The sequence below is a fragment of the Roseateles toxinivorans genome, from assembly GCF_004362525.1.
GTDB classification, from domain to species: Bacteria; Pseudomonadota; Gammaproteobacteria; order Burkholderiales; family Burkholderiaceae_C; genus Paucibacter; species Paucibacter toxinivorans.
Genome location: NZ_SNXS01000003.1, coordinates 794,528 through 842,007, shown reverse-complemented (window position 1 = coordinate 842,007; position 47,480 = coordinate 794,528). Strand labels below are relative to the sequence as shown.

General features: G+C 67.2%; 30 protein-coding genes, 1 tRNA gene and 1 pseudogene. 11 read left to right on the top strand and 21 right to left on the bottom strand.

Translation table 11 applies throughout. From position 1 onward, the window contains the following. Positions 1–61 precede the first annotated feature (61 nt). The 9 genes from DES47_RS15110 (at position 62) to DES47_RS15070 (ending at position 26,141) form a co-directional block, all read left to right on the top strand. On the top strand, positions 62–17,329 hold the full coding sequence (locus tag DES47_RS15110; RefSeq protein WP_208115007.1) for a PKD domain-containing protein: 17,268 nt from the start codon (positions 62–64) through the stop codon (positions 17,327–17,329). 91 nt (positions 17,330–17,420) lie between these two features. Next, a complete protein-coding gene (locus DES47_RS15105) occupies positions 17,421–17,981 on the top strand; it encodes a PEP-CTERM sorting domain-containing protein (RefSeq protein ID WP_133701519.1) in 561 nt (186 codons plus the stop codon). Between the two features lie 90 nt (positions 17,982–18,071). After that, positions 18,072–19,799 (top strand): type I secretion system permease/ATPase, encoded by a 1,728-nt coding sequence (locus tag DES47_RS15100; protein ID WP_133701518.1) that lies wholly within the window; start codon positions 18,072–18,074, stop codon positions 19,797–19,799. Next, entirely contained in the window at positions 19,792–21,138 is a 1,347-nt protein-coding gene (locus DES47_RS15095) for an HlyD family type I secretion periplasmic adaptor subunit (RefSeq protein ID WP_133701517.1), read from the top strand. The genes DES47_RS15100 and DES47_RS15095 overlap by 8 nt, the downstream gene beginning before the upstream one ends. Positions 21,139–21,144: 6 nt before the next feature. Next, complete coding sequence (locus DES47_RS15090) at positions 21,145–22,272, top strand: CaiB/BaiF CoA transferase family protein (protein ID WP_279537336.1); 1,128 nt, start codon at positions 21,145–21,147, stop codon at positions 22,270–22,272. A gap of 1,119 nt (positions 22,273–23,391) precedes the next feature. Then, complete coding sequence (locus tag DES47_RS15085; RefSeq protein WP_133701590.1) at positions 23,392–24,666, top strand: PQQ-dependent sugar dehydrogenase; 1,275 nt, start codon at positions 23,392–23,394, stop codon at positions 24,664–24,666. 133 nt (positions 24,667–24,799) lie between these two features. Then, positions 24,800–25,117, top strand: a complete 318-nt coding sequence (locus DES47_RS15080; protein ID WP_133701516.1) for a hypothetical protein — start codon at positions 24,800–24,802, stop codon at positions 25,115–25,117. Positions 25,118–25,151: 34 nt separating this feature from the next. After that, the gene (locus tag DES47_RS15075; protein WP_133701515.1) at positions 25,152–25,682 is read left to right on the top strand and encodes a hypothetical protein; all 531 of its coding nucleotides are present in this window, start codon (positions 25,152–25,154) and stop codon (positions 25,680–25,682) included. A 228-nt stretch (positions 25,683–25,910) separates the two neighbouring features. Beyond that, positions 25,911–26,141, top strand: coding sequence for a DUF2789 domain-containing protein (locus DES47_RS15070; RefSeq protein WP_133701589.1), 231 nt, complete (start codon positions 25,911–25,913; stop codon positions 26,139–26,141). Here the strand turns inward: DES47_RS15070 and DES47_RS28745 are convergent, their stop codons facing one another. The 6 genes from DES47_RS28745 to DES47_RS15045 all read right to left on the bottom strand — a co-directional run bounded on the left by DES47_RS28745 (position 26,142) and on the right by DES47_RS15045 (position 30,899). Further along, positions 26,142–26,315 (bottom strand): hypothetical protein, encoded by a 174-nt coding sequence (locus tag DES47_RS28745; protein ID WP_166652009.1) that lies wholly within the window; start codon positions 26,313–26,315, stop codon positions 26,142–26,144. Positions 26,316–26,446: 131 nt separating this feature from the next. Beyond that, positions 26,447–27,730, bottom strand: a complete 1,284-nt coding sequence (locus DES47_RS15065; RefSeq protein ID WP_133701588.1) for a phospholipase D-like domain-containing protein — start codon at positions 27,728–27,730, stop codon at positions 26,447–26,449. Positions 27,731–28,036: 306 nt separating this feature from the next. Then, positions 28,037–28,113: transfer RNA gene (locus tag DES47_RS15060), tRNA-Arg, on the bottom strand. 58 nt (positions 28,114–28,171) lie between these two features. Next, positions 28,172–29,149: a Bug family tripartite tricarboxylate transporter substrate binding protein gene (locus tag DES47_RS15055; RefSeq protein ID WP_133701514.1), complete on the bottom strand. Its 978-nt coding sequence runs from the start codon at positions 29,147–29,149 to the stop codon at positions 28,172–28,174. Beyond that, positions 29,146–29,541, bottom strand: coding sequence for an AtuA-related protein (locus tag DES47_RS15050; protein ID WP_243748313.1), 396 nt, complete (start codon positions 29,539–29,541; stop codon positions 29,146–29,148). Before DES47_RS15050 ends, DES47_RS15055 begins: the two co-directional genes overlap by 4 nt. Before the next feature lie 8 nt (positions 29,542–29,549). Then, the gene (locus DES47_RS15045; RefSeq protein WP_133701512.1) at positions 29,550–30,899 is read right to left on the bottom strand and encodes an acyclic terpene utilization AtuA family protein; all 1,350 of its coding nucleotides are present in this window, start codon (positions 30,897–30,899) and stop codon (positions 29,550–29,552) included. A 107-nt stretch (positions 30,900–31,006) separates the two neighbouring features. On the opposite strand from DES47_RS15045, the pseudogene DES47_RS29355 reads away from it, so the two are divergent. Both DES47_RS29355 and DES47_RS29350 read left to right on the top strand, forming a co-directional pair. After that, a pseudogene (locus DES47_RS29355) lies at positions 31,007–31,885 on the top strand (LysR substrate-binding domain-containing protein); the annotation flags it as partial. Then, positions 31,871–32,551: a biliverdin-producing heme oxygenase gene (locus tag DES47_RS29350; protein WP_341800613.1), complete on the top strand. Its 681-nt coding sequence runs from the start codon at positions 31,871–31,873 to the stop codon at positions 32,549–32,551. The pseudogene DES47_RS29355 and the gene DES47_RS29350, both read left to right, overlap by 15 nt. On the opposite strand, the gene DES47_RS15035 is transcribed toward DES47_RS29350, so the two are convergent. The 15 genes from DES47_RS15035 to DES47_RS14965 all read right to left on the bottom strand — a co-directional run bounded on the left by DES47_RS15035 (position 32,548) and on the right by DES47_RS14965 (position 47,456). Then, complete coding sequence (locus DES47_RS15035) at positions 32,548–34,698, bottom strand: GAF domain-containing protein (RefSeq protein ID WP_133701510.1); 2,151 nt, start codon at positions 34,696–34,698, stop codon at positions 32,548–32,550. The genes DES47_RS29350 and DES47_RS15035 overlap by 4 nt on opposite strands. A gap of 11 nt (positions 34,699–34,709) precedes the next feature. After that, positions 34,710–36,128 (bottom strand): transcriptional regulator PpsR, encoded by a 1,419-nt coding sequence (gene ppsR, locus DES47_RS15030; protein ID WP_166652008.1) that lies wholly within the window; start codon positions 36,126–36,128, stop codon positions 34,710–34,712. A 189-nt stretch (positions 36,129–36,317) separates the two neighbouring features. Further along, positions 36,318–37,451: a photosynthetic reaction center cytochrome PufC gene (pufC, locus tag DES47_RS15025; protein WP_133701508.1), complete on the bottom strand. Its 1,134-nt coding sequence runs from the start codon at positions 37,449–37,451 to the stop codon at positions 36,318–36,320. Continuing rightward, positions 37,448–37,633: a hypothetical protein gene (locus DES47_RS15020; RefSeq protein WP_133701507.1), complete on the bottom strand. Its 186-nt coding sequence runs from the start codon at positions 37,631–37,633 to the stop codon at positions 37,448–37,450. Before DES47_RS15020 ends, pufC begins: the two co-directional genes overlap by 4 nt. Further along, on the bottom strand, positions 37,630–38,613 hold the full coding sequence (gene pufM / locus DES47_RS15015) for a photosynthetic reaction center subunit M (protein WP_133701506.1): 984 nt from the start codon (positions 38,611–38,613) through the stop codon (positions 37,630–37,632). Before pufM ends, DES47_RS15020 begins: the two co-directional genes overlap by 4 nt. Positions 38,614–38,646: 33 nt before the next feature. Next, positions 38,647–39,471 carry a photosynthetic reaction center subunit L gene (gene pufL, locus DES47_RS15010; protein WP_133701505.1) on the bottom strand — a complete coding sequence of 275 codons (825 nt, stop codon included), beginning with the start codon at positions 39,469–39,471 and terminating at the stop codon, positions 38,647–38,649. 102 nt (positions 39,472–39,573) lie between these two features. Then, the gene (pufA, locus tag DES47_RS15005; RefSeq protein WP_133701504.1) at positions 39,574–39,759 is read right to left on the bottom strand and encodes a light-harvesting antenna LH1, alpha subunit; all 186 of its coding nucleotides are present in this window, start codon (positions 39,757–39,759) and stop codon (positions 39,574–39,576) included. Positions 39,760–39,770: 11 nt separating this feature from the next. Next, positions 39,771–39,995, bottom strand: coding sequence for a hypothetical protein (locus tag DES47_RS15000; RefSeq protein ID WP_133701503.1), 225 nt, complete (start codon positions 39,993–39,995; stop codon positions 39,771–39,773). Between the two features lie 23 nt (positions 39,996–40,018). Beyond that, positions 40,019–40,168, bottom strand: a complete 150-nt coding sequence (pufB, locus tag DES47_RS14995; RefSeq protein WP_133701502.1) for a light-harvesting antenna LH1, beta subunit — start codon at positions 40,166–40,168, stop codon at positions 40,019–40,021. Between the two features lie 102 nt (positions 40,169–40,270). Further along, positions 40,271–41,752, bottom strand: coding sequence for a chlorophyllide a reductase subunit Z (bchZ, locus tag DES47_RS14990; protein ID WP_133701501.1), 1,482 nt, complete (start codon positions 41,750–41,752; stop codon positions 40,271–40,273). Between the two features lie 10 nt (positions 41,753–41,762). Then, positions 41,763–43,241 carry a chlorophyllide a reductase subunit Y gene (gene bchY / locus DES47_RS14985; RefSeq protein WP_243748312.1) on the bottom strand — a complete coding sequence of 493 codons (1,479 nt, stop codon included), beginning with the start codon at positions 43,239–43,241 and terminating at the stop codon, positions 41,763–41,765. Between the two features lie 4 nt (positions 43,242–43,245). Further along, positions 43,246–44,274, bottom strand: a complete 1,029-nt coding sequence (locus tag DES47_RS14980; RefSeq protein WP_133701499.1) for a chlorophyllide a reductase iron protein subunit X — start codon at positions 44,272–44,274, stop codon at positions 43,246–43,248. Beyond that, positions 44,271–45,224, bottom strand: a complete 954-nt coding sequence (bchC, locus tag DES47_RS14975; protein WP_133701498.1) for a chlorophyll synthesis pathway protein BchC — start codon at positions 45,222–45,224, stop codon at positions 44,271–44,273. Before bchC ends, DES47_RS14980 begins: the two co-directional genes overlap by 4 nt. Positions 45,225–45,373: 149 nt before the next feature. Next, complete coding sequence (locus tag DES47_RS14970) at positions 45,374–46,528, bottom strand: methyltransferase (RefSeq protein ID WP_133701497.1); 1,155 nt, start codon at positions 46,526–46,528, stop codon at positions 45,374–45,376. A gap of 34 nt (positions 46,529–46,562) precedes the next feature. After that, positions 46,563–47,456 (bottom strand): polyprenyl synthetase family protein, encoded by an 894-nt coding sequence (locus DES47_RS14965; protein ID WP_133701496.1) that lies wholly within the window; start codon positions 47,454–47,456, stop codon positions 46,563–46,565. Between the last annotated feature and the right edge of the window lie 24 nt (positions 47,457–47,480).

Genomic DNA, 47,480 nt, shown 5'->3' with positions numbered 1-47,480 from the left:
CAACGGAAATCTGGTCATCGTCTGGCAGGACGAGGCCAGTGCCGACGGCAATGGCTACGGCGTGTTCGGCCGCCGCTATGACGCGGCCAGCGCCACCTTCGGCGCCGTCTTCCAGGTCAACACCCTCACCAGCGGCAACCAGTACGAGGCCCGGGTGGCGATGCTGTCCAACGGGGGCTTTGTCGCTGTCTGGGGCGATTCCAGCGGCCCCGATGGCTCGGGCTGGGCCACCTATGCCCGCGTCTATGACGCCGCCGGCGCGGCCCTGGGTGACGCCTTCCGCGTCAACGAGTACACCAACGGCAGCCAGTACCAGCCGGTTGTCACCGGCCTGAGCACGGGCGGCTTCATCGTCGCCTTCCACAACGACTCGGCCGGTCCTGAAGGCACCTCCGGCGATGTGAGCCTGCGCGAATATGACAATCTCGGCAATGCCATCGATGGTGATCGCCGCGTCAACAGCTACACCAGCAGCACGCAATCCGAGCCGGCCATCGAAGACCTGGGCAACGGCAACTTCGTCGTGGCCTGGCGCTCCGAGGGGCAGGACGGCAGCAGCGGTGGCATCTACCAGCAGGTGTTCGGCGATGGCGCCGAGCTGGCGCGCCAGGCCAACCCGGATCTGGGCGACCTGGCCGGCACGCTGACCTTTGCCGAGAATCTGGTCAATGCAGCCCCCCAGCTGCTGGACGCCGCCGTCAGCCTGACCGACGCCGACTCGGCCAACTTCAATGGCGGCCGGCTGGACCTGTTCTACACCACCGGCCAGAGCAGCCAGGACCAGCTGAGCGTACTCAGCCAGGGCAACGGCGCCGGCCAGATTGGCGTGGCTGGAAACGTCGTCAGCTATGGCGGCGTGGCCATCGGCCTGCTCAGCGGTGGCAGCAATGGCACGAATCTGCGCATTGACTTCAACAGCGATGCCGCGACGGTCGATGCCGTCGAGTCGCTGATTCAGCGCATTGCCTATGCCAACACCAGCAGCAGCCCGGATGCCTCACGCACGCTGGGTTTGCGCGTCAGCGATGGCGATGGTGGCGCCAGCCTGGCGAGCAGCCTGACCATCAACGTCACGCGCGAGATTGACGGCACCCCGACCGCCTATGGCGAGGATCGCGTCAACAGCTACAGCCCGGGCGTCCAGAACGACCCGGAGATAGGCCGCCTCAGCGATGGTGGCTATGTCACCGTGTGGACCTCGGTGGGCCAGGATGGCAGCGCCGATGGCATCTATGCCCAGCGCTACAGCGCCAGCGGCGTGGCCGTCGGGCCCGAGTGGCGTGTCAACCTCCTGTCCGGCAATGACCAGAACTACCCCCATGTGGCCGGCCTGTCCGATGGCGGCTTCGTCATCAGCTGGGAAGACAATGGCAACGACGGCTCCGGCTGGGGCAGCTATGCCCAGCGCTATGACGCCAACGGCGTGGCCGCCGGCAGCCAGCTGCTGCTCAATACCACCACCTCCAGCAACCAGTACCACACCGTGGTCAGTGCCTACACCGGCGGCTTTGCCGCGGTCTGGGCCTCCAACACCCAGGCCGGCGGCAGCGGCTACGACATCGTGCTGCAGCGCTTCGACAATGCCGGGGCCAAGCTCGGCGGCGAGGTGCTGGTCAACACCCCGGTGGGCAACAACCAGCAGCTGCCCGATGTGGCGGCAAGTGCCAACGGCAATCTGGTCATCGTCTGGCAGGACGAGGCCAGTGCCGACGGCAATGGCTACGGCGTGTTCGGCCGCCGCTATGACGCGGCCAGCGCCACCTTCGGCGCCGTCTTCCAGGTCAACACCATCACCACCGGCAACCAGTACGAGGCCCGGGTGGCGATGCTGTCCAATGGCGGCTTTGTCGTCGTCTACGGCGACTCCGGTGGTCAGGACGGCTCGGGCTGGGCCACCTATGCGCGCGTCTATGACGCTGACGGCACCGCCCTGGGCGATGCCATCCGCGTCAACGAATCCACCAGTGGCAGCCAGTACCAGCCGGTCGTCACCGGCCTGAGCAGCGGCGGCTTCGTCGTCAGTTTCTACAACGACTCGACCGGTCCCGAGGGCACCTACGGCGACGTCTACATCCGCGAATACGACAACCTCGGCAACGTCATCGATGGCGACCGCCGTGTCAACAGCTACACCGCCGGCAGCTACCAGTACGAACCGGCGATCGAGGACCTGGGCAATGGCAACTTCGTCGTCGCCTGGCGTTCGGACACCCAGGACAACGGCACCGCAGGCATCTACCAGCAGCTGTTCGGCGATGTGGCCGAGCTGCCCCGCCAGCTCAACCCTGACCTGGGCAACTTCACCGGCACAGTGACTTTCGCTGAGAACCTGGTGAATGCCGGGCCACAGGTCATAGACGCGGCGGTCAGCCTGACCGACATCGACTCGGCCAATTTCAATGGTGGCCGGCTGGACCTGTTCTACACCCTGGGCCAGAGCAGCCAGGACCAGCTGAGCGTGCTCAGCCAGGGCAATGGCGCAGGACAGATCGGCGTGGCCGGCAATGTGGTCAGCTTTGGCGGGCTTGCCATCGGCCTGATCAGCGGCGGCAGCAATGGCACGAATCTGCGCATCGACTTCAACAGTGATGCCGCCACGGCCGACGCCGTGGAAGCGCTGGTACAGCGCCTGGCCTATGCCAACACCAGCCAGAGCCCGAACCTCAGCCGCGGCCTGGGCCTGCGTGTCAGCGATGGCGATGGTGGCTCCAGCGCCTCGAACCTGCTGACCATCAACATCACCCCCGACGCCGACGGCATCGCCCAAGCCTATGGCGAGGAGCACCTCAACAGCTATCGCACAGCCCATCAGCAGCAGTCCGAAGTTGCCTTGCTGAGCGACGGTGGCTATGTCGTGACCTGGCAGTCCACCTCGCAGGACGGCAGCAGCGAAGGCATCTATGCCCAACGCTTCAGCGCCCAGGGCGTGGCCATCGGTGCGGAGTTCCGCGTCAACGCCACCACCACCGGCGAGCAGAGCTATGCCCATGTGGCAGCGCTGTCGGATGGCGGCTTCGCCATCACATGGCAGGACAACAACGCCAGCGACGGCAACGGCTGGGGCGTGTTCGGCCAGCGCTATGACGCCGCCGGCACGGCCCAGGGCGGCAATTTCGTCGTCAACACCCATACCAACAACATCCAGTTCCACAATGCCATGGCCGGCTACAACGGCGGCTTCGCCGTGGTCTGGTCCTCGACCGGAAATGCCGGCGGCAGCGGCTACGACATCTACCTGAAGCGCTATGACAACACCGGCGCCGTCGTCACCGCCGAGACCCGGGTCAGCACCACCCCGGGCGCACCGGCCAATCCGCAGCTGAACACACAGCAACTGCCCCATGTGGCGGCCTATGCGAACGGCAATCTGGTAATCGTCTGGCAGGACGAGAGCAGCAACGACGGCAGCAGCAACGGCGTCTATGGCCGGCGCTATGACGCCGCCAGCGCTACTTTCTCGGACACCTTCCTGATCAACACCAACACCGCAGGCGCGCAGTACGAGCCGCAGGTGGCGACCCTGGCCGACGGCGGCTTCATCGTCGTCTGGCGCTCGGACAGCCAGGACGGATCGGGTGCCGGCGTCTATGGCCAGCGCTACGACGCGGCCGGCGTGAAGGCCGGCGGCGAATTCCTGATCAACGAGACCACCACCGGCGGGCAGTACCAGCCGGCGGTGACCGGACTGTCCACCGGCGGCTTCGTCGTCAGCTGGTACAACGACAACTACGACCTCAGCGGCAGCGGCACGACCAGCGACGTCTATATCCGCCAGTACGACGCGGCCGGCGTGGCGCTCGACGGTCAACGCAAGCTGGTCTCCAACTCCAGCGGCGAAGAGTCGTCGCCGACCATCACCGACCTCGGCAACGGCAACTTCGTCGTCACCTACACCGACTACAACACCTCCGCCAACGGTGGCAACAACACCTATGACATCGCCCAGCAGATCTTCGGCGATGCCGGCGAGCTGGCACGGCCCAGCGCGAACCCGCTGCTGGATGACCTGCGCACCACGCGCGTCCTGAGCCAGGCCCAGGCCATCACGCCGCAGCTGATAGACAGCGACTTCAACATCACAGACAGCGACTCGGCCAATCTGGACGTGGGCCGCCTGCTGGTCTTCTTCACCTCGGGTGCCACCGCCAACGACACCCTGTCGGTGCAGTCCTTCGTCGCCCCGCTGGCCGGCCAGTTCAATCTGAACGGCAGCAATCTGTACTACGGTGGCACGGCGCCGGGCAACCTGATCGGCACCGTCAGCGGTGGTGTCGGCGACACACCGCTGGCCATCGTCTTCAACGCCAGCGTGACGGCGGAGCTGGCCCGTGCCGTGGCCGAGAACATCACCTATCAGTACAACGCCGCAGCGGCGCCTATCGGTAGCCGCACGATCGCCTTCCGCCTGTTCGACGGCGATGGCGGCGCCTCGCAGGCGCAAAGCGTGACCTTGAGCATCGCCGCGTCCGCACCCGCCGCAGTGCTGGCGTTGAGCGATCTTGAAGCCTCGCTGACCTTGACCGAGGCGTCGGCACAGGCCGGTGTGCTGATCGACAGCGCCGTGCAGCTTGACGCCGGTGTGGCCGGCTTCAATGCCGGCACCCTGACCGTCAGCTACACAGCCAATGCCCGCGCCGACGACCAGCTGACGATACGCAACCAGGGCAATGGCAGCGGCGAGGTCGCTTTCGCCGCGGGCAACGTCAGCTATGAAGGCGTGCTCATCGGCACCAGCGCCGGTGGCGGCAATGGCAGCAGCCTGGTCGTCACCTTCAATGCATCGGCCACGGCCGACGCCATCGAGCGCGTGATCGAGAACCTCCGCTACCAGACCACCAGCGATGGTGCCCTGGCCAGCCGCACGGTGCAGATCCAGGTCCGGGATGCCGCCGCAGTCACCACGGCGCAATCCATCGTCATCAACATCACCCCCGAGGTGGATGGGGCCGGCCCGCTGTTCGGCGACCAGCAGGTCAACACCTATGTGGCCGCCGACCAGGAGGTGCCACGCGTGGCCACCCTGGAAGGCGCCAACGCCGGCGCCTATGTGGTGGTATGGCGTTCGAATGGCGAGGACGGCAGTGGCTGGGGCGTGTTCGGCCAGCGCTACACCGCCGCCGGCGTGCCCGACGGTACCGAGTTCCAGATCAACTCGCTGAGTGCCGGCGCGCAGCAGGATCCGCAGGTCGCCGCGCTGTCCGGTGGCGGCTTTGTGGTCACCTGGTACAGCGAAGGACAGGACGGCTCGTCCGGCGGCGTCTATGCGCAGCGCTATGGCGTTGACGGCAACCCCGCGGGCACCGAGTTCCGCGCCAACACGACCACCAGCAGTACCCAGACCCACGGCGCCGTGCTCGGTCTGGCCGGCGGTGGCTTCATCATCACCTGGGCCAGCCAAAGCCAGGACACCAGCGGCTACGGCGTGTTCGGCCAACGCTACGACGCGGCCGGAGCCGCTGTGGGCGTCGAGTTCCAGCTCAACACCTATCTGCCCAACGACCAGTACACCCCGGCGATGGCCGCCCTGCGCGACGACCCGTCAACCGCCGGCACCGATGAAACAGGCTTTGTCGCCGTGTGGATATCGAACGGCCAGGACGGCAGCGGCTGGGGTGTCTATGGGCAGCGTTTCGACGCGGCAGGCGCCAAGGTGGGCACCGAGTTCAAGGTCAATACCACCACCACCGGCAGCCAGTACTACACCGATGTGGCCACCCTGGCGAATGGCGACTTCGTCGTGGTCTGGGATGACGATGGCACGAACACCGTGCGTGGCCAGCGTTTCACCGCCGGCGGCGCCACCGTTGGCGGGGAGTTCGCCGTCAACAACACCGACTTCCCGTCCAACTACGGCCGCTCGCCCCATATCGCTGCCCTGGGCAATGGCGGTTTCGTGATCAGCTGGGACGGTACCGGCAGCATCATCGAAGGCGGCTACGGCGTCTATGCCCAGCAGTACGACGCTGTCGGCGCCAAGGTGGACGGGCCGCTGCATCTCAGCAGCATCACAGCACCGACGCAGATCTACCCCGACATCAGCGGCCTGTCCGGCAGCAATTTCGTCGCCGTCTGGCAGTCCTACAACCAGGAAGTCGGCTCGGCCAGCACCTATGGCGTCTTCAGCCAGCTGTTCGGTACGCCGGGCAGCATCGTTCGCCAGGAGTCGCCGCAGCTGCTGGACCTCGAAGCCTCGGTCAGCTTTGATGAGAACACCGTCAATGCCGCGCCGCAGCTGATCGATCCGGGTGTGCGCGTGATCGATGGCGACTCGGCCAACTTCGCTGGCGGCAAGCTGATCGTCAGCGTCATCAACGGCTATGGGGCCGGCCAGGGCTTCGACCCCGGAGCCTCGACTCAGGACCATTTCGCTATCCGCAACCAAGGTGCCGGCGCCGGCCAGGTCGGCTTTGACGGCAGCACCGTGCGTTTTGGCGGCGTGGCCATAGGCACCGTCGTCAGCAACGGGCAGAACGGCAGCGATCTGGTCGTGCAGTGGAATGCCAGCGCCACCGCTGCCATGGCCGAAGCGGTGGTCGAGAACCTGACCTACCGCAACAGCTCCAGCAATCCGGTGGCCTCGCGCCAGGTGTCGATTGTTGTCTCAGACGGCGATGGCGGCCAGAGCACCCAGCTCAACACCATCACCATCAACGTCAACACCCAGGTCGATGGCGCCGCCAAGCTGCTGCCCGCCGACCAAAGGGTCAACACCTACGCGCCGGGCGACCAGATCTACGCCGGCATCGGCGCCTTGCAGGGCGCCAATGCCGGGCAGTATGTGGTGGTCTGGCAGAGCGAGGGACAGGACAGCGACGGCTACGGCGTGTTCGGCCAGCGCTATGACGTCAATGGTTCGGCCATCGGCGCCGAGTTCCAGATCAACACCACCACCCCGGGGGCCCAGGAAGGCGCCCAGGGCGTGAGCATCGGTGCCCTCAGCACCGGCGGCTTTGTCGTCAGCTGGGAAGCCCCTGACGGCAGCAGTGACGGCATCTTCGCCCAGCGCTATGACGCGGCCGGCAATGCCGTGGGCGCCGAGTTCAAGGTCAGCCCGGTCGTCACCTACGAGCAGACCCAGGCGATGGTGCTGGGCCTGGCCGGTGGCGCCTTCGTGATCGCCTGGTCCGATGACAACAACGCCGACGGCAACAGTTACGGCGTGCGCGTGCAGCACTATGACGCTGCCGGCGTGGCCCAGGGCGCGCCGGTACTGATCAATGCCACGCCGGGCGCCGCGCCGCCGAACTCCTTCACCAACGGCAACCAGTCCTATCCGCAGATGGCGCTGTTGAACGACGGCGGCTATGTCATCACCTATCACTCCCAGGGCCAGGACGGCAGCGACTGGGGCGTCTATGCGCGGCTGATGAATGCCGACGGCACGCCGCGCGGCGATGCCTTCCAGGTCCACACCACCACGGCCGGCTACCAGGCCGTGGCCGATGTGGCCACGCTGACCGGCGGCGACTTCGTGGTCACCTTCAAGAGCGATGCGCCCGGCCTGAACGGTTGGTCCATCATGGCCCAGCGCTTCACGGCAGCCGGCGTCAAGGTTGGTGGCGAGGTGCTGGTCAATGACGGGGCGACCGTACCGATCAGCGACGCCCTCCCCCGCATCACCGCGCTGGACACCGGCGGCTATGTGATCGCCTGGCATGCCTCGTCGAACAACTACGACAGCTTTGCCCAGCAGTTCGACGCACTTGGCAACAAGGTCGATGCCCCGCTGCAGCTCAACAGCTACAACGTCCACCACCAGTACATGCCCAATCTCGCAAGCCTGGGCGGCGGGCGCTTCGTGGCGGCATGGCAGTCGTACAACCAGGAAGCCGGCACCGCCAACACCTACGGCATCTACCAGAACCTGTTCGGCACCACCGGGCCGCTGGCCAAGTCCGCCGCGCCCGAGATCACCGACCTGGTCAGCAGCCTGACGGTGGGCGAGAACGCCGCCAACCAGCCGGCCGGCGTGTTGATCGATGCGGCCGTCAGCGTGTTCGACGTCGACTCGGCCAATTTTGATGGCGGCCAGATGGTGGTGTCGGTGATCTCCGGCTACAGCAGCCTGGGGGTCGATCTGAACGAGAACCTGCCCTCGCAGGACCAGTTCTTCATTCGCAACCAGGGCAATGGCGCGGGCCAGGTGGATGTGGTCGGCGCGAATGTGCGCTATGGCGGCGTGACCATAGGCAGCATCCTGTCCGACGGCAGCGCCGGCAAGGACCTGATCGTGCAGTGGAATGCTGCGGCCTCGCAGCAGGCGGTCGAGGCGGTGATCGAGAACCTCAGCTACCGCAATATCTCCACCGACCCGGTGCCCTCTCGCATAGTCAGCCTGCAGCTCAGCGATGGCGACGGCACCACCGGCACTCCGCGGGTGCTGACCATCAACGTCACACCCGAGGCCGACGGCCCGGCGCCGCTGTTCCTGCCCGAGCGCGTCAACACCTATGCGGTCAACGCGCAGCAGCAACCCGATGTGGCCCGGCTCGCCGATGGCGGCTATGTGATCGTCTGGGAGTCGGAGGGCCAGGACGGTTGGAGTGACGGTGTGTTCGGCCAGCGCTACGACGCGCTGGGCACACCGGTCGGTAATGAGTTCCGCGTCAGCGACTACACGCCCTACAGCCAGTACGAACCGACGGTCACCGGCCTGGCCGGTGGCGGCTTTGTCGTCGCCTTCCGCAGCGACAGCCGGGATGGCTCCGGCTCGGCCGTGATCGCCCAGGTGTTCGATGCCGGCGGCGCCCGCGCCGGTGCCGAACTGCTGGTCAACACCAGCACCAATGGCAGCCAGTATCAGCCGAACATCACCGCCTTGAACGATGGCGGCTTTGCCGTCGCCTGGTATTCGGACGGCATCCGTGATGGCCGCTACTACGATGTGTTCTTCCAGCGTTTCAATGCCGCTGGCACCGCCGTGGGCAGCGAAGTGCGGGCCAACACCAGCACCGGCTTCGAGAATTCGGCCCAGTACGAGCCGAACATCGTGCAGCTCAGCGGCGGCGACATCGTCGTCGCCTGGCGGGCCGACTCCGCACAGGACGGCTCGCTGTCCGGCGTCTACGCCCAGCGCTTCAGCAGCAGCGGTGTGGCCGTGGGCGGCGAGTTCCGCCTCAACACCACCACCGAGAACTACCAGTACGACGTGCAGCTGGCCCGTCATGGCACAGGCTTTGTGGCCGTCTGGACATCGCGCGAGCAGGATGGCAGTGCCGACGGCATCTATGGCCGCCTCTATGACGCCAGCGGCAACCCGAGCTCGGCCGAGTTCCGCATCAACGAGAGCACCTACCACTACCAGTACGAACCGGCCGTGGCCACGCTGTCCAACGGCGGCTTTGTGGTCACCTGGCACGGCTACAACAGCCAGACTGGCCAGTATGATGTGCTGGCCCAGCAGTTCGACGCCGCCGGCAACCGCGTGGACGGCGAAACCCGCCTCGACAACACGACCAGCAACACCGGCCAGAACGTCACCGCACTGGCCAATGGCGCCTTCGTGGTGGCCTGGCAGGGCAATACTGATGGCGACGGCTCGGGCATCTTCCAGCGCCTGGTCGGCAACCCGGCCGACTTCCCGCGCCAATCGGCGCCGGTGCTGGTGGACCTGGCGACCACGGTCACCTTCCTCGAAAACGATCTCAATCTCGGGCCGCAACGCATAGACCCGGGCGTGGGCCTGTTCGACAGCGACTCGACAAATTTTGCCGGCGGTCGCCTGGACGTCAGCTACGTCACCCCCTATGGCAACCCGAACCAGTTCGGCATCCCTGGCATCAATGCCCAGGATCAATTGGGCATACGCAACCAGGGCACGGGCACAGCGCAGATTGGCATCTCGGGCGCCAACGTCAGCTACGAGGGCACGGTCATTGGCACCCTGATCGCCAATGGCGTCAACGGCGGCGCCTTGACGGTGCTGTTCAACGCCAATGCCACACCCGTGGCGGTGGAAGCCCTGGTCGAGAACCTGACCTACCAGAACTTCCTGTCCAATCCCGAGCCGAGCCGTACGATCTCGGTGCGCATCTCGGACGGCGACGGCGGTGTCACCGCCCCGCAGGCCGTGACCATCAACATCACGCCGCAGTCCGACGGCGCCGTGCCGCTGGGCGTGCAGCAGACCGTCAATACGGCAATAGCCGGCCAACAGTACACACCCTCGATCGCCCGACTGTCGGACAACGGTTATGTGGTGGTGTGGCGCGACGACTCGGGCGCCGATGGCAGCAGCTATGGCGTCTACGGGCAGCGCTATGACTCTGTCGACAACAAGGTCGGAGCGCAGTTCCTGGTCAACACGGCGACCAGCGGCGCCCAGTACGAACCCGGCGCGGTGGCTCTAGCCGACGGCAAGTTCGCCGTCGTCTGGCGCTCCGACAACGGAGATGGCTCGGGCTCCGGCGTCTATATGCAAGTCTTCGCCGCCGATGGCACGAAGGACGGCATCGAATCCCGGGTCAATACCACGACCGTCGGCAGCCAGTACCAGCCCGCGGTGACCCAAAGCAGCACCGGCGGCTTCATCGTCGCCTGGTACTCCGATAACCAGCGCGACGGCCAGTACTACGACACCTTCTTCCAGCGCTACGACGCCAGCGGCGCCAAGCTGGGCGGTGAAATACGTGCCAACACGCCGATCACGGCCACCCAGTTCACCGCGCAGAGCGAGCCCTCGATTGCGTTGCTGGAAGACGGACGCTTCGTCGTCACCTGGCGCTCCGAGGGCCAGGACGGCAGCAGCGGTGGCATCTATGCCCAGCGCTTCAATATCGATGGCAGCCCCGACGGCAGCGAGCAGCGCCTCAACACCTATATTGAAAGCAACCAGAGCACGCCGTCGGTGGCGGCGCTGAAGGATGGCGGCTATGTGGTGATCTGGCGCTCGGAAGGCCAGGACACCTCGAGCGGCGGCATCTACGGCCAGCGCTTTGACGCCACCGGCACAGCCGTCGGCGGCGAGTTCCGCGTCAACTACCTGGTCAGCGGCAACCAGAGCGAGCCCACCGTGGCATCGCTGGTGAACGGCGGCTTCGTCGTCAGCTGGACCGATGGCGACGACCTCTGGCTGCAGCAGTTCGACTCCACCGGCCGGCAGGTGGACAGCCAGCTGGCCGTCAATGCCAACGCCTACTACGACCCCAAGGGCGGTCCGGACATCGTCGAGATGCCCGATGGCGGCTTCGTCGTCGTCTATCACGGCTATCTGCAGGCCGCCAATGGCGGCAACGACACCTGGGACATTCGCCTGCAGCGCTTTGCCAATACCGCACCCAATGTGCAGGACGTGGTGGTCAACGGCCCGGAAGACACCGACATCGTGCTGACCGAGGCCCTGTTCGCCAGCGGCTTCAGCGATGCCGAGGGCCAGACCCTGGCCGCGATCAAGCTGATCACGCTGCCGGCCTCGGGCACGCTGAAGTTCAATGGCGCAGACGTGCTGCCCGGCCAGGAGATCAGTGCCGCCGACCTTGCCGCCGGCCTGTTGATCTACAAGGGCAACCTCAACTTCTACGGCCCGGACCAGTTCCGCTGGACCGGCAGCGATGGCAATGTGTTTGCCAGCGGCTCGGTATTCACCAACATCACCCTTACCAATGTCAATGACGGGCCCGGCCTGGAAGCGGGTGTCGATGGCACGGCCAACGAGGGCACGAACTTCTCGCGCGGCTTCACCCTCAGCGACCCTGATCCGACCGACACGCACCAGATCACCGTCAGCTGGGTCGGCAACCTCGGTCAGACCGGCAGCTACCAGTTCAGCACCGGCAGCGCCACGCCCAGCTTCAATCTGAACCTGCCGGACAACGACACCTATACCGTCACCCTCACGGCCGATGACCAGCAGGGCCAGCCCAACAGCGTGGAGACCGACACCTTCCAGGTGGTGGTGGCCAATGTGGCCCCGACGCTGAACCTGTTCGGCGACAACACCGTCGAGAGCGGCCAGGTCTACACACTGCAGCTGGGTGGCGTGATTGACCCCGGCGCAGACACCGAGACCAGCTACTCCATCGACTGGGGCGACGGCACGCCGCCCCAGCTCGTCAATGTGGCCGACCTGCCAGGCAATCGGCAGCTCACCCACACCTATGCGACGCCGGGCAGCTTTGCCATCGTCGTCGGCGTCACCGACGAAGACGGCAACTTCCCGAATGCCGGCACGCGCAACGTCACCGTCAGTGCGCCGGCCGAGGTCATCACCGTCGATGCCGGCGCCGATACGACGGCCCAGGAGGGCGTGTTCTTCTCGCGCACCATCAACTTCACCGATCCGACCGACCAGGACCCGGTCGGCCGCACCGTGACGGTGGACTGGGGCGATGGCAGCGCACCGCAGGTGTTCGGCATCAGCGGCGCGGCCACCAGCTTCAATATCGGCCACTACTTCACCGACAACCGGGTCACCCCGTTCGAGGTCAGCGTCACGGTCGACGACTCGGGCGCCCAGCAGGGCAATGACAAGTTCCTCGTCACCGTCAACGATGTGGCGCCGACGCTCAGCGTATTCGGTGCCGGCTCGGTCAGCGAGGGCTCCAACTACCTGATCACGCTGGGCGGTGTGAACGACAGCGGCACCGATGTGGTCAGCGAGTACCGCATCCACTGGGGCGACGGCAGCACCGTGATCGTCGCCGCCGCCGACATGCCGGCCAATCGCCAGTTCAGCCACGTCTATGCCGACGGCAATATCGGTGGCACGCCGCGCTCGGTGACGGTGGACCTGGTCAACGAGGACGGCACCTTCCTGGTTGCCGGCCAGCACAACCTGACCGTGCTCAATGTGGTCCCGGTTGTGCCTCTCAGCGGCGCCAACACGTCCGATGAAGGCAGTAGCTATGCCCTGACCCTGGGCGCCCTGACCGACCCGGGCACCGACACGGCCACCCTGTTCCGCCTCAACTGGGGCGACGGCAGCGCCGTGCAGGAGTACACGCCGGCCGAGTTCGCGGCCCTGCTGGCCGGTGGCGGCGTCGTCAACCATGTGTTCGCCGACGGCGGCAATGGCGGCACCCTGCGCACCATCGTGCTGCAGGTGCTGGACGAGGACGGCACGCACACGGCGGGTACCAAGAGCGTGACCGTGGGCAATCTGGCCCCGACCCTGACGCTGACAGGTGCCGACAACAGCAACGAGGCCAGCGGCTACACGCTGAACATCGCCGCCACCGACGCCGGTGGGGCCGGTGATCCGCTGAGCTACAGCATCGATTGGGGCGATGGCTCCCCGGTACAGAATCTGACGGCCGGGCAGCTGGCAGCACTGGGCGGCAATGTGAACCATGTGTTCGCCGATGACAACGATGGGCCCGACAATGCGAGCGCGCGCAGCATCAGTGTCACTGTCAATGATGGCGACGGCGGCTCCACCAGCCAGGTCAAGAACATCGCCGTCCTCAACGTCGCACCGACGGCCCCGGTGACCGGGGCGGACAGCGTCAACGAAGCCAGCGTCTACACGCTGAACGTCGGCGCCGTCGCCGACCCCGGCCCCGACACCCGCACCGGCTACAGCATCGCCTGGGGCGATGGCGCGACCGACAACTTCACCGTCGCGCAATGGACGGCGGCGGCGGGTGTCTTCACCCACACCTATGCCGATGGCGCAGCGGGTGGCACGGGCCAGACCATCACCGTCAACGCCACCGATGAAGACGGCACTTTCGTGCTGGGCAGCAAGAACATCACCGTCAACAATGTCGGCCCGGTGCTGAACATCTCGGGGGCCGCTGGCCTCAACGAGGGGGGTACGTACACGCTGAACATCATCGGCAGCGATGTCGCAGGTGCGGCCGATCCGCTGACCTACAGCATCGACTGGGGCGATGGCTCGGCGCTGCAGAACCTGACGGCGGCCGAACTGGCCGTTCTGGGCGGCAATGTGGCCCACGTCTATGCCGATGACGACAACGGCCCCAACAACGCCAGCCTGCGCACCATCAGCGTCACCGCCAACGATGGCGACGGCGGCACGGCCAACCAGGTCAAGGACATCACTGTCAGCAATGTGGCGCCCACGGCGGCCGTCACCGGCGCCGACAGCGTCAACGAGGCCAGCCTCTACACGCTCAATGTCGGCCCGGTGAGCGAACCCGGCACAGACACCCGCAGCGGCTACAGCATTGACTGGGGCGACGGCTCGACCAGCAACTTCACCGCCGCACAATGGGCGGCGGCGGCCGGCAGCTTCAGCCACAGCTATGCCGATGGCGCGGCCGGCGGCACGGCGCAGACGATCACCGTCAGCGCGACCGACGAGGACGGCACCTTTGTGCTGGGCAGCAAGAACCTCACCGTCAACAACGTCGGGCCGGTGCTGAATGTCTCGGGCGCCGACAGCTTGGACGAGGGCGGCACCTACACCCTGAACATCGTCGGCAGCGACGCGGCCGGCGCCGCCGACCCGCTGAGCTACAGCATCGACTGGGGTGATGGCTCGGCGGTCCAGAACCTGACGGCGGCCGAGCTGGCCCTGCTCGGCGGCAATGTCCAGCATGTCTTCGCCGATGACCAGGACGGCCCTGTCAACAGCACGGCCCGCAATATCAGCGTGACCGCCAACGATGGCGATGGCGGCAGCAGCAACCAGGTCAAGGGTATCAGCGTCGACAATGTGGCGCCGACGATCGCGCTGTCCGGCGCGGCCACGGTGCAGGTCGGCCTGGCCTACACGCTGAACCTCGGCGCGGTCGCCGACCCGGGCACCGACACCGTCACCAGCTATCTGATCGACTGGGGTGACGGCAACACCGAGGCCGTGGCCGCAGGCGGTGACGTCAATCACGTCTATGCCACGACGGGCAATCGGACCATCGTCGTCGGCCTGGTCGACGAGGACGGCAGCTGGGCCAATGCCGGCAGCCTGAACGTCGAGGCCGTTGCGGCAACGCCCACGGTGTCTTTCGACGCCGGCAGCAATGTCAGCCTGGCCGAGGGCGCACTGTTCACCCGCACCGTCAATTTCGGCGATGGCGATGACAACGGTGCCCCCGGCTGGACCTACAGCATCGACTATGGCGACGGCACCATCGTCAATGGCAGCACGCCTGTGCGCAGCGTGGATCTCAGCCATGTCTTCGCCGACGGCGTGGCCGACCATGTGGTCAGCCTGACCATCACCGACGTGGCAGGCGAATCGGCCACCGACAGCTTCAACGTCCATGTCGACAACCTGGCGCCCTCCGCAGTGGTCAGCGGTGCCGACAGCGTCAACGAAGCCAGCCTCTACACGCTCAATGTCGGTGCGGTGACCGATCCGGGTGCTGATACCCGCACCGGCTACAGCATTGACTGGGGCGATGGCTCGACCAGCGACTTCACCTCGGCACAGTGGACGGCGGCCGGCGGCAGCTTCACCCACAACTACGCCGATGGCGCGGCCGGCGGCACGACGCAGACCATCACCGTCAGCGCCAGCGACGAAGACGGCATCTTTGTGCTGGGCACGAAGAACATCACCGTCAACAACGTCGGCCCGAGCTTGAACATCTCCGGCGCGGCCGGCCTCAACGAAGGCGGCACCTACACGCTGAGCATCGCTGGCAGCGATGCTGCCGGCGCCGCCGATCCGTTGAGCTACAGCATCGACTGGGGCGATGGCACGGCCGTGCAGAACCTGACGGCGGCCGAGTTGGCCCTGCTCGGCGGCAATGTCCAGCACGTCTATGCCGACGATGATGACGGCGCCAACAACGCCAGCCTGCGCAGCATCAGTGTCACCGTCAACGATGGCGATGGCGGCACGGCCAACCAGGTCAAGGACATCACCGTCAGCAATGTGGCGCCCACGGCGGCCGTCACCGGGGCCGACAGCGTCAACGAGGCCAGCCTCTACACGCTCAATGTCGGCGCGGTGAATGATCCGGGCACGGACACCCGCAGCAGCTACAGCATTGCCTGGGGCGATGGGGCCACCGACGTCTTCACCGCCGCGCAATGGGCGGCGGCCGCCGGCAGCTTCAGCCACAGCTATGCCGATGGTGCGCCCGGCGGCACCGCGCAGACGATCACTGTCAGCGCCACCGACGAGGACGGCACCTTTGTGCTGGGCACGAAGAACCTCACCGTCAACAACGTCGCGCCGCTGCTGAACATCTCCGGCGCCGACAGCCTCAACGAGGGCGGCAGCTACACACTCAGCATTGTCGGCAGCGATGCGGCCGGCGCCGCCGACCCGCTGAGCTACAGCATCGACTGGGGTGATGGCTCGGCGCTGCAGAACCTGACGGCGGGCGAACTGGCCGCGCTCGGTGGCAATGTCCAGCACGTGTTTGCGGATGACCAGGATGGCCCGATCAACAGCACCGCACGCAATATCAGCGTCACCGTCAATGACGGCGACGGCGGTTCCGCCAACCAGGTCAAGGGCATCAGCGTCATCAATGTGGCACCGACGATCGCCCTGACGGGTGCCGCGGCGGCCACAGCCGGCCAGACCTATGCTCTTAACCTCGGCGCGGTCACCGACCCGGGCCAGGACACCGTCAGCAGCTACATCATCGACTGGGGTGATGGCACGACTCAGACCGTCGGCGCGGGCGGCAACGTCAACCATGTGTTCGGCACGGCGGGCAACCGCACGGTCTCGGTCAGTCTGGTCGACGAAGACGGCACCTGGGCCAATGCGGGCAGCGTGCAGGTGGCGGTGGGCGGCGGACAGGCGCAGACGGTGCGGATTGGCAATGCGCCGACGCGCGAGACCGGTGCGGGCGGCCAGTGGCAACAAGCCTGGACCCATGCCGACATTGCACTCAGTCACAAGGCAGATATCACCAATGGAGCCGAGGCCTGGAGCACCATCTCCCTGACCGGAGCAAGCCCGCAAACCCTGCCTGGTTTGGACGTGTTCGCCGGAGATCTTGGCGTTAGCGGTCAATCGGTGCTGACCAGCAGCGTGCGGCAGGAGGTCGATGGCAAGGAAGGCCTGCGCTTCACACTGGATCAGGAAGCCACACAGGTGACGATGAACCTGTCGCGCTTCTTCATCAATGACGACGGCACCGTGTTCACCGAGGGCGGCCTGCTGCGCCTGCTGGATGGCAACGGACAGGTCGTTGGCGAGACGACGTTTGCAGCCAACAGCGCCAGCGGCACCAGGCAAGTCACGCTGTCGGCAGCCGCCGGCTTCGTCGCGGTGGAGTTGATGGCCGGCGGCTATCACGGCACCGAGTTCAACTTCGGCGGCTATGTGAATCCGGTCAATGGCCTCGGCTCGACTGTCTATACCGATGCCAACGGCGTGCAGCACGGTAGCGACTTCCTGGTGGACTGGATCGAGTTCCAGTTCGCTCCGGTCGGCGTGCCACTGATCGAGGTACTCCCATGAATCGGGGGGTCCTAGGGATAGCCCTTAACCCCACCCAGTACAAGCGATTTCCAATTCAATTAATCACGTTTTACCGCCCAACCGGGAGTCCATGATGTACGCCACACTTTGCAAGACCGCATCCAAGTTCGTAGTCACAGCTGTACTGTCAGGCGCGGCGCTTTGCAGCCACGCGGCAGAACTGGTCAATGGAGATTTCACGCCATACCTGGGCGGCATCAATGGCATCGAGTCCGACTTCAATACTGCCTTCGCGTATGAGCAGACATTCACGCCGGTGGCCAATGCAATTCTCGACAAGGTCGTTTGGTGGGGTTACTACAATTTCGGCAGCAGCGACAGCAGCATCGAGGTCTTCCTTGATGGCAGTGCGACCCCTCTGTCCGGTATCCTGACCACCAGTTCGGCCGGTAATGGCATTACGCAGTACGTGCTTGATGTCCCCGACAGTCCCTTGACCGCCACTAAGATTGCCATCTGGAACAAGAGCGAGGACGTGCGCTGGTTCTGGCAAGCCACCACCAGCGACTCCAGCGCCGAGCCCGTCGCCTTCAGCCTCCAAGGCTCCCTGGTCCCCGAGCCCGGCACCTGGGCGCTGATGCTGGGCGGTCTGGCACTGTTGCCTGTGCTGCGCCGCCGGCCGGTACACTGAAGCGCATGCGCCGCACCTGCATCCACACGAGCCCGCTCAAACCGTCGGAAACCCCGCCCGCAAGCCTCCAGCCGGACCGCCGGCCGCGCCATGTTCGGATTTGAACGCCCCCCGCTGGACACGCCGCTGGGCCGGGCGGTGCAGGTCACCTCGGCCACGCTCAGGCAGGTGGCCTTCTTCAGCTTCTTCATCAACCTGCTGGCCCTGACCTCCTCGGTCTACATGCTGCAGGTCTATGACCGCGTGCTGGCCTCGCGCAGCGGCGCCACCCTGCTCTACCTGACGCTGTTCGCCGCCGCCTGCCTGGCCACGCTGGCGGCGCTGGAGGTGGTGCGCTCGCGCCTGCTGGTGCGCCTGGGCGCTCGGCTGGACGCCCAGCTGTCCGGCCTGGTGTTCTCGGGCACGCTGGCGGCCGGGCGCAGCGGCCAGTCGCTGCGCGACCTCGACAATGTGCGCGGCTTTGCCACCGGCGCCACGATGCTGAGCCTGCTCGACGCTCCCTGGTCGCCGATCTATATCGGGCTGGTCTATCTGCTCCATCCCTGGCTGGGCCATGTGGCGCTGATCGGCGGCATCGTGCTGTTCCTGCTGGGCCTTTGGAACGAGCGCAGCACGCGCGCGCCGCTGGCCGAGGCGGGCAAGGAGATGTCGGCCAGCACCCAGTTCGCCGAGGTGTCGGCGCGCAATGCCGAGGTCATCAAGGCGATGGGCATGCTGCCCGCCCTGACCCGGCTGTGGCGCGAGCGGCATGACTTCGGCATCGGCCTGCAGGGCGTGGCCAGCGACCGTGCCGGCAATGTGGCGGCCGTGGCCAAGGCGGTGCGCCTGTTCCTGCAGATCGCCATCCTGGGCGTCGGCGCCTGGCTGGTGATACAGCAGCAGAGTTCGGCCGGGGTGATGATTGCCGCCTCCATCATCATGGGCCGCGGCCTTCAGCCTATCGAGGCGGCGATCGCCGGCTGGCGCGGCTTTCTGCAGGCCCGGGAGGCCTACCGCCGCCTGTCCAGGGACGTGGCCGGCCAGAAGCCCGAACCCGAGGCCATGCCCCTGCCAAAGCCGGCCGGCCTGCTGCTGTTCGATGGCGTGTCGGGCGGCCCGCCCGAGGCGCGGCGGCTGACGGTGCAGGACCTGCGCTTCAAGCTTGAGGCCGGCAAGTGCCTGGGCATCACCGGCCCCAGCGCAGCCGGCAAGTCGACGCTGGCCCGGCTGGCCGTCGGCGTCTGGCGCCCGGCCGTCGGCGTGGTGCGGCTGGACGGCGTCAATATCGCCGACTGGCGGCGCGATGACGTCGGCCCGCACATCGGCTATCTGCCGCAGGACATCGAGCTGTTCCCTGGCACCGTGGCCGACAATATCGCCCGCTTCGGCGCCGTCGACCCGGAGAAGGTGGTCGAGGCCGCGCAGCTGGCCGGTGCCCACACTATGATTCTGGCCCTGCCCCAGGGTTATGAAACCCAGATCGGCGCGGCCGGTGCCAATCTGTCCGGCGGCCAGCGCCAGCGCGTCGGCTTGGCCCGAGCCTTTTACCGCACACCGCCGCTGGTCGTGCTGGACGAACCCACCTCCAACCTCGACGCCGAGGGCGAGAACGCCGTGCGCCAGGCGATGGAGCAGCTGCGTGCGCTGGGCAGCACCGTCATCGTCATCGCCCACCGGCCGGCCCTGCTGGGCGGCACCGACTTCCTGCTGGTGATGCTGAACGGCCAGATCGCCAACTACGGCCCCACCGCCGAGGTGATGCCGCAGATCACCCGCCGCGTGGTCGCAAGACCCGACCCCGCGACCCTGGTCGAATCCTCTGGAGCACGCAATGGCTGATGTCAGCCTTCGCGATCAGGCACTGGCCAGGCTGGTCGTCGGCGACGAGCGCGCCGCCCAGGACGGCCGCCGCTGGAACCTGATCGGTCTGGCCATCATTGCCGGCACGATAGGCGTGTCGGTCGTCTGGTCAACCCTGGCGCCCTTGTCGTCTGCCGTGGTCGCCCAGGGCTCGGTCAAGGTCGACACCAGCCGCAAGAAGATCCAGCATGCCGAGGGCGGCGTGGTCAAGAAGATCCTGGTACAGGACGGCAGCACGGTGAAGGCCGGCGACGTGTTGGTGCAGCTCGACGAAACCCGCGCCGGCGCGGCCCACGGCGTGGTCGTCGGCGGCCGAGATGTGGCCCTGGCCACCGAGGCGCGACTGAAGGCCGAGCGCGATGAGAAATCCACGATCGAGTTCCCGACCGAGCTGACCCAGCGCGCCGACAACGAGCAGGTGGCGCAGATCCTGCGCGCCCAGCAGGCCATGTTCGCCGCGCGGCGCAGCTCGCGGGCCGGCGAACTGGGTATTCTGGACGAGCAGGTCGCCGCGCTGCGCAACGAGATCACCGGCTTCCAGTCGCAGCAGCGCTCGAAGAACGAGCAGATCGAAAGCCTGGAGAACGACCTCAAGGGCCTGATCGATCTCGACAAGCAGGGCATGGTCGAGAAGACCAGGCTGCGCGCCGTCGATCGCGACATCGCCCGGCTCAAGGGCGAGCGCGACGAGCTGGTCTCCAAGGTCGCCTCGGGCCGCACCGCCATCAGCGAGCGCGAGCTGAAAAAGTTCCAGGTGCGCCGCGCCTTCCAGGAAGAGGTGGCCAACGAGCTGAAGAAGGTGCAGTCCGAGAACTACGAGCTGATCGAGCGCGCCAGCGCCACCAAGCGCACGCTGGAGCTGACCGAGCTGCGCGCACCGGTCAGCGGCACCATCACCGAGCTGAAGATACACACGGCCGGCGGCGTGATCGGCCCCGGCGAAGTGGTCATGGAGCTGGTGCCCAGCGATGACCGCCTGGTGCTGGAAGCCCGCGTGCTGCCCGCCGATATCGACCGGGTGATGGTCGGCCAGCAGGCCGGCCTGAAGCTGCATGCCTTCAACCCCCGGACCACGCCCGAGCTCAATGGCAGCGTCACCTACGTGTCCGCTGACGCTGTGCTGGACCCGCGCACCGAGCTCAGCTATTTCACTGTCAAGCTCGATGTGCCCAAGACCGAGCTGGAGCGCCTGGGCGAGCAGAAGGTGCAGCCCGGCATGCAGGCCGACATCTTCATCCGCACCGGCGAGCGCACCTTCTTCGGCTACCTGCTGCAGCCGCTGATGGACAGCTTCCGCAAGGCCTGGCTGGAGCGCTGAGCACCCGTGACCCACCCCTCGCCTTCCACGGGCCCGCTGGCCGGACTGCGCATCGTCGAATTCGCCGGCATCGGCCCCGGGCCGTTTTGCGGCATGCTGCTGGCCGATATGGGCGCCGAGGTGATCGTCATCGAACGCGCCGGCACAGCACTGAGTGTGGGCGCTGGCGGCATGCTGAACCGCGGCAAGCGCTCGATCGCGCTGAATCTGAAACTGCCCGCCGACCTGGAGGCCGCCCAACGCCTGCTCGACCGCGCCGACGGCCTGATCGAGGGCTATCGCCCCGGCGTGATGGAACGCCTGGGCCTGGGGCCGGAGCCGACGCTGGCGCGCAATCCGCGCCTGGTCTATGGCCGCGTCACCGGTTGGGGGCAGAGCGGCCCGCTGGCCCAGGCGGCCGGGCATGACATCAACTATGTCGCGCTGACCGGCGTGCTGAGCCTGTCGGCCCGTGCCGGCGCGGCACCGACGATTCCCGCGACGATGATCGGCGACATGGCCGGCGGCGCGCTGTTCCTGGCCTTCGGCCTGGTCTGCGCACTGCATGAGGCGCGCAGTTCCGGCCGCGGCCAGGTCATCGATGCGGCGATGGTGGACGGCGTCAACACGATGGCCACGCTGATCCACAGCCTGCGTGCACAAAACTTCTGGCGCGATGCCCCCGAGCAGAACTTCTTCCTGCACAGCTCCCCGTTCTACGACAGCTTCGAATGCGCCGACGGCAAGCACCTGAGCCTCGGCGCGATCGAGCCGCAGTTCTATGCCGAGCTGCTGCGGCGCCTGGGATTCGACGACGTGGACGCCTCGCGCCAGTACCAGGTGCGTGACTGGCCCGAGCTGCGCGCCCGTGTGGCCGAGCGCCTGCTGACACGAACCCGCGACGCCTGGTGCGGCGTGCTCGAGGGAACCGACGCCTGCGTGGCCCCGGTGCTGAGCCTGGCCGAAGCGCCGGAACACCCACACAACCGGGCGCGCGGCAATTTTGTCGAGGTCGATGGGGTCCTGCAGCCAGCGCCCTCCCCGCGCTTCTCAAGAACCCCTGCGCGCGCACCGCAATCGCCGCCCGAGCCGGGCGCGCACACGCAGGACATCCTGCAGGAACTGGGTCTGCTCAGGAGCGATCTGCCGAGCTAGAGGTTGGGGCGATATCCAGCACGTGCATTGCCGACGCCAGCAACTGGCTGGCGCTCTTGGGCAAAGCCTGCCAGGCGTTCTTGACAGCGAGGCGCTCGCCCATCGTGCGCAGGGTCCAATGCTGGCGTCTGCCACCATCGCTTCGCGCAGCAGCGCGTAAACCTTGCCGCTCTTGCCGCTCTTGCCGATTGGCCCCAGATAGAGCGGCTGGTTTAGGAACAGGCAGATCCGGACGATGCGAGGCGTGGAGGCCATATTGCGCCAGAAGCCATTGGCGCGCCCGCCGAACCGATGACCGATTGAATCAGCGTGGCGGCCGCCCCACCGGATCGAGCGCTTCATCCTCGCCAGGAGTATCCGTCTTTCGATGCTTCGCAGGGCCTGGCCCGGGCGTGACCGGCCGGGGCTCCGGCGCGACCAAGCCGTCGAGCGCACTGCCGGGATCTTCCTCACCCAGTTCCGACTCGACCGGTGCGATCAGGTCGGCAGGCTGAGGAGCCTTGGCATTCATCTGAAAAAGAAGTACAGCAGGACCAGAATGATGCCCGGAACGCCAAGCAGCCATGCGATCAGGTACTTGCCCATAGTGATCTCCTAGGTGGGTAATGCGGACGCCAGGGTGCATCCGCTCACTTCGACAGGGCAAGCGGTATGCCCGTTCGCCGGTTCAGATGAATTGCTCAGGAGCAACGCCAGGCGGGTCTCCGATCGGGGTAGGCGGCCGCGACGGCGTTGGTTCCTGGATCTCGGGCGGTCGCGGATCGGGCCGTTCGGGCGGCGGTTGCGGCACCTCCGGCGTCGACATCGGGGGAACGTCCTGTTTGGGCACCGCTGCGGCGCACGACATCGTCATCATGGTCTTCTCAGCGCCTCAGCGCTGCCTATGTTGAAAGGGCACAGTGGCCGGTATTACGGGAGAGCAAGCCGCGTTCCCGATGAGGCCCTGACCTGTCTGCGTGGGTCAGGCACGTCGATTGCTGTTGAGCAGCTGAATGACCTCGCCTTGCAGCCCAACCAGACACCAGGAAGCCCATGCCCGCTCGACTCTCGTCCGCCACCGCTGCGGCTTGCTCCTACCGAGCCTCGTCGCTGAAGCTCGGCTGGGCGCTGGGCCTCACCATGGCTGCCGCGGCGGCCGTTAGCGCCGAGCCCGGCGCCGTCGGCTACGGCAGCAACCCCGCATTGCCTGCACCCGAGGCCTACCTGATCCCGACCGTCAACGTCGCCAAGGCGGTCGGATGGCCCGCGGGCGTGCAACCGAAACCGGCGGCGGGCTTGAGCGTGCAAGCGTTCGCCGCCGGCCTCGACCATCCGCGCTGGATCTATGTACTGCCGAATAACGATGTGCTGGTGGCCGAGACCAATGCGCCGCCACGGCCCAAGGACGGCCAGGGTCTCAAGGCATGGTTCACCAAGCTGTTCATGAAGAAGGCCGGGGCCGGCGTGCCGAGCGCCAACCGCATCACCCTGCTTCGCGATACCGACGGCGATGGCGTGGCCGACCTGCGCCTGCCCTTTGCCGAGGGCCTGAACTCGCCGTTCGGCATGGTCCTGATCGGCGATCGCTTCTATGTCGCGAATACCGATGCCATCGTCCGCTTCGACTACAAGTCCGGGCAGACGCAGCTGGCGGGTCCGCCGGTCCAGGTCGCAGAACTGCCCGGAGGACCGATCAACCACCACTGGACCAAGAACCTGGTCGCCAGTGCCGATGGCAGCAAGCTTTACGCCAGCGTCGGCTCGAACAGCAATGCGGCCGAGAACGGCATCGAGGCCGAGCAGGACCGCGCCGCCATCCTCGAGATCGATCTGGCCTCTGGCTCGCGCCGGGTCTTCGCCTCTGGCCTGCGCAACCCGGTCGGCATGGCCTGGGAACCGGGCAGCGGCGCCCTGTGGACCGTGGTCAACGAGCGCGACGAGCTCGGTGACAATCTGGTCCCCGACTATCTGACCTCGGTGCGCGACGGCGGCTTCTATGGCTGGCCCTACAGCTACTTCGGGGGCCATGTCGATGCGCGCGTCAGGCCGCAGCGGCCCGATCTTGTCAGCAAGGCCCTGGTGCCCGACTACGGGCTCGGCGCGCACACGGCCTCACTGGGCCTGGTCGCGGCGGCGGGCAACAGTCTGCCCGAGCGCTTCGCCCAGGGCATGTTCATCGGCCAGCATGGCTCCTGGAATCGTCAGCCCCGCAGCGGCTACAAGGTCATCTTCGTGCCCTTTGCCGGGGCCCAGCCGCAGGGCATGCCGCAGGACGTGCTCGATGGCTTCCTCAACGACGAGGGCCAGGCCATGGGCCGGCCGGTCGGTGTGGCGCTTGATCGACGCGGCGCGCTGCTGGTGGCCGACGACGTCGGCAACGTGATCTGGCGTGTCACGGGCAGCGGCAAGCGCTGATTGGCACGCAGACGGCCCGACCGGTCGGGAACGCGCCTTGCCACGGTAGCGGTGTCGGCACTTTCGACTTGTTCACAGCCGGGTCGCCGTATATCCCGCCCGGCCCTCGCGTCCATCACAACCGGAACCCACCATGTCTCTCTCCCTCACCAGCATTTCCCTGGTTGGCGGCACGCTCGCACTTTCAGTTGTCGGCGTTGCTCTCGCCCAGGTGGCCGCGCCACCGGCCGGCATGACGGCCAGTCAGCCAAGCACCGTCATAGGCGTCTCGCCCAAGGCCGCCGCCTCGGCGGTTCAACAGGCCGTGCCTCGCTCCGATGTGGGCACGGTCGTGCGCACCGGCCCTTCCGCGGCCGACAAGGCACGTGCGATCACCAAGTCGCCAGGCGCATCTGCGCCGTATCCGCGGGCCACCTCGGCTCTTCCTGCTACTTCCCCCGCGAGCCGTTGATACGGCCGCAACCTTCACACTTCAAGGAAACACTATGGATACAAGCAACAACAATGGCCGTCTGGTCACCGGCCTCTTCCCCGATCGCGCCAGCGCGGAAGCAGCCTATGGCACGGTCAATGACCGAGGCTATTCGAGCGGCGACGTCAATATGGTGATGTCCGACGATACGCGGAACCGGCATTTCGTCGGCACCGGCGTGGAGACGGAACTGGGCAACAAGGCCGCTGAGGGTGCCGGCGTTGGCGGCGCCATCGGAGGCACACTCGGCGCGATCGCTGCCGCCATCGCCGCGGTTGGCACGACACTGGCCCTGCCGGGCCTGGGGCTGGTGATAGCAGGCCCGCTGGCCGCGGCCATTGCCGGCGCCGGCGCCGGCGCAGCGAGCGGCGGCCTCGTCGGTGCGCTGATTGGCTGGAGCATGCCCGAGGAGCGGGTCAAGGACTACGAGGAAGGCATCCGCAACGGTGGCATCCTGATGGGCCTGCGCACGCGCAACGAAGAAGATGCCCTGCACGTGGAGCAAAGCTGGAAGGACAACAAGGGCCAGCACGTCTATCGCTGACCCCTGGACAGGCCCCAGGGGCCTGTCTTAGGCGTCTACGACTCCCGGTTCGCTTGTGGATCCTGCCCGATCGCCTGCCTCAAATCGGGTCGGGCACACCCAGGGTCAAATCGGCGTATCGTCCTTTCACTGCCTCTTCACCATGCGTGTCTGAAGGTGGCGACGTCACTTGCAGGCAAGGAGCATGAGATCGGGCTCCACTTTGCCGCTGTCTTTTCTGGAGCCTCGATGGATTCCTCTTTTCACCCGTTTTCCGATTTGTTCGCCCAACTGGGTTTGCCGTCCGACAACGAAAGCATACGAGCCTTCATCGACTCGCACCGTCCGCTGCCCGGGAACATCAAACTGGCCGACGCCGCGTTCTGGACACCGGCGCAATCGGCCCTGCTGAAAGAGCAGCTCAAGGACGACGCCGACTGGGCCGAAGTCATCGACCAGTTGAATCTTGCACTGCACTGATTACGTCAAACGCGACGGCGGCTTGCCACCCGGGCCGGGAACCAGGCTGTTGCGGCGTTCGCTATCGAGGCCAGGTGTCGCACGCATATCGGTGTCGACCATGCCGGCATCGAGATCGCGCTTGGCCTGAACCATCGCGGGATCGGGTTTCACGGTGGTGGTTGCGTGGTTCAACTCATCACGCTCATGGGGCAGCGCCAGCCCGCTGGCCGGCCCTGGGGTGCCGGCACCGCGAGGCGGGGTGGCTAGCTGGCGGCCGACCGGACGCCTGGTTCTCTGATTCAGGGACATACGCATACCTCTTCTCAAAGTTGTGTTCCTATCAATGAAGCCAGCCATTCGCCTAGCCTCTCTCGTGCCGGCCTGGCCTGCCACTCGGCGTAGCTCACCCGCTGTGCTAGCGCGAGGTCGGCTTCGAAGGCCAAGGTCTGGGCGCTCGCGAAGCCCTTGTCGACGATGTTCAAAGTCGCTTCGTCGTTGAGACGGAACGAGCGGTTGTCGAAGTTGGTCGAGCCGACCGATGTCAGCAGGCCGTCGACGATCATCAGCTTGCAGTGGTACATCGTGGGGCCGTACTCGGCGATGGTGGCGCCCGCGCTGAGCAGCGGTCCCCAGGTGGCCCGCGATGCGCTGCGCACGGCCTCACTGTCCATGTGTTGGCCAGGAACGATGATGCGCAGCCTGACACCGCGCTTGAGCGCGGCAAGCAGCGCTTTCAGTGTCAGCGGGTCCGGCACGAAGTACGCCGCGGAGAGGTCGATCGACCGCGAGGCCGCCGTCAAGGCCAGCAGGTACATCAGCTGCATGCTTTCGCTGCCGCCGCTGGGCGAGCTGCTGAACATCTGCGCCGCCGCCGGGCCCGCAGGGGCGAGCACTGGAAAGTAGTCCGGGCCGTGCAGCACCTCGCCCGTGACCTTGATCCAGTTGTCGATGAAGACCGACTGCATCTGCGCGACAACGGGGCCAAGCACTTCGAAGTGCGTGTCCCGCCAATGGGTCGGGTCCTGTGCGTGGCCGGTCCACTGCGGCGCCACACCGACGCCACCGGTGAAGCCCAGGCGGCCGTCGATGACCAGCAGCTTGCGGTGGGTGCGGTTGTTCAGCCGCCCCAGGTGCGACCAGTGCGGCGGATGGAAGCGCCGGACCTGGACACCGGCCTGGGTCATCTCGGCCACCAGGCTGTCGTCCATCTTCGCGCTGCCCACCCAGTCGAGCAGCACATGGACCTTCAAGCCCTGACGCGCCCGCTCGGCCAGGGCCAAGGCAAATTCGCGGCCGATGTCACCCGACCAGTAGATATAAGTCTCGAAGTTGATCGACACCTTGGCCGCGCCTATCGCCGCCAGCATGGGCGGAAAGATCTCGTCGCCGTTGAGCAGCGCGCGCACCTCGTTCCCCTGAAGAAACGGTGGCCCGAGAAGCACGCCCAGCTCGTGCGTGAAACGCGGGGCATCGAGCGGGTAGAGCCGTTCGATGCGGCGTTCGATCTTTGTCTCGCCGCCGAGGAAGTTCGCGACCAGCAGGCCGGTAAGGAGGCACAGGCCGCTCACCACACCTGCCACCAAGATCGAAGGAGACGCGCCACGCATGTTCGCGAACGGCCAATGGGTCAGCAGGTTGGCCAAGAACTGGCCCCCTCGTTCTGATCTTCCTTGACGTGCGGAACGCGAGAGGGAATGAGCAGGTCAGCAGGAGGCGAAGTCATGATGTGCGCGGGCTCTTTCAGCCCCTAGGGTGCTCATCATGGAACGGTAGCCGCTGGCGCCTGTGGCGTCTGTGGGGCAGCGCACACAAAAGCGCGGCGCAACGGGGATGACAATCCAACCAAAAACGAACCAGCAACGGAAAACGGGCTAGACGCTTACACGTCTAACCCGTTGATTCTCTTTTTATTCTGGTGCGGCTGGCAGGAATCGAACCCACGACCCCTTGGTTCGTAGCCAAGTACTCTATCCAGCTGAGCTACAGCCGCGCAGCTTTGCATTATACATCGCAAATGACCTCATTCCGCCGAGCGGGGAAGATTAGCCTTATTCGGCCTCGATGCCGGCCGCCTTGATGACGCGGCCCCACTTCAGCGCCTCTTCCTGCTGGAACTTGGCCAGACCGTCCGAGGTGGTCGTGAAGGCCTCGGAGCCGGTCGACTCGAAGAAGCTCTTGGCGGCAGGAGCGGCAGTGCCGGCGATCAGCAAATCGCGCAGCCGCGCCACGACGGCCGCAGGCGTCCCGGCCGGCACATAGGCGGCGAACCAGTAACCCATGTCGTAGCCCTTGACGCCGGCCTGGTCTATGGTCGGCACCTCGGGCAGCAGCGGCGAGCGCGCCGCGGTGGACACGCCCAGCGCCCGCAGCTTGCCGGACTTCACATGGGGCAAGCCGGTGGCGTTGTCGGTGATCATCAGATCGATCTGGCCGCCCAGCAGATCGGTGACGGCCAGCGGGTTGCTCTTGTAAGGCACGTGCAGCAGATCGACACCGGCCATCTGCTTGAACAGCTCACCGGCAACGCGGCTGGACGAGCTGCCGCTGCCGAAGGTCAGCTTGCCCGGCTCCCTCTTCGCCTTGGCCAGCACATCGGCCACCGTCTTGTACGGCGAGGCGGCATTGACCACCATCACCTGCGAGCCCTTGCCGATGGCGGTGACCGGCGCGAAGTCCTTGACCGGGTCATAGGACAGCTTCTTGTAGAGATGCTCGTTGGCCGCGTGGGTGGTGTTGGTCGTGATCAGCACCGTGTAGCCATCGGGCGCAGCACGGGCCACACTTTGTGCGGCCAGCATGCCGCTGGCCCCGGCCTTGTTGTCCACCACCACCGCCTGCCTGGTCTCGCTGCTCAGCGCCTGACCCAGCGCCCGCGCCAGCTGGTCGGTGGCGCTGCCGGCGGCAAAGGGCACGACGAAGGTGACCGGCCTGGCCGGATAGCCCTGGGCGCTCGCCAGCGCGGGCAGCAGCAGCGCAGCGGCCAACAGGGTGCGGCGGGCGAGTGGCAGCTTGTTGAAGGGGGTCATGTCTTGTCTCCTGAAGGGGTTGTTGGAATCACATCGGTGGCGGAGCCGACCAGGCAGTGCGCCAACTCATCGGGCACGAGCAGCGGCAGGTCCAGCAGCAGAAAGGACAGCGCCTTGCCATGGCTGTCGAGGTTCAGCGCGTCGTTGACGCCGCCATCCAGCACCTCGTCCAGCACGAAGTTCATTGCCTGCAGCTGAGGCAGCACATAGCGTTTGACTGCGCTAGGCCGGCGCCCGGCGAAGCGTTGCAGCACCGCTGCTTCGGTGATCTGCTCCACCAGCAGCGGCCACAGCAGCGGGTGCCAGGCGATCACGCTGATATTGGAGCGGTTGCCCTTGTCGCCGGTGCGGCCGTGGGCGGCGCGGTGCAGGGGTACGGTGAGCTTGGTCATGGCGCTACTCATTCGGCAGCCACAAAGCTGTAAGAGCACGGCACCTGGCCGCGCGGCACCAGGCAGGACAAGGTGCCCAGCCGCGGTCGCAGCGCCGTGCGCACGCCGCCGCCGCCGGCCGGTCCGCAGGTGTATAGCGCTGTCACCTCGCGGCCCACACGCTCGGCCGAGGCGCGCTCGGCATGGTTCAAGGCAACACGCAGACGCACGTCGCGAGCCTCACCTGCCGGCGGTGCGGCCTCGCCATCGCCGGCCAGCACGCTGATCACGCCGATCAGATCGACGCGCAGCGGCCCCAGGCCCTGCAGGCGCTCGCGCAGCACCTCCGCCGCCAGCCGGGCGCGGGCCTCGGCGCGGGCACCGGCGTAGGAAATCTCGGCCTCGGCCAGCCAGCCGTTCTCGTGACAGACATTGACCTTCAGCTCGGCTGGCCGGGCATGACCGCGCACACCGCTGAGAAGCACGCGGTCAGGTCCCAGCTCGGTGACCGCTGCCGCACTGATGTCCGCCACCACATCGGGCGTCAGATAGGCGGCCGGGTCATGCACCTCGTAAAGCAGCTGCTCCTTGACCGTGTGCGCATCGATGCGGCCGCCGCTGCCGGCCGGCTTGGTGATCACGCAGTCGCCGGACTCATCGATCTCGGCGATCGGATAGCCCAGCCAGGCAAGACCTGGCACGTCCTTGTAACCGGGGTCGGCGTAATAGCCGCCGCTGACCTGGGCGCCGCATTCCAGCAGATGACCGGCCATGGTGGCGCGGGCCAGGCGGTCCCAGTCGTCACGCGCCCAGCCGAAGTGTGCCAGCGCCGGGCCCACGGTCAGCGAGGGGTCGGCGACACGGCCGCAGACGACGATCTCGGCGCCGGCCAGCAGCGCGTCGGCGATGGCCTCGGCGCCGATATAGGCGTTGGCGCTGACGATGTTCAGGCCCTGAATCGCCGCGCCCAGCGCCTGATCCAGCAGCCCTCGACGGGCGGCATCGCCCAGGTCATCGCCCTGCACCACCGCAATGCGCGGCACGCGCAGACCCAGCTCGCGCGCCAGCGCTGCAATGCGCCGCGCCGCGCCCCGCGGGTTGGCCGCACCGAAGTTGCTGACGATGCGCACGCCATGCTCGAGGCAGCGCGCCAGCACCGGCCGCAGCAACTCATCCAGCAGCGGCTCGTAACCGGCCTCGGCATCGCTGCGACGCGCCAGCTGGGCCAGCGCCAGCGTGCGCTCGGCCAGCGTCTCGAAGATCAGCACGGCGGGGCCGCCGGCGGCAATCAGCGCCTCGACGACCGGCGCGGCGGCATCGGTGCGGTCGCCGGAGAAGCCGGCCGCACAACCCACCCTCAACACCGCCCTGCGCTCCATTCAAGTCCCTTGTCGGCAAGGCGGAAGGCCCTGCAATGGAGCCGAATGTAGGCAGGATGCGCTAATCTGTGAATTCGAAAATTGGAATGGCTTGATCCAAAATGCAGATGAATGTCTCCACCCGCCAGCTGCGCGCCTTTCTGGCACTGGCCGAGCAGCGCAGCTTCACGCGGGCGGCGGCCTTGTCGCATCTGTCCCAGCCGGCCTTCAGCGCACTGATCAAGGCGCTGGAAGACGATCTGGGCCAGCGCCTGTTCGACCGCTCGACCCGCCATGTCGAGCTCAGCGTCGAGGGCCGCGAGTTCGAGCTGGCGGCGCGCCGCGTGCTGGCCGAGTTCGAGAATGCACTGGAGGGCGCCCGCGACCAGGTGGCGCGCAGGCGGGGCCGGGTCGCCATCGCCCTGCTGCCCTCGCTGGCCGCAGGCTGGCTGCCGCAGCTGCTGGCCGAATTCAGGGCGCTGTATCCCGGCATCGAGCTGGCCGTCAGCGATGTGCTGTCCGAGGCCTGCATCGCCCAGGTGCAGGCCGGCAAGGCCGACTTTGCCTTGGCCGCCACCCGCGCCGAGACGCCCGAGCTCGGCGCCGAGCTGTTCTGCAGTGACGATTTCCATCTGGTCTGCCCGGTGGGCCACCCGCTGCTGGCGGCCAAGGCGCTGAGACCCGAGGACCTGTCGGCCTATCCCTTCGTCCATCTGTCCCGGACCAGCAGCGTGCGCCAGTACCTCGACGCGGCCGTGCATCCGCTGCAGATGAAAACCTTGATGGAGGTGGACCAGCTGGCGACGGTGATGGGCATGGTGCGCGCCGGACTGGGCATCAGCGTGGTGCCGGCCCTGAGCCTGTTCCACTTCCAGCATGCGCAGATCGCCACCCGGGCGCTACCCTGGGAGGGTCTGAAGCGGCGCATCTACCTGGTGCGGCGGCGAGACCGCGGACTGTCACTGGCTGCGCAGAGCCTGTATGAGCTGGCGATGGCGCGCCGTCCCCAAACCCCACCGACAGAAAGCTTTATGGACGCAACACACATCACCACCGGACTGGCCGCCAGACTCAAGCAAGAGACCCGCGAGCTGCATAGGCAGGCCGAGCGCAGCGGCCTGATGGCGGCGCTGATGCGCGGCAGCATCGGCCTGCCGGCCTACTGCGCGCTGCTGCGCAGCCTGCGGGCGATCTATGCGGCGCTGGAGTCGGCGCTTGATGCGCAGGGCAGCGACGGCAACGTGCAGCGCCTGTGGCGGCCCGAACTGCGCCGTCTGCCGCGGCTGGAGCAAGACCTGGCACGGCTGGATCCTGGCTCACAGGTCGAAGATGCTGCCACACCCTATGTACAGCGTCTGCAGGCACTGGCGAAGAACGAGCCAAACCTGCTGCTGGCCCATGCCTATCTGCGCTATCTGGGTGATCTGCACGGAGGCCAGATGCTGGCCCGCGTGGTGCGTCAGCGCTTCGGTCTGGACGGTGACGAGGGCACGGCGTTCTATGACTTCGGCGAGCCGCCGCAGCTGGAGCAGCTGAAGCAGGATTTCCGCGCCGGCCTTGATGCCCTGGTGCTGACGCCGCAGCAGGCGGATGCCTTCGTGGCCGAGGCCTGCGAGGCCTTTCGCCTGCACCAGCAGCTGTTCGACGCGCTGCAGCGCGAGTATCCGGACTAAGACGAAAAGCTGCGGATCTGCGCGTACAGCGCGGCCGCGCGCCGGGTCGAGGTTTCCAGCTCCTGCAGCAGCGGCGCCACCGGGGGGCCGCCGCGGGCATCGGCAATGTCCATCGCCGCCACGCTGGCATGGGTGAGGATGGCCGAGATCACCTCGTCGGCCTCGCTGGAGCTGCTCTGCGCGGCCAGGCGCAGCGCGCTTTCCAGGTTCAGGCGGGCGTTGTCGGCGCGCCGGCTCTCGCGCAGGTCCAGCAGGGTCAGCACAAAGCCGAGGGCGCGGCCATCGCGGCCGGTCACCAGCTCGGCGTGCACGGTCATCGGCAGCTGGGCACCGGCAGCGGTCAGCAGGTCAAGCTCGCGCCGCCAGCCATGTTGCGAGGCCCGCAGATAGGCCAACGCCTGCTCCACCGCCTCGGGCAGCGCGAACAGCGCCGTCACCGCGCTGCCATGCTCGACCTCGGCGCCACGCAGCGCCAGCAGCGCGTCATTGGCGAAGATCACCCGGCCCTGGGCGTTGACGATCAGCACCGGCTCGCGCGAGCCGGCCACCGTCGAGCGGATCTGCACCAGCTGGTGCTCGGCAATCAGCAGGCGCACCGCATGCACCTGCACGATGATGTCCACCAGCGCCACGCCGATGCCGCGCGCCAACGCCAGCTCGGTGTTGGACCAGGGCACGGCCGTGCCACGCACGATCTCCGACCAGGCCGCGAACGAGCGCCGGGGTGACAGCTCCAGCGGGTTGTCGTTCACCATCGGCTTGGCCGGGTCGCCAGCCCAGGTGATGCTTTGCAGCTGCTCCTTGCGTAACCACATCAGCCAGTCCGGGCTGTTGGTCGACAGGCGCACTGCCAGCACCCCGCTGGCCGTGGGCGTCAGGCTGTCCAGTGCCGGATTGGCCTTCCCCACCGAGGCGCAGGCAAACGGCATGTCGTCACGCTGAGGCTGCTGCTCGACCCAGGCCAGCAGCGCGCGCAACTCCGGCGTCGAGGGTGCCTCGCCCGAGGTCAGCACCTCGCCCTCGCAGAACAGCACGGCGCCGGTGGCGTCCAGCGGCTGCAGCAGCGTGCGCGGGTTGCGGAACAGCGCGTAGCGCCAGTCGCCCTCGGTCGAGGTGGCCTCGACCAGGCGCTGCTCCAGCCGGCGCACCATCAGCGCCACCTGAGCATGGGCATAGTTCTCGATCGCCGAGATGCGGGTGGATGCCACCTCGGCCAGCAGATCCACCGCCGCGCGCAGGGTGCTGCGCAGATAGCGCGGCGAGTAATGGTGGGCGGCGATCAGGCCCCAGAGCTGGCCCTCGCGCACCAGCGAGGCGGTCAGGGTGGCGGTGACGCCCATATTGCGCAGGTACTGCAGGTGGATGGGCGACATGCTGCGCAGCTGGCACAGCGACATGTCCAGCGGCGCCTCGGTCAGCGGCAGCAGCTCGGGCAGCAGCAGGGCCTGCGGCGCGTTCACGTCGACCAGCATGCGCACCCGGTTGAGCAGGTACAGCGCCCGGGCGCGTTGCGGAATGTCGCTGGACGGGTAGTGATGGCCCAGCAGCGACTCCAGCCGTGGATGCCGGGCCTCGGCAATCACCTGGCCATGGCCGTCGGGGTCGAATTTGTAGACCACCACCCGGTCGTAGCCGGTCAGCTCGCGAAGCACCTGCACCACCGCATCGGCCAGTATGCCCACCGAGGGAGCGGCGCCAAAGCGCTGCAGCGCGGCGGCCAGCGTGCCGGCCAGCACGTCGGGCGCGAGGTCCTGCAGCTCGGGCGTATCGTCCCGGGCCATGCCGAAGGGCTCCAGCTCCAGCACCAGGCCACCACCGGCCAGCCGGTGCAGCGCGCCATCGAAGCGCCTGTCGTCACGCCCGAAGCGGCATTGCAGGGCCACCGCCTCGCGCAGGTCGGCGCTGCGCTGCAGCTGCATCACCCGCTCGACCACATCGCCACCGAGCTGGGCCAGCGGCCGCTGCAGCAGGACCTCGACGTCGCAGCCCAGCAGGCGTGCCGCGTTGCCGCTGACCTGCACGATGCGCAGCTCGGGCTCGCTGAGCACCAGCAGAGCGCCATGGGGCTGCACCGCGCCGGCCAGATGGATCAGCTCGCGCTCGCAGTTCGTGAGGTTGGCCTGGCCGAAGGCGGGTGCCACGTCCATCGAGGTATCAGTCAATTGATCGAATGCGGCGGTTCGCCGTTGCCGGCCGGATAGCCATGGCCGGACAGCCCATGGCGTTGCAAGCGGGACTCCAAGGCCTCGGCGCTCAGGCCCAGCACGTCGGCGGTGACCGAGCGCATGCCGCCGGTGCGCAGCAGGGCGCTCTCTATCAGCTGCCGCTCGGCCCGGCGCGTGACCTCGGTCAGCAACTCGGCCAGGGGCACGCGGCCGACCTGGTCGAACAGGCCCGCCAGCAGGTCGTCTGGGCCGAGCAGCGAGGGCACACGGCCCCCCTGGCGCAGGATGAAGCCCAGGCAGGTCTGCTCGCCCTCGGTCATCAGCACCGCCGTCACCTGCAGGGTCAGCGGCGCACCACTGGCCGACTCCATCTCGACCTCCACATCGGGCACCACGCCGGCCGAGCGCGCCCGCGTGATCAGGCGTGACCAGCCACCCGTCTGATCGCGCAGCAACTCGGGCAGGGCCCGGCCCCGCAGCTGGGCCTCGTCGGTCTGGCGGGCCAGGCGCACAAAGGCCGGATTGGCCATCAGGATGCCGCCGGAGGAGTCGGTGATGACCACGGCATCGGGCGTGGTCTCGACGAATTCGGCCATGCGGGCCTGGGCGCGGCTGTCGGCATCGCCCGGTTCGTCATGGCGCAGGCGTACCAGCATCTGCTGCTGGTCACCGGACCGGAAGGGCGTGGCCGAGATATCGACGGCGCCCGGGCCGGCCAGACCCCGCACACGGATTTCACCGGCGCGGCCGGTACCGCGCGCATTGACCAGCAATTCGGCCACCGCTGCCCGGGCATGGGGCGGCAGGTTCTCGGCCAGCGGCCGGCCATTGAGTGTGGCCGTGCCGGCACCCAGCAGGGCCAGTGCTGCGGCGTTCGATTCCAGTACCTGCAGGGTGCCGGCATCAAGCACCAGCACCGCGTCGCTGGCCACCTGGAACAGCAGCTGGTAGCGGGTCTCGGCCTGGCGGCGGTTCCAGTAGTGGCGCTCCATGTCCTGTTGCGCCTCGACGAAGCGTTGCTGGATAGCGGCCACCGCACGCAGGTCGCGACCGACGGCCAGCACCGGGCCGCCCTCGCCCAGCCGGATGGCCGCCCAGGTGACCGGAATCTCATCGCCGCCCTGGCCCGGATGATTGACCTCGCGCCGGCGCGACACCCCGCTGGCGCTGACCTCATCAAGCAGCATCTGTATCTTCGGCCGTGTGCTTTGGCTGACGGTGTCGATCCAGCGCTGGCCGACCCAGGAAACGCTGTGCGGAGATAGCGCGGCAGGGCCCTCGGCCACGCTGGAGATCACGCCCTCGCTGTCAATCACCAGGGCGATGTCGCTGGCCACGCGGGCGATCGTCGTCGCCAGCTCGGTGGCCAGCGGCGACAGGGCGCTCAGATCGGATGTGGGAGGGGTGGACACCGGGGGCAATCTTCAACCGCGTAAACAGCCAAGGCAGAAACGGGACCGCTTCCACGGCCCCGCGTGACAGATGCAAACTTATCACGAACGCTCGGATATTAGGCGTCTGCGGCCCTGGGCTACCCTGCAGTAAACCCGCGCATGGCAGCGTCCCCCCGGTCGCTGCCATGCCTCATTGCGCGATCAGGCTCAGTTGCTCGCCGCCACCTTCACCTTGGGCTGAGCGGTGCTGGCAGGCAGCAGGCTCAAGGTCTTGAGGTCGTCGGTCGTCAGCGCGCCGGTGGTGGTGGCCGAGGCCGCAGCCGCCGGCAGGCCGGCCTCGAGGCTCTTGGTCAGCAGCTCCGGATGGCTCATGGCCATGGTCGCGCCATACAGCGGCTTGTGCGCACCCTGGTGGCAGGTGGCGCAGTTCAGCTTGGCCACATCGCCGCCCGGGCCCAGTCGGTGGGCCGGGAAGCTGTCGGTCAGCGGCAGCATGAACTCATTGTTCAGCTCGCGCGCCATGCGTATGCCGTGCCAGGCGGTCAGCCGTGGGGGCGAGCTGTTGTTCCAGTCACCGAACGAACGGGTGTTGTGGCACTGGCTGCAGTTCACGCCCAGCGCCGAGGACATATGCACCATCAGGCCGTAGGTCCACTCGGCCTGCTTGATCGAATGCCGGTTGCCTGCCGGCAGTGCCGTGTCGCCCTGCACGCGAATGTCCTGCGCCTCCAGCAGGAAGGGGGTGAACGGATCCAGCGGCAGCGAGCTCAGGCCCACGGTCATGGCCGGCTGGTTCTGGCCCGCCTTGTCACCGGCAAAGCTGTTCGCGCCCTTGGGCAGCAGCGGCTTGAACCAGGTCTCGTTGGGCACATTCTGCCCGCGGTGGCAGGTGTAGCAGGTGACGCCGGTGGCGCCGACATGGTTCTTGTAGTCGGTATTGATCTTCTGCGTCATCTGCAACATGCGCCGCGCCACCACCTTGGTGTAGAGCGAGTCATCGGCGAAGTTCTGCGCGTTGTGGCAGTGGACGCAACCCTGCTTGGGCGCCACCCAGTTGGTCATCGCCACCATCGTGCGAGCGAATTCGCCCACGCTCTGATTGCCCAGCACCTTGACGTTCTGATAGACCTGTCCGGCCTTGGGGCCATCGGGCGAGGCCGGCGGCAACTCTTCGGGCGGGGTGTTCAGCGCCGCCTGCTCAGCCAGGGTGCGCGGGTTGTAGACCTGCTCCATGCCGGTGCCGCGGTAGCCACGCTGCACGGAGTCGACCGGGGGCCGCTCGCAGCCGGCCAGGGTCAGCACGGCCAGCGCCGACACGCACAGGGATTGAAGGCGCTTCATGCGATGGCTCCTTGTGCGCCCAGCGGCGCCCGGGTGGATGCGGCCATCGGCGCGGGCGCAGGCGCCAGCCCAAGCGCCGGATGATGGTCGGGCAGCTGGGCCTGGATGGCCAGGCCCAGCGAGGGGTTGTTCAATGCCGATGAAGCCGCGGCCAGGCAGCGCTGGAGGAAGGCGCCGCTCATGGCTTGACTCCCAGCAGCTGCAAGGCCGGGTCGACCACCGGCTGGAACACCGCCGGATACATGGGCGCCACGCCGTGCTTGACGGCCCAGAGGTACCAGTTGTCGACCACGGTGCCGGTGAGCAGGATGCCGATGCCGCCGGTCAGCGGGCACAGCACGGCAAACCACCAGGCCCAGCGGTGGATGGACTCCATCGTCGCGTTGAAGCCCATCGTCCAGCGCCAGAACAGCGCCGCCCGCTCCGAGGCCGTGCCACGGTCGGTGATCTGCTCGATCTCGCGCTCACCGCCGAAGCGGCTGACCGCCAGTATGGTCGCGCCATGCATCGCGAACAGCAACGTCGAGCCGTACAGAAACGCGATCGACAGCATATGGAAGGGGTTGTAGAACAGATTGCCGTAGCGCAGCGAGAAGGCCGCCGTCCAGTCCAGGTGCGGGAAGATGCCGAAGGGCACCGCCTCGCCCCAGCTGCCCATCAGGATCGGGCGGATGAAGCCCAGCACCAGATAGAGCCAGATCGCCGCAGCAAAGGCCCAGGCCACATGCGTGCCCATGCCCAGAGCACGGGCGCGGCGGTACATGCGCACCCACCACAGCAGGATGGCCATGGTCAGGAAGAAGCCCGCCATCAGCCACCAGCCGCCCTGGTTGAGCGGCGGCAGGCTCAGGCCGTAGTCGGGCGGCGGCGGCTCCAGCGCCAGCCAGGGTAGCTGGCGCACGAACTGCACCGGGTCCCAGCCCACCGAGGCCCACATATTCAGGCCCATGATCTCGATCGCGATGAAGCCGCAGATCAGCGAGGCAATGCCCAGCCAGCCCAGGTAGATGGGCCCCAACTGCGCATCACCGATGCGGCCCAGCAGATGCCAGTGCGTGGCCGGCCCCTCGCGCTCATGCTCGTCGCGGCCGATAGGCACGCCGGGGTAGGACGGCGCCACGACCTGGACGCTGGTGAAGATGTTCTGATACTCGGCTGACATGTTTGTCTCCTCGTGGTCTTCGTTCCTGAACCCTCAGCGCCAGATCGGCAGGTTCAACCACCAGCCCCACCACTCGGGCCAGCCGCGCGTCCAGAACGGGCCGCTGATGACGATGCACACGGCGCTCCAGAAACCCGCCGACAAGGCCAGGAACAGGCCCAGGCGGTGGATGCCCAGGGTGCCTATCGAGTAGCCAATGGTGTCGCGGAAGAAGGTGTTCTCATGCTCGGCGGTCTTCACCGGTTCGCCCTTGGCCGGGTTGGTGGCCGAGAGGATCAGCGAGCCATGCAGGGACAGCGCGAAGGTGGTGGCAAAGAAGAAGCTCACCGCCAGCATGTGCGCCGGGTTGTAGTGGAAATGCAGGTACTGGTAGCCGGTGTTCGACACCCAGTCCAGATGGCTCATGATCCCGTAGGGGAAGCCATGGCCCCAGGCGCCCATCAGCGCGGGCCGTATCACCACCAGGGTGACGTAGGCCAGGATGGCAACCGAGAAGGCGAACGGCACGTGCAGGCCTATGCCCAGCTTGCGGCAGATCTCGACCTCGCGCAGCGCCCACGACACAAAGGCCCCGACGGCGCAGACGGTGATCAGCTGCCACAGACCGCCTTCCATCAGCGGCGCCATGCCCAGGCCGTATTTGAGGTCGGGCGGTGCGATATTGATCTGCCAAAGATTCCAGGTGCCGCCCTGCGAGGCGCCCCAGACAATCATCATGATGCCCACCAGCGAGAAGAAGGCCGTGGTCACGCCGAAGAAGCCGACATAGAAGGGCCCGACCCAGAAGTCGAACAGGTCGCCTCCGAGCAGGGTTCCGCCGCGAACGCGGTACTTTCTTTCGAAGTTCAGCATGGCCATGCTTGCCACCTCAGGTGAAGGGGCGCCCGCGAGACGCGGGGCCCTGGGCATTCTGGACACGGCGCGAGGCGAACCCGCGCCGTGCTTCCGGGCTCGTCGCGACTACTTCGGCGCGGGCGCGGGCATCGATGAGTTCTGACTCACCGCCTGCGTACGCGGCCCATCGAGCCAGTTGAACTTGTTGGTACTCAGCAGCACGAAGTGAATCACCAGTGCCAGCACGAACAAGAAAGCAAACAAGGCGACCAGCGCGCGGCGTGGGTCGAATAACAGCCAAATTCTCCACATGCTTCAATCTCCTAATTGAGATGGGACATGAAGGTGTAGACACCTACCCTCACGCCTTTGATCAGCGATTTCTCGCTCTCTGCTCCGGGAAACCAGGTTCGCCATTTGAAGAACAGAACCTGCCCTACGATGGCAATCAACAGCACGACCACAAAGCTCAGGAAGAACAGTGCTTCATAAGCCTTGGAGTCCTGCAAGGCTGGGTTCGTCGTGGGTACGGTTGTGATCTCGGCCATGGCGGATCTCCTTCAGCAATGGGTTACAGCCAGGGACGCCACATCCACACCAGCACATGGGCCACCACGGCAACAGCCGTGAAACCAATGAAGCTGGACATGAAAATGCCGTGAAACTCCCGGGCCTCGTTCTCGGTCAGCCCGGATAACGAGCCTTTCCTTTCGTCAGCCATATCGATAGCTCCTCAAGAATGGCCTTGCGGCCAACACCGCGCAGCTCCCGCGCGGCAGGGACCGCCGTGGCGGAGGGCCCACAGCAAGCTTTGAAAAACGCTTCATGACAGGGCCCCCAGTGCCGCCGCCGCGATCTGGCGCGTGCGGCCTTCCAGATGCTCGACCGCCACTGCCGCCGCACCGGCGGCGCGCGCCACGCGCTCGGCCTGGTCGCGCAGGCGCTTGGCCGCCGAAATGCGCACCAGCACCGGCTGCGCCTCGAGCAACTCGTCCAGCAATTCCTTGGCGTCCTGCGTCCAGACGATCTCGGGCAGCGCCCGGGCCGGCGTGGCCTCGACCCTGTCCATCTCGGTGCCCAGCGGCAGGATGTGGAACAGCGCATCGAACAGCGCGTTGCAGAACTCCTGCACCAGATAGGTGGCGCCGGCATAACCCATGAAGGGCGTGCCGGTGGCGCGGCGGATGATGGCGCCGGGGAAGGAGGCCGGGATGAAGGTCGGTCGCATCGGCCCCTGGCTGCCCGCCTCGGCCAGGTACATGCGCTCGTTGAAGCTGCCGAACATCACCAGCGGCGGCTTGCTTTGTATCAGCTCGCGCACGGCGGCGTTGTCGGTCTTCTCGCCGGGCTTGCGGGCGATGGCGAAGTTGCAGGGCAGGCCCAGCTCGTCTTCGAGGAAATGGCGCACGCCCCGTGCATAGGTCTCGTTGGCGACGATGGCGAAATTGGCGGTGCCGAAGAAGTCCTGCGTGACCGAACGCCACAGATCCCAGACCGGCTTGATCGTCGTGTGCTTCTCGCGGGTGATGAAGGGCTCGGGATCCAGATGCAGGATCTCGCCCAGCTGGCGCAGGAAGGCGGTGGTGCTGTGCAGGCCGATCGGCGCCTGCAGATAGGGCCGCTCCAGCGCCTCGCACAGCAGGCGGCCGAACTCGCGGTACAGGCAGACGTTGGCATCGGCCTCGGCCAGATTCGCCACGTCGGCCAGATGGCTGCCCAGCGGAAACACCATATTGATCTCGGCGCCAATGCCCTCGACCAGGCGGCGGATCTCGTGCAGATCACTGGCGCTGTTGAACTGGCCGTAGCAGGGACCGATCAGGTTGACGCGGGGCTTCTCCCCCGCCGGCCGCTCGCTGAACGGTGTGCGCTGCGGCACCTTTTTGGGCCCGTATTGGCTCCACAGCCAGAAGATCGCCCGGTTGGCGCATTGCCACTGGTCCTCGTCGATGGTGCGCGGCAGAAAGCGCTGAATCGTCGTGCCCTCGGGCGTGACGCCGCCGCCTATCATCTCGGCGATCGAGCCGGTCACGACCACGCTGGGCAAGTCGGGGTCGAGCACCGCATGGGCCCGCTTCATCGCGCCCTCGGTGCCTTCGCGGCCCAGCTGCTCCTCGGCAAGACCTGTCACCACGATGGGCAGCTCGTGCGGGGGCAAGGCATCGGTGTAGTGCAGCACCGAGGTCACCGGCAGGTTCTCGCAACCGACCGGCCCGTCGATCACCACCTGCAGGCCCTTGATCGCGGTGAAGACGTAGACGGCACCCCAGTAGCCGCCGGCGCGGTCGTGATCGAGGACTAGCATGCGGATGACCTCATATCATCTCCTCGGCCTTGCGGCGTTTGATCATCTTGATGACCTGGCGGCGCGTTTCGGCCTTGAACTCGGGGCGGTCCTTGGGCACGTTCTCCCAGACGCCAGCGGCATGGCCGGAGCCGACCTCACCGAAGAACTCCCGCATCTGGTCGAAGCGGGCCTTGTTGTGTATCGCGGCATTGATCACCTGGGCCAGCGAGCCGGCACCGGCCGGGCCCAGCAGCGGCCGCGCCGAGATCAGGTTGGTGAAGTACAGCGCCGGAATGGCCAGCTCCTTGGCCGCCTGCACCACCGGCGTGGTGCCGATGGCCAGATCGGGCTTGAAGCGGTGCATGGCGGCCAGGTCCTGCTCCAGCGAGGCGCGGTACTGCACCTGCACGCCGCGCGCCTGCAACCACTGCAGATCGGGCTCGCTCCAGGGCGTGCGCGGGCAGGCGGTGCCCACATAGGGCACCTCGGCGCCGCTCTCGACCAGCAGACGGGCCACCAGCAGCTCCGAGCCCTCATAGCCGCTGACGGTGATGCGGCCCTTGATCGGCGTCTTGGCCAGGACCGCCTTGATGATGGGCAGCACGCGCTGCTTGGCCGCATCGATCAGGGCCTGCGGCACTTTCGCCGCCTCGCCAATGGCCTGCAGCCAGGCCTCGGTGCCGTCATGGCCCACCGGGGCCGAGGGCACCACGGGCCGGCCGGCGGCCTGGAATTCGCGCACCGTGGCGGTGTAGAAAGGATGGATGGCGGCCACCACGGTGCAGTCCAGCGCGGCATAGAGCTCGCGCCACTCGCGGGTGGGCACCGTCGGGCCGGCCGCCAGGCCCATCGGCTCCAGCAGCATGCCAATGACCATCGGGTCGGCCGGGAACAGCTCGCCGAGCAGGCTCACCGTCGGCTTCTCCGACAGGCCCTTCTCGCGCCAGCCGCTAGGCGCGCTGACCGGGCCGGCCTCGGCCTCGCCGCGGGCGTATTTCAGCATCGCGCCGGCCAGCACATCCTTGGCCTCGGCGTGCGTCGGCACACCAAAGCCGGGCACATCGATGCCGATGATGCGCACGCCGTTGATCTGCTTGGGCAGCAGCTGCAGGGGCACGCCGCTGGCGGTGGGCACGCACAGATTGATGATCACCAGCGCGTCGAGCTTGGCCGGGTCGGCCTGCAGGTGCACGGCCTCGCGGATGTCCTCGAACAGCTTGCCGGTGACCAGGCTCTCGGAGTTGAACGGCACATAGCCGACGCTGCGCTTGGCGCCGTAGAAGTGCGAGGTGAAGGTCAGGCCGTAGACGCAGCATGCCGAGCCGCTGAGGATGGTGGCCGTGCGCCGCATGCGCAGGCCAACGCGCAGCGCGCCGAAGGCCGGGCACATGCTTTGCGGCTGGTCGTGCGGGCCTTTGGGATAGTCGGCGGCGTAGCGGTCCAGCGTTTCGCGCGTGGCTTCGCCAAGCGCTTGCGCGAGTTCCGGGGCGGCGTGGCAGTTGCTCATCGCTTCAGGCCGCGTCGTAGATGACTTCGAGGGTGGGCTTGACGACATCGTTCTTGCCCACCATGTCGAAGATCGTCGCCGGCTCCATCTTGAAGTCGCGCCCGGTGACCTCGGCCGAGAACAGTCCCAGCAGCGCGTCCTGCGTCATCGGCCGCGGCCGCACCGGTGGCGCCTCGCCGACATTGGTGGCCAGCGTCTCGAACAGCGAGGCCCACTGCGTGCCGGGCCGGCCGATGATTTCGTAGCTGGCGCTCTTGCGCCGGATGTCTTCGTTGGCCGGAATCGCCGCCAGCACCGGGATGCCGGCCGCAGCCGCAAACGCCGCAGCCTCGCCGGTGCCGTCATCCTTGTTGACCACCATGCCGGCCACCCCGACATTGCCGCCGAGCTTGCGGAAGTACTCGACCGCACTGCAGACATTGTTGGCCACGTACAGCGACTGCAGATCGTTGCTGCCGACGACGATGACCTTCTGGCACATGTCGCGCGCGATCGGCAGGCCGAAGCCGCCACAGACCACGTCGCCCAGGAAGTCGAGCAGCACGTAGTCGAAGCCCCAGTCGTGGAAGCCGAGTTTTTCCAGCGTCTCGAAGCCGTGGATGATGCCCCGGCCCCCGCAGCCGCGACCGACCTCGGGGCCGCCCAGTTCCATCGCGTAGACGCCGTCGCGCTTGAAGCAGACGTCGCCGATGGCGACCGCCTCGCCGGCCAGCTTCTTCCTGGAGCTGGTCTCGATGATGGTCGGGCAGGCCTTGCCGCCGAACAGCAGGCTGGTGGTGTCGCTCTTCGGGTCGCAGCCGATCAGCAGGACCTTCTTGCCCTGCTGGGCCATCATGTAGCTGAGATTGGCCAGGGTAAAGCTCTTGCCTATGCCACCCTTGCCGTAGATGGCGATGATTTGCGTGGTCTTGGTGACCGGGCCGGTGGCCACCGCATCGGGCTCGATGGCGGCCTCGGCGCGCAACGCCTCCTGCTGCGCGGACCTGGGCTGGAAATGCACGGTCGCGACGGCCGGGATGCTTGAGGTGCTCATGCGTGGTGTCTCCAGTCCAAAACCATCTTCAGGCAGCCGGCATCGGTGAATGCCTGCTGGTAGGCAAGGCCCGCCTTCTCGGCCGGCTCGCTGTGAGTGAGCAGGCCGTCGAGCGACAGCCGACCGTCGGCCAGCAGCGCGTTCACCGCCAGCATGTCCGGGCGCTTCCATTCGGCGGCCACGCGGATGCGCGCCTCGCGCATGAAGGCCGGCGCGAAATTCAGCGACAGCGGCTTGGCATAGAAGCCCGCCAGCACCACCTCGCCGCCGGGGGCCAGCCGGGCGATCAGGCTGTCGAGCAGGGCCGAGTCGCCGCTGACGTCGTAGATGGCCTTGTAGTCGCGGCGCTTGTCGTCGTCCGGATGTACAACCGTGTAGCCGACGCCGCCCTCCGCACGCTTGGGGTTGGTCTCCCAGACGGTGAAGTCGGTGATGCCGGCCGCCACATTCATCCGTGCCAGCAGACGACCCAGCACACCGTGGCCGACGATCAGATCGGGCGGCGTGAAGGGCTGGGCCTGGCCGCCGCCGGCCACGCTGTGATAGGCGGTGGCCGCCAGCGCCAGCAGCACGGCCTGCGCGCCGAGCTTTTCGTCCACCGGCACCACCTTGGCACCAGGCACCACCAGGCGCGAGGCCGAGCCGCCGAACAGGCCCTTGACCTCGCCGAAGCAGCGCGCCCCGGGCACAAACACCCGCTGGCCCAGGCGCCGGCTGCTGCCCGCGCCAGCCGAGATCACCCGGCCAACCGCCTCATAGCCCGGCACCAGTGGATAGCCCATGCCGGGGAACATGGGCATGGTGCCGGTCCAGATCAGCCGCTCGGTGCCGGTGCTGATGCCACTCCATTCGACCTCGACGATCACATCCTCGGGCTCGACCGCCGGCAGGTGCAGATGACTCAGCTGCAGATGCTCCGGTCTATCAATCACAACAGCCAGGGTGTTCATCGCTGGTTCTCCAGGTCCGGGCCGGTGGCGGCGCCGGCGGTGCGGTGGGGGCAGTGGTCAGGCGCTTGCATGATGTAATCTTAAACCTACATGTGCAAACGTCAACATAGATTTACACAATGGTTTACCCAGGGGCTCGGACCGCTGGGTCACTCACCGGCGGTCGCCAACAGCACGCTGGTCTGCAGGGGCATGCGGGTCTTGAGCCGGCGTACCTGGGCAAAGCCGCTGGCCTGCAACATCTCGCGCAGCCGGGCCTCGCTGCGCGCCTGGCCCCGACCCATGGCCAGCAGATAGAAGCCGAAATAGGCGTCGCCCATGGCCTCGGCGCCCGAGGTCTCGGCCATCGGTTCGGCCAGCAGCAGGCGGCCGCCCACCGGCAGCGCGCGGCGCACCGCCGCCAGCAGCCTGAACACCCGCTCGTCGTCGTGGTCATGCACGACGCGCAGCAGCGACACCAGGTCGGCCCCCCCCGGCAATTCGTCGCTCAGAAAGTCGCCGCCCTGCACGCTGCAGCGCTGCGCGACGCCGGCGCGCCGGAAGCGCTCATGCGCTCGCTCGACCACGCTGGGCAGGTCGAACACCTGCACCTCCAGTTGGGGCGCCTGGCGGGCCGCGGCGCAGGCGAACACACCCTCGCCGCCGCCGACATCCAGCAACCGGCGGTGCTGGCGCATCGGATAGGCCTGCAGCACCTGCTCGGCCACCAGGGGCTGCGAGACGGCCATCAGGCTGGAATAGGCGGCCACGTCCTGGGCCTCCAGCGCACCCGGTTCGACGGCGCCGGCATAGGGCCAGAAATCGGCCAGCGCGCCGCCGCCGTCCGGGCGGCGCAGCAGCGCCACCGGGTCGGTCAGATCGCGGTACAGCGCCTCGTGGTGCTCGACCATCGCCGCCAGTCCGCTGTTGCCGACCATCGGCGCGCCCAGCACACCGAGGCCATAGCGGCGCAGCGGCCGCGCCTCCAGCAGCCGCAACGCCACGGCGGCTCGCACCAGTCGCTCAGCGGCCGGCAGCGGCAGGGCCAGCTGCTGCGCCAGGGCCTGGAGGCTCTGCGGGCCCTGCTCCGCCAGCAACTCCAGCAGGCGCACGCGCACGCAGACCAGCAGAACCTGTGAATAGACAAAGCCGGCGAGCAGATCGAACAGCTGGGCCGCACGCCGCCGCGCCACCCAACGTGCCGGGGCAAAGCCCTCGGCCCAGCGGCGGAACTGCGGGCTCGTCAGCAGGCGGTCGCGAAGTGCCCAGGCCGCATCGCTCCAATGCGTCGTGGCGCTGGCATCGAGGGGTCGGGCGTGGTGCATGGTCTGCCTGCTTTCTTGCTGTCGTCTGCCTGGCTCAGGCCGCTGCCGCCAGGCGCTCGGCCAGGCGTTCGGCCATCAGCTTCTGCGGCACCAGCCGGTCGGCCTCCAGCCGTATCAGCTGGCGAAAGCGCGCCGCCCCCGGGCAGACCGGCACGATCGCCAGCGTCAGCTCGATCAGGCGGTGGAACTCGGCCAGCGCGCCCTCCAGACCCAGCTCCCGCGCCATGCTGGGGCGGCCCAGTGCCAGGTCCTGCCCGACCGGCTTGCCGAGCAGCGCGGCATCGAAGGCGACGTCGCGGATGTCGTCGGCCACCTGGTAGGCCTGACCCATCTGCTCGCCCAGGGCGCGCCAATCCAGGCCCTCGGCGCCGGCGGCCTGGGCGCCGGCCATCGTCGCGGCGGCAAACAGCGCACCGGTCTTGGCCTGCTGGTAGTCGCGCAGCGCGACCTGGGGCTCGCACTCCCAGGCCTGCCCGGCGACGATGCCCATCGGCATGCCCACGCCCTGGCAGACGGTCTGCATCAGGCCCGGCAGCCGCGACAGATGCCGGCGCGTGCCCAGCGCCAGGCACTGGAAGGCGGCGACGATCAGCGCATCGCCGGCCAGCACCGCCAGCCGCTCGCCGAAGGCGCGCTGCACCGAAGGCAGGCCGCGTCGCGTGGCGGCATCGTCGAAACAGGGCAGGTCGTCATGCACCAGCGAGGCGCAATGCAAGAGCTCGATCGCCGCCGCCACCGCATCGGTCAGCTCGGTGTCGTCCTCCCCGCAGGCCAGGGCCACGGCCAGCACCAGCTTGGGCCGGATCCGCGCACCGCCCGGGAATACCGCATGCTGCATCGCCGCCGCCAGCCGGGGCGGATGACCCGTCTGCCGGCTGGCCTGCAGGCCGAGTTGAAGGGCGCGCTCGATACGGTGCTGGGTCGGCATAGGGGCCTTTGCTGGGCGAGCGGT

What these genes read in the sequence shown, in the direction of transcription:
- DES47_RS15105 (WP_133701519.1), top strand. Translation starts at nt 17,421, where the DNA reads ATGATGTACGCCACACTTTGCAAGACCGCATCCAAGTTCGTAGTCACA.
- DES47_RS15100 (WP_133701518.1), top strand. Translation starts at nt 18,072, where the DNA reads ATGTTCGGATTTGAACGCCCCCCGCTGGACACGCCGCTGGGCCGGGCG.
- DES47_RS15095 (WP_133701517.1), top strand. Translation starts at nt 19,792, where the DNA reads ATGGCTGATGTCAGCCTTCGCGATCAGGCACTGGCCAGGCTGGTCGTC.
- DES47_RS15085 (WP_133701590.1), top strand. Translation starts at nt 23,392, where the DNA reads ATGGCTGCCGCGGCGGCCGTTAGCGCCGAGCCCGGCGCCGTCGGCTAC.
- DES47_RS15080 (WP_133701516.1), top strand. Translation starts at nt 24,800, where the DNA reads ATGTCTCTCTCCCTCACCAGCATTTCCCTGGTTGGCGGCACGCTCGCA.
- DES47_RS15075 (WP_133701515.1), top strand. Translation starts at nt 25,152, where the DNA reads ATGGATACAAGCAACAACAATGGCCGTCTGGTCACCGGCCTCTTCCCC.
- DES47_RS15070 (WP_133701589.1), top strand. Translation starts at nt 25,911, where the DNA reads ATGGATTCCTCTTTTCACCCGTTTTCCGATTTGTTCGCCCAACTGGGT.
- DES47_RS15065 (WP_133701588.1), bottom strand. Translation starts at nt 27,730, where the DNA reads ATGCGTGGCGCGTCTCCTTCGATCTTGGTGGCAGGTGTGGTGAGCGGC.
- DES47_RS15055 (WP_133701514.1), bottom strand. Translation starts at nt 29,149, where the DNA reads ATGACCCCCTTCAACAAGCTGCCACTCGCCCGCCGCACCCTGTTGGCC.
- DES47_RS15050 (WP_243748313.1), bottom strand. Translation starts at nt 29,541, where the DNA reads ATGACCAAGCTCACCGTACCCCTGCACCGCGCCGCCCACGGCCGCACC.
- DES47_RS15045 (WP_133701512.1), bottom strand. Translation starts at nt 30,899, where the DNA reads ATGGAGCGCAGGGCGGTGTTGAGGGTGGGTTGTGCGGCCGGCTTCTCC.
- DES47_RS29350 (WP_341800613.1), top strand. Translation starts at nt 31,871, where the DNA reads ATGGCGCGCCGTCCCCAAACCCCACCGACAGAAAGCTTTATGGACGCA.
- DES47_RS15035 (WP_133701510.1), bottom strand. Translation starts at nt 34,698, where the DNA reads ATGGACGTGGCACCCGCCTTCGGCCAGGCCAACCTCACGAACTGCGAG.
- pufC (WP_133701508.1), bottom strand. Translation starts at nt 37,451, where the DNA reads ATGAAGCGCCTTCAATCCCTGTGCGTGTCGGCGCTGGCCGTGCTGACC.
- DES47_RS15020 (WP_133701507.1), bottom strand. Translation starts at nt 37,633, where the DNA reads ATGAGCGGCGCCTTCCTCCAGCGCTGCCTGGCCGCGGCTTCATCGGCA.
- pufM (WP_133701506.1), bottom strand. Translation starts at nt 38,613, where the DNA reads ATGTCAGCCGAGTATCAGAACATCTTCACCAGCGTCCAGGTCGTGGCG.
- pufL (WP_133701505.1), bottom strand. Translation starts at nt 39,471, where the DNA reads ATGGCCATGCTGAACTTCGAAAGAAAGTACCGCGTTCGCGGCGGAACC.
- pufA (WP_133701504.1), bottom strand. Translation starts at nt 39,759, where the DNA reads ATGTGGAGAATTTGGCTGTTATTCGACCCACGCCGCGCGCTGGTCGCC.
- DES47_RS15000 (WP_133701503.1), bottom strand. Translation starts at nt 39,995, where the DNA reads ATGGCCGAGATCACAACCGTACCCACGACGAACCCAGCCTTGCAGGAC.
- pufB (WP_133701502.1), bottom strand. Translation starts at nt 40,168, where the DNA reads ATGGCTGACGAAAGGAAAGGCTCGTTATCCGGGCTGACCGAGAACGAG.
- bchZ (WP_133701501.1), bottom strand. Translation starts at nt 41,752, where the DNA reads ATGCTAGTCCTCGATCACGACCGCGCCGGCGGCTACTGGGGTGCCGTC.
- bchY (WP_243748312.1), bottom strand. Translation starts at nt 43,241, where the DNA reads ATGAGCAACTGCCACGCCGCCCCGGAACTCGCGCAAGCGCTTGGCGAA.
- DES47_RS14980 (WP_133701499.1), bottom strand. Translation starts at nt 44,274, where the DNA reads ATGAGCACCTCAAGCATCCCGGCCGTCGCGACCGTGCATTTCCAGCCC.
- bchC (WP_133701498.1), bottom strand. Translation starts at nt 45,224, where the DNA reads ATGAACACCCTGGCTGTTGTGATTGATAGACCGGAGCATCTGCAGCTG.
- DES47_RS14970 (WP_133701497.1), bottom strand. Translation starts at nt 46,528, where the DNA reads ATGCACCACGCCCGACCCCTCGATGCCAGCGCCACGACGCATTGGAGC.
- DES47_RS14965 (WP_133701496.1), bottom strand. Translation starts at nt 47,456, where the DNA reads ATGCCGACCCAGCACCGTATCGAGCGCGCCCTTCAACTCGGCCTGCAG.